At 73.0% G+C, this 57,671-nt stretch carries 44 protein-coding genes and 1 tRNA gene (1 of these 45 running past the window's edge); 17 read left to right on the top strand and 28 right to left on the bottom strand.

Annotation, left to right across the window (positions count from 1 at the left end; all coding sequences use genetic code 11):
- The 9 genes from E0504_RS23175 to uvrC form a co-directional block, all read right to left on the bottom strand.
- On the bottom strand, positions 1 to 1,669 hold the 5' portion of the coding sequence (locus E0504_RS23175) for an ABC transporter substrate-binding protein (RefSeq protein WP_112107431.1). Its footprint begins 134 nt before the window's first position; only the first 1,669 of its 1,803 coding nucleotides appear in the window; the start codon lies at positions 1,667 to 1,669; its stop codon lies beyond the left edge, outside the window.
- A complete protein-coding gene (gene secG / locus E0504_RS23170) occupies positions 1,666 to 1,896 on the bottom strand; it encodes a preprotein translocase subunit SecG (RefSeq protein ID WP_018503306.1) in 231 nt (76 codons plus the stop codon). Before secG ends, E0504_RS23175 begins: the two co-directional genes overlap by 4 nt.
- A gap of 259 nt (positions 1,897 to 2,155) precedes the next feature.
- A complete protein-coding gene (gene tpiA / locus E0504_RS23165; protein WP_112107428.1) occupies positions 2,156 to 2,968 on the bottom strand; it encodes a triose-phosphate isomerase in 813 nt (270 codons plus the stop codon).
- A 51-nt stretch (positions 2,969 to 3,019) separates the two neighbouring features.
- The gene (gene pgk, locus E0504_RS23160) at positions 3,020 to 4,222 is read right to left on the bottom strand and encodes a phosphoglycerate kinase (protein WP_071065516.1); all 1,203 of its coding nucleotides are present in this window, start codon (positions 4,220 to 4,222) and stop codon (positions 3,020 to 3,022) included.
- Positions 4,223 to 4,276: 54 nt separating this feature from the next.
- Entirely contained in the window at positions 4,277 to 5,284 is a 1,008-nt protein-coding gene (gene gap / locus E0504_RS23155; protein ID WP_020459667.1) for a type I glyceraldehyde-3-phosphate dehydrogenase, read from the bottom strand.
- A 237-nt stretch (positions 5,285 to 5,521) separates the two neighbouring features.
- Positions 5,522 to 6,526, bottom strand: a complete 1,005-nt coding sequence (gene whiA / locus E0504_RS23150) for a DNA-binding protein WhiA (RefSeq protein WP_198145480.1) — start codon at positions 6,524 to 6,526, stop codon at positions 5,522 to 5,524.
- Complete coding sequence (gene yvcK, locus E0504_RS23145) at positions 6,514 to 7,620, bottom strand: uridine diphosphate-N-acetylglucosamine-binding protein YvcK (protein ID WP_112107426.1); 1,107 nt, start codon at positions 7,618 to 7,620, stop codon at positions 6,514 to 6,516. The genes whiA and yvcK overlap by 13 nt, the downstream gene beginning before the upstream one ends.
- Positions 7,617 to 8,486 carry an RNase adapter RapZ gene (rapZ, locus tag E0504_RS23140; protein WP_112107424.1) on the bottom strand — a complete coding sequence of 290 codons (870 nt, stop codon included), beginning with the start codon at positions 8,484 to 8,486 and terminating at the stop codon, positions 7,617 to 7,619. Before rapZ ends, yvcK begins: the two co-directional genes overlap by 4 nt.
- Positions 8,483 to 10,561 carry an excinuclease ABC subunit UvrC gene (gene uvrC / locus E0504_RS23135; protein ID WP_112107421.1) on the bottom strand — a complete coding sequence of 693 codons (2,079 nt, stop codon included), beginning with the start codon at positions 10,559 to 10,561 and terminating at the stop codon, positions 8,483 to 8,485. The genes rapZ and uvrC overlap by 4 nt, the downstream gene beginning before the upstream one ends.
- Before the next feature lie 404 nt (positions 10,562 to 10,965).
- On the opposite strand from uvrC, the gene E0504_RS23130 reads away from it, so the two are divergent.
- The gene (locus E0504_RS23130; protein ID WP_020459662.1) at positions 10,966 to 11,385 is read left to right on the top strand and encodes an SsgA family sporulation/cell division regulator; all 420 of its coding nucleotides are present in this window, start codon (positions 10,966 to 10,968) and stop codon (positions 11,383 to 11,385) included.
- A 35-nt stretch (positions 11,386 to 11,420) separates the two neighbouring features.
- On the opposite strand, the gene uvrA is transcribed toward E0504_RS23130, so the two are convergent.
- Positions 11,421 to 14,318 carry an excinuclease ABC subunit UvrA gene (gene uvrA / locus E0504_RS23125; RefSeq protein WP_112107419.1) on the bottom strand — a complete coding sequence of 966 codons (2,898 nt, stop codon included), beginning with the start codon at positions 14,316 to 14,318 and terminating at the stop codon, positions 11,421 to 11,423.
- A gap of 467 nt (positions 14,319 to 14,785) precedes the next feature.
- Between uvrA and E0504_RS23120 the strand changes: the two genes are divergently transcribed.
- The gene (locus tag E0504_RS23120; protein WP_071065520.1) at positions 14,786 to 15,454 is read left to right on the top strand and encodes an MBL fold metallo-hydrolase; all 669 of its coding nucleotides are present in this window, start codon (positions 14,786 to 14,788) and stop codon (positions 15,452 to 15,454) included.
- A 64-nt stretch (positions 15,455 to 15,518) separates the two neighbouring features.
- Here the strand turns inward: E0504_RS23120 and E0504_RS23115 are convergent, their stop codons facing one another.
- Complete coding sequence (locus E0504_RS23115) at positions 15,519 to 16,568, bottom strand: glycosyltransferase family 2 protein (RefSeq protein WP_112107415.1); 1,050 nt, start codon at positions 16,566 to 16,568, stop codon at positions 15,519 to 15,521.
- Positions 16,569 to 16,909: 341 nt separating this feature from the next.
- On the opposite strand from E0504_RS23115, the gene E0504_RS23110 reads away from it, so the two are divergent.
- Complete coding sequence (locus E0504_RS23110; protein ID WP_112107413.1) at positions 16,910 to 17,434, top strand: YafY family protein; 525 nt, start codon at positions 16,910 to 16,912, stop codon at positions 17,432 to 17,434.
- Positions 17,435 to 17,468: 34 nt separating this feature from the next.
- Here the strand turns inward: E0504_RS23110 and E0504_RS23105 are convergent, their stop codons facing one another.
- Complete coding sequence (locus E0504_RS23105) at positions 17,469 to 18,554, bottom strand: TerC family protein (protein WP_112107410.1); 1,086 nt, start codon at positions 18,552 to 18,554, stop codon at positions 17,469 to 17,471.
- A 243-nt stretch (positions 18,555 to 18,797) separates the two neighbouring features.
- On the bottom strand, positions 18,798 to 20,075 hold the full coding sequence (locus tag E0504_RS23100; RefSeq protein WP_112107400.1) for a peptidase M50: 1,278 nt from the start codon (positions 20,073 to 20,075) through the stop codon (positions 18,798 to 18,800).
- A gap of 304 nt (positions 20,076 to 20,379) precedes the next feature.
- On the opposite strand from E0504_RS23100, the gene E0504_RS23095 reads away from it, so the two are divergent.
- Together E0504_RS23095 and uvrB are read left to right on the top strand one after the other, a co-directional pair.
- Positions 20,380 to 22,059 carry a helix-turn-helix domain-containing protein gene (locus E0504_RS23095; RefSeq protein ID WP_235014236.1) on the top strand — a complete coding sequence of 560 codons (1,680 nt, stop codon included), beginning with the start codon at positions 20,380 to 20,382 and terminating at the stop codon, positions 22,057 to 22,059.
- Between the two features lie 95 nt (positions 22,060 to 22,154).
- Positions 22,155 to 24,281: an excinuclease ABC subunit UvrB gene (gene uvrB, locus E0504_RS23090; protein WP_112107398.1), complete on the top strand. Its 2,127-nt coding sequence runs from the start codon at positions 22,155 to 22,157 to the stop codon at positions 24,279 to 24,281.
- Positions 24,282 to 24,358: 77 nt separating this feature from the next.
- Here uvrB and E0504_RS23080 read toward each other — a convergent pair whose 3' ends face one another.
- Both E0504_RS23080 and coaE read right to left on the bottom strand, forming a co-directional pair.
- A complete protein-coding gene (locus E0504_RS23080) occupies positions 24,359 to 25,099 on the bottom strand; it encodes a trans-aconitate 2-methyltransferase (protein WP_112107395.1) in 741 nt (246 codons plus the stop codon).
- Positions 25,100 to 25,104: 5 nt separating this feature from the next.
- On the bottom strand, positions 25,105 to 25,725 hold the full coding sequence (gene coaE / locus E0504_RS23075) for a dephospho-CoA kinase (RefSeq protein ID WP_112107392.1): 621 nt from the start codon (positions 25,723 to 25,725) through the stop codon (positions 25,105 to 25,107).
- A 93-nt stretch (positions 25,726 to 25,818) separates the two neighbouring features.
- Here coaE and E0504_RS23070 point away from each other — a divergent pair, with 93 nt between their 5' ends.
- From E0504_RS23070 to E0504_RS23055, 4 genes are all read left to right on the top strand, one after another.
- The gene (locus tag E0504_RS23070) at positions 25,819 to 26,571 is read left to right on the top strand and encodes a hypothetical protein (protein WP_131625887.1); all 753 of its coding nucleotides are present in this window, start codon (positions 25,819 to 25,821) and stop codon (positions 26,569 to 26,571) included.
- Positions 26,572 to 26,816: 245 nt separating this feature from the next.
- Positions 26,817 to 28,103, top strand: a complete 1,287-nt coding sequence (locus E0504_RS23065; protein ID WP_112107462.1) for an ABC transporter substrate-binding protein — start codon at positions 26,817 to 26,819, stop codon at positions 28,101 to 28,103.
- A 64-nt stretch (positions 28,104 to 28,167) separates the two neighbouring features.
- Complete coding sequence (locus E0504_RS23060) at positions 28,168 to 29,229, top strand: M4 family metallopeptidase (RefSeq protein ID WP_112107388.1); 1,062 nt, start codon at positions 28,168 to 28,170, stop codon at positions 29,227 to 29,229.
- Between the two features lie 29 nt (positions 29,230 to 29,258).
- Entirely contained in the window at positions 29,259 to 29,687 is a 429-nt protein-coding gene (locus tag E0504_RS23055) for a protealysin inhibitor emfourin (RefSeq protein ID WP_235014235.1), read from the top strand.
- Here the strand turns inward: E0504_RS23055 and E0504_RS23050 are convergent.
- Together E0504_RS23050 and polA are read right to left on the bottom strand one after the other, a co-directional pair.
- Positions 29,587 to 33,141: an EAL domain-containing protein gene (locus E0504_RS23050; RefSeq protein ID WP_112107386.1), complete on the bottom strand. Its 3,555-nt coding sequence runs from the start codon at positions 33,139 to 33,141 to the stop codon at positions 29,587 to 29,589. The genes E0504_RS23055 and E0504_RS23050 overlap by 101 nt on opposite strands.
- A 324-nt stretch (positions 33,142 to 33,465) precedes the next feature.
- Positions 33,466 to 36,201 carry a DNA polymerase I gene (polA, locus tag E0504_RS23045; RefSeq protein ID WP_112107384.1) on the bottom strand — a complete coding sequence of 912 codons (2,736 nt, stop codon included), beginning with the start codon at positions 36,199 to 36,201 and terminating at the stop codon, positions 33,466 to 33,468.
- Positions 36,202 to 36,489: 288 nt separating this feature from the next.
- On the opposite strand from polA, the gene E0504_RS23040 reads away from it, so the two are divergent.
- Positions 36,490 to 36,984, top strand: coding sequence for a PaaI family thioesterase (locus E0504_RS23040; protein ID WP_112107381.1), 495 nt, complete (start codon positions 36,490 to 36,492; stop codon positions 36,982 to 36,984).
- A 206-nt stretch (positions 36,985 to 37,190) separates the two neighbouring features.
- Here E0504_RS23040 and E0504_RS23035 read toward each other — a convergent pair whose 3' ends face one another.
- The 7 genes from E0504_RS23035 to E0504_RS23005 form a co-directional block, all read right to left on the bottom strand.
- Positions 37,191 to 38,285 carry an ABC transporter ATP-binding protein gene (locus tag E0504_RS23035; protein WP_131625886.1) on the bottom strand — a complete coding sequence of 365 codons (1,095 nt, stop codon included), beginning with the start codon at positions 38,283 to 38,285 and terminating at the stop codon, positions 37,191 to 37,193.
- The gene (locus tag E0504_RS23030) at positions 38,282 to 39,118 is read right to left on the bottom strand and encodes an ABC transporter ATP-binding protein (RefSeq protein WP_112107377.1); all 837 of its coding nucleotides are present in this window, start codon (positions 39,116 to 39,118) and stop codon (positions 38,282 to 38,284) included. The genes E0504_RS23035 and E0504_RS23030 overlap by 4 nt, the downstream gene beginning before the upstream one ends.
- Complete coding sequence (locus E0504_RS23025; RefSeq protein ID WP_112107458.1) at positions 39,115 to 40,575, bottom strand: branched-chain amino acid ABC transporter permease; 1,461 nt, start codon at positions 40,573 to 40,575, stop codon at positions 39,115 to 39,117. The genes E0504_RS23030 and E0504_RS23025 overlap by 4 nt, the downstream gene beginning before the upstream one ends.
- A gap of 107 nt (positions 40,576 to 40,682) precedes the next feature.
- A complete protein-coding gene (locus tag E0504_RS23020) occupies positions 40,683 to 41,612 on the bottom strand; it encodes a branched-chain amino acid ABC transporter permease (RefSeq protein ID WP_112107375.1) in 930 nt (309 codons plus the stop codon).
- 33 nt (positions 41,613 to 41,645) lie between these two features.
- On the bottom strand, positions 41,646 to 42,857 hold the full coding sequence (locus tag E0504_RS23015; protein ID WP_020459641.1) for a branched-chain amino acid ABC transporter substrate-binding protein: 1,212 nt from the start codon (positions 42,855 to 42,857) through the stop codon (positions 41,646 to 41,648).
- A gap of 155 nt (positions 42,858 to 43,012) precedes the next feature.
- A complete protein-coding gene (locus tag E0504_RS23010) occupies positions 43,013 to 44,824 on the bottom strand; it encodes a branched-chain amino acid ABC transporter substrate-binding protein (RefSeq protein WP_243657594.1) in 1,812 nt (603 codons plus the stop codon).
- The gene (locus E0504_RS23005; protein WP_020459639.1) at positions 44,821 to 45,420 is read right to left on the bottom strand and encodes an ANTAR domain-containing response regulator; all 600 of its coding nucleotides are present in this window, start codon (positions 45,418 to 45,420) and stop codon (positions 44,821 to 44,823) included. The genes E0504_RS23010 and E0504_RS23005 overlap by 4 nt, the downstream gene beginning before the upstream one ends.
- A 165-nt stretch (positions 45,421 to 45,585) precedes the next feature.
- Between E0504_RS23005 and E0504_RS23000 the strand changes: the two genes are divergently transcribed.
- A tRNA-Leu gene (locus E0504_RS23000) sits at positions 45,586 to 45,661 on the top strand.
- A 305-nt stretch (positions 45,662 to 45,966) separates the two neighbouring features.
- Positions 45,967 to 46,116 carry a hypothetical protein gene (locus E0504_RS50490; protein WP_157904326.1) on the top strand — a complete coding sequence of 50 codons (150 nt, stop codon included), beginning with the start codon at positions 45,967 to 45,969 and terminating at the stop codon, positions 46,114 to 46,116.
- 6 nt (positions 46,117 to 46,122) lie between these two features.
- On the opposite strand, the gene E0504_RS22995 is transcribed toward E0504_RS50490, so the two are convergent.
- Complete coding sequence (locus tag E0504_RS22995) at positions 46,123 to 47,334, bottom strand: SDR family NAD(P)-dependent oxidoreductase (protein WP_112107371.1); 1,212 nt, start codon at positions 47,332 to 47,334, stop codon at positions 46,123 to 46,125.
- Positions 47,334 to 47,711: a nitroreductase/quinone reductase family protein gene (locus E0504_RS22990; RefSeq protein WP_083391226.1), complete on the bottom strand. Its 378-nt coding sequence runs from the start codon at positions 47,709 to 47,711 to the stop codon at positions 47,334 to 47,336. Before E0504_RS22990 ends, E0504_RS22995 begins: the two co-directional genes overlap by 1 nt.
- A 600-nt stretch (positions 47,712 to 48,311) precedes the next feature.
- Between E0504_RS22990 and E0504_RS22985 the strand changes: the two genes are divergently transcribed.
- From E0504_RS22985 to E0504_RS22970, 4 genes are all read left to right on the top strand, one after another.
- Positions 48,312 to 49,823 (top strand): kelch repeat-containing protein, encoded by a 1,512-nt coding sequence (locus E0504_RS22985; RefSeq protein WP_131625885.1) that lies wholly within the window; start codon positions 48,312 to 48,314, stop codon positions 49,821 to 49,823.
- A gap of 208 nt (positions 49,824 to 50,031) precedes the next feature.
- Positions 50,032 to 50,754 (top strand): DUF6629 family protein, encoded by a 723-nt coding sequence (locus E0504_RS22980; protein ID WP_112105372.1) that lies wholly within the window; start codon positions 50,032 to 50,034, stop codon positions 50,752 to 50,754.
- 91 nt (positions 50,755 to 50,845) lie between these two features.
- On the top strand, positions 50,846 to 53,422 hold the full coding sequence (locus E0504_RS22975) for an alpha-amylase family glycosyl hydrolase (protein ID WP_112105371.1): 2,577 nt from the start codon (positions 50,846 to 50,848) through the stop codon (positions 53,420 to 53,422).
- Between the two features lie 17 nt (positions 53,423 to 53,439).
- Positions 53,440 to 53,895 carry an NUDIX domain-containing protein gene (locus tag E0504_RS22970; RefSeq protein ID WP_071065544.1) on the top strand — a complete coding sequence of 152 codons (456 nt, stop codon included), beginning with the start codon at positions 53,440 to 53,442 and terminating at the stop codon, positions 53,893 to 53,895.
- A 43-nt stretch (positions 53,896 to 53,938) separates the two neighbouring features.
- On the opposite strand, the gene E0504_RS22965 is transcribed toward E0504_RS22970, so the two are convergent.
- Positions 53,939 to 55,207 carry an ABC transporter substrate-binding protein gene (locus E0504_RS22965; RefSeq protein WP_131625884.1) on the bottom strand — a complete coding sequence of 423 codons (1,269 nt, stop codon included), beginning with the start codon at positions 55,205 to 55,207 and terminating at the stop codon, positions 53,939 to 53,941.
- An 839-nt stretch (positions 55,208 to 56,046) separates the two neighbouring features.
- A complete protein-coding gene (locus E0504_RS22960) occupies positions 56,047 to 56,964 on the bottom strand; it encodes an alpha/beta fold hydrolase (protein ID WP_235013770.1) in 918 nt (305 codons plus the stop codon).
- A gap of 252 nt (positions 56,965 to 57,216) precedes the next feature.
- Between E0504_RS22960 and E0504_RS22955 the strand changes: the two genes are divergently transcribed.
- A complete protein-coding gene (locus E0504_RS22955) occupies positions 57,217 to 57,654 on the top strand; it encodes a nitroreductase family deazaflavin-dependent oxidoreductase (protein ID WP_071065547.1) in 438 nt (145 codons plus the stop codon).
- Positions 57,655 to 57,671: the final 17 nt, after the last annotated feature.

Genomic DNA, 57,671 nt, shown 5'->3' with positions numbered 1-57,671 from the left:
CCGTTCGCTCCAGCCCGGCCCAGTCCGTGGCGGCGTCGTCCTCGGAGGAGGCCGTCACGGCGGACTCGTAGCGGGCGAGGAGGTCCGGACGGCGGTAGCCGCCGTCGGCCGGCCGGGCGCCCACCCAGGCCTCGTCCAGCAGCGGCTCGTAGACGGTACGACCGGCGTCGCCGAACCAGTCCGGGGTGATCGTGGTCAGGGCGAGGTCCCAGAACTGCCCGCCCGGGCTCGACGCGGCCGCAGTGTACTGCGCGCCGGTGCGGATGCGCAGGTCGAGGCGGATTCCGGCGCGGGCGAACACGGCGCGCAGCGCCTCGGCCACCGCCGTGTCGGTGGCGCTGTCCGTGGTCAGCAGGGACAGCGCCGTCACCTTCCCGCCCGGGTTGTTCGCGAGGCCGTCGGCGCAGCGCCGTGAGTCCCCGGAGCCGTCCCCGGCCGGGAAGGGGTTGTACGTCTCGTAGCCGGTCATCGGCGACTGCAGGAGCTGGGCCGTCGCCGTGGCGAGCGTGGGGCCGCCCAGCGCGGCGGCCACCGCCGTTCGGTCGATGCAGTAGGCCAGCGCCTCCCGGGCCTGCTGGTCGCGCAGGGCCGCCGCGGACGGCCCGTTGAGCCCGACGACGAGGGCGACGACCGGGCCGGTCGGAGCGACCACGAGCTTCCTGTCGGCACTCTCGACCAGTCGGGCCAGGTCGTCGGCGGGGATGTCGCCGCTCAGGGCCATGTCCGCGTCACCGGCCTCGATGCGCGCCGTGATGGTCGCCGGGTCGAGCCCGTCGGTGACGGTGATGTGGTCGGGCAGCGCCCGCCGGATGCCGTCCGAGGAGCCGCTCCAGGCCGGGTTGCGGGACAGCCGGTAGCCACCGCCGGGCTCCGACACGAACCGGTACGGCCCGTCGGAGATCAGGTTGTCGAGGTACTGCTGGGAGTCCGGCGGGTAGGCCAGGGCCTCCAGCGGCACCGGCGAGCTGGCCGGCAGGGCCAGGATGTCCACGAAGTCGTTGACCGGCTTGATCAGGTGGAACGCGAGGGTGTCGTCGCCGATGACCTCGATCCCGGGGACGGTGCCGCTCTCGATCAGCGCGGGGGCGTCGGCCACCGGCGCCGCGGCGAGCTCGGCGCAGTACTCGGCGAAGCCGACGACCGTCGCCGCGTAGTACCCGCGCAGTGGGGAGGGCGACGGCGGCGCGCACATCCGCTTGAGGCCGCGGGCGACGTCCGTCGCGGTGATCCGGCGCTGGTTCGGGGTGTTCCACCGGGCCGCCGAGCGCAGCCGCACGGTGTAGACGGTGCCGCCCATGGTCACCACGGGGGCACCGGCCGCGAGGTCGGGGCGCGGGATCGTCGACCTGGCGGTGTCGGCGTCGGCGGGGTAGCTGTAGAGCTGGCGGGTCACCAGCCGGGCGAACGCCCGCTCCCCCGGCTCGTCGGCCCACCCGGGGTCGCCGGTCGGCATCCGCCCGGTCAGCAGGCGCAGCGTGCCGCCGGGCTTCTCGAGCGGGGAGGCAGTCGTCGGCGGCGTGGTCGGGCTCGCCGCCATCGGGCCCGGCGTCGGGTCCGACTCGCCGCTGCATCCCGCGACAGTGAGCAGGGCGACCGTGGTCAGGAGGGCGGTGAGCAGGGCGGCGATCCCTCGGGCATGACCGAGCCGCCGCCCCGGAGAGGCGTTCAATTCTTCAGGAGCAGACCGAGACCGATAATGCAGGTGATCCACAAGAGGGCCACCGCGACGGTGAGGCGGTCGAGATTCTTCTCGACCACGGACGATCCCCCCAGTGACGAGGAGACACCGCCCCCGAACAGTGTCGACAGACCGCCGCCCTTGGCCCGGTGCAACAGCACCAACAGCACCAACAGCACACTCGCGACAATCAGGGCGATCGACAGACCGACCGTCATCTAGACCAGCTCCCGCTCCTCGGGGACGTGGCAGGCGACCCGGTGGCCGGGTCGAGCCTCCCAGCGGAGCCTCGCCACCGTCCTACGCACCTCCTCCGCCTTTCCAGCAACGTGTGGTGGGCCCGTACCGTCGCACCCGATCGGGCTACTCGACGATCGTGCAAACGTACATGACACCGCCCGGTCACCGATGTGGCACACCCCGGGACGGCTCGTGCGCGGCCGGCCGCGGGCGCGTACCGGTGGCGGACAGCCCCCGCTACGCCGCCGGACCGCTGCGGATGATGCCGACGAACTCCTCGGCGACCAGGCTCGCACCGCCGACCAGACCGCCGTCCACGTCGGGCATGGTGAACAGCTCGGCCGCGTTGGCGGCCTTCACCGAGCCGCCGTAGAGGACCCGGATGCCGGCCGCGATCGGCTCGCCGTACAGCTTTGTGAGCTGGCCGCGCACGGCGGCGCACATGTCCTGCGCGTCCTGGGCGGAGGCGGTGCGCCCGGTACCGATCGCCCAGACCGGCTCGTAGGCGACGACGAGTGTGGCCGCCTGCTCCGCGCTCACACCGGCCAGCGAGCCCTCGAGCTGTGCCAGGACGTGCTCGACATGCGTTCCGGCGGCGCGGATGTCCTCGTGCTCGCCGACGCACAGGATCGGCGTGATGTTGTGCTTGTAGGCCGCCAGGACCTTCGAGGCGACCAGCGCGTCGTCCTCGTGGTGGTACGTGCGCCGCTCGGAGTGCCCGACGACGACGTACGAGCAGCCAAGCCTGGACAGCATCGGCCCGCTGATGTCGCCGGTGTAGGCGCCCGAGCCGTGCGGGGAGAGATCCTGGCCGCCGTAGCCGACGGCGAGCTTGTCGCCGTCGATCAGCGTCTGGACGCTGCGCAGGTCGGTGAACGGCGGCAGAAAGACCACCTCGACCCGCTCGAGCTCGGCGGGCTTGAGGTCGAAGGCGACCTTCTGCACCAGCGCGATGGCCTCGAGGTGGTTGAGGTTCATCTTCCAGTTGCCGGCGACCAGCGTCCGCCGGCCGGTTCCGGCCGACCCGCGGGCGGGTGCCCCCTTCGCCACGTCCCTGCTTCCCTTCCTCGGTGAAAGTGTGGAGATCAGACTCGGTGGTGCTCAGACGTCGAGCGCGGCGAGGCCCGGGAGCGTCTTGCCCTCCAGGTACTCCAGGCTCGCGCCGCCGCCGGTGGAGATGTGGCTGAAGTCGTCCTCCGGGATGCCGAGGGTGCGCACCGCGGCGGCCGAGTCGCCGCCACCGACGACCGAGAAGCCGCCGCCGGCCGCGACCGCCTCGGCGACCCCGCGGGTACCCTCCGCGAACGGCGCGAACTCGAACACGCCCATCGGGCCGTTCCAGAAGATCGTCGCCGCACCGGCGACCACGCGCGCGAACGCGGCGGTGGATGCCGGCCCGATGTCGAGGCCGAGCCAGCCGTCCGGGATCGCGTCGGCGGCGACGACGGCGGTCTCCGCGTCGGCGGCGAACCGGTCGGCGACCACCACGTCGGTGGGCAGCACGAGCCGGTCACCGGCCTCGGCCAGCAGGTCCTTGCAGGTGTCGATCATCTCGCTCTCCAGGAGCGAGGCGCCGACCGGGTGCCCGAGGGCCGCCAGGAAGGTGAAGCACATGCCGCCGCCGACGAGGAGCGTGTCCACCTTCGGCAGCAGGGCCCGGATGACGCCGAGCTTGTCCGACACCTTCGACCCGCCGAGCACGACGGCGTACGGCCGGGCCGGCGCCGCGGTCAGCGCCCGCAGCACCTCGAGCTCGGTCAGCACCAGCCGGCCGGCGGCGTGCGGGAGGCGCTTGGGCACCTCCGACACGCTCGCGTGGGCCCGGTGCACCGCGCCGAACGCGTCGCCGACGTAGAACTCGGCGAGCGCCGAGAGCTCGTCGGCGAAGGTCGCGCGGGCGACGGTGTCCTTGCTGGTCTCGCCCGGGTGGAAGCGCAGGTTCTCCAGCAGGGCCACCTGGCCCTCGGCGAGCTGCCCGACCACCTCCCGGGCCCGGTCACCGGCGATGTCGCCGCCGCCGTCCCCGGCGAACGCCACCGGGACGCCGAGCAGCTCGGCGAGCCGCTCGGCGACCGGGGCGAGGGAGTACTTCTCCTCCGGGGCCCCCTTGGGACGTCCCAGATGCGAGCAGACGATCACCTTCGCGTTCCGGTCCAGAAGAGCCTGGATGGTCGGCACGCTCGCGCGCACCCGGCCGTCGTCGGTGATGCGCGGCGCGCCCTTGGAATGGTCCAGGGGCACGTTGAGATCACTGCGGACAAGTACGCGGTGACCGGTGACCTGCAGGTCGTCGATCGTCCTCACGCTGGGCTGCTCCGGGGTGGGCGAAGGTGCGATGGACGGGCCGGTTCGCCGATGTCAGATCCGGGCGGCGACGAGCCCGGTCAGGTCGACGAGCCGGTTGGAGTAACCCCACTCGTTGTCGTACCAGCCGACGACCTTCACCTGGCTGCCGCTGGACATCGTGAGCAGCGAGTCGAAGGTGCACGACGCCGGGGTACCCACGATGTCGGAGGACACGATCGGGTCCTCCGTGTAGACGAGATAGCCCTTCAGCGGGCCTTCCGCCGCCGCCTTGTACGCGGCGTTGATCTCGTCCTTCGACGCGGGACGGGCCAGGTTCACGACAAGGTCGGTGACCGAGCCGTCAAGGACCGGAACACGCATCGCGATGCCGTCGAGCTTGCCCTTGAGGTGCGGGAGCACGAGAGCGGTCGCCTTCGCGGCACCGGTGGTGGTGGGAATGATGTTCTGCGCCGCCGCCCGCGCCCGACGCAGGTCGGAATGTGGGAAGTCAAGGATGACCTGGTCATTGGTGTAAGCGTGGATCGTGGTCATCAGACCACGCTCGATACCGAACGCCTCGTCGAGAACCTTCGCCAATGGCGCGACACAGTTCGTCGTGCAGGAAGCGTTCGAGAGGATATGGTGCTTCGCCGGGTCGTAGACGTCGTCGTTCACGCCCATGACGACCGTGAGGTCCTCACCCTTGGCCGGCGCCGAGATGATGACCTTCTTCGCCCCGGCGGTCAGGTGCTTGCCGGCCGTCTCGGCCGTGGTGAAGCGGCCGGTCGACTCGATCACCACGTCGACGCCCAGGTCAGCCCAGGGCAGGGCGGCCGGGTCACGCTCCGCGAGCACCTTGATCGTGCTGTCGCCGACGCGGATGCCGTCCTCGCCGACGGAGACCGACTCGGGCAGCGTGCCCAGAGTCGTGTCGTACTTCAGCAGGTGCGCGAGCGTCTTGTTGTCCGTCAGGTCGTTGACGGCGACGATCTCCAGATCACTACGCCGGCTGGCTGCAAGCGCCCGCCAGAAGTTACGACCGATTCGCCCGAAGCCGTTGACACCCACCCGCGTAGCCACGTCCAGGACTCCCCTATGCTCGTGTGCCGTCGTGTGCCAGGAGCCTAGCGAGTCGGGACATCATCGGCGGGAATCCGAACCGATCCATGTCGGTCTCCTCACACCGAGCGACCCGGCACACTCGGCATTTGGTTGAATGCCGCGCCGTTTCGACAATCACCCTATCCCATGGGCTTCCACGGCCACGCCGCGTACCGGGTCTCTCGCTGTGCCCCGTCCGTGGTAGCGATTGCGTGCTCAGGCGTTCTCGAACAGCTCCGGCGACACACTCGCCTCGGTGTTGGGGATGCCCAGCGCGTTGGCCCGTTTGTCCGCCAGCGCGAGGAGCCGGCGGATCCGCCCGGCGACGGCGTCCTTGGTGAGCGGCGGGTCCGCGAGCGCGCCGAGCTCCTCCAGCGACGCCTGCGCGTGCTCCAGGCGCAGGCGCCCGGCCGCGAGCAGGTGGTCGGGGGCGTCGTCCCCGAGGATGCGCATCGCCGCCTGCACCCGCGCGCCGGCGGCCACCGCGGCGCGCGCCGAGCGGCGCAGGTTCGCGTCGTCGAAGTTCGCCAGCCGGTTCGCCGTGGCCCGGACCTCGCGGCGCATCCGCCGCTCCTCCCAGGCCATCAGGCTGTCATGCGCACCGATCTTGGTCAGCAGCGCGCCGATGGCGTCCCCGTCCCGGACGACCACGCGGTCGACGCCGCGGACGTCCCGGCTCTTGGCCTGCACGCCCATCCGCCGGGCGGCGCCGACAAGCGCCAGCGCCGCCTCCGGGCCGGGCGAGGTGACCTCCATCGAGCAGGACCGGCCGGGCTCGGTCAGCGAGCCGTGCGCGAGGAACGCACCCCGCCAGGCCGCCGCCGCGTCGCACGCCGAACCGGTCACCACCTGCGGCGGCAGGCCGCGTACCGGCCGGCCGCGCTGGTCGAGCAGGCCCGTCGACCGGGCGAGCTGTTCCCCGTCCCGCTCGACGCGGACGATGTAGCGCACCGACCGCCGCAGGCCGCCGGCCGCGAGCACGGCCACCGACGACGGGAAGCCGAAGACCTCGGCGATCTCACGCCGCAGCCGGCGCGCGGTGGCGCCGGTGTCGAGCTCGGCCTCCACCACGATGCGGCCGCCGACGATGTGCAGGCCGCCGGCGAACCGCAGCATCGCCGCCATCTCGGCCCGCCGGCAACAGGGCTTGGCCACTCGCAGCCTGCTCAGTTCGTCCTTGACGGTGGCCGTCATCGCCGCCACACCGATCACTCCTTGCATTCGCCGGAGGGGATCCGGTGGCCGGAGCCACCGGTGGATGAGCACCCGACACCCGAGGGGTCGGCACAGGCCGCTCCCGGCTGCCGGCCAGGCCAGGCCCGCTGGCCGTCCATCGGACGGGCCGCCGACGGCACCGCCACGGCGCCGTCCTGCGCGAAGACGGCGCGGAACGCGGCCGCGAGACGTTCGGGGTCGTGCAGCGCGGGTTCACCGGGAACCCGCACGGGTGCGAGGTGGAGCCGGGCGCCCAGGTCCGCGGCCGCGCGGGCCAGCGGGTCCGGGTCGCAGACCGCAGCCGGGTCCGCGATCACCACGTCGAGGCGCAGCCCCGGGACGTGCGTGGCCAGGGCGTGCAGGTGGGCCTCGGGGGTGTAGCCGGCCGTCTCGCCCGGCTGCGCCACGAGGTTGAGCACCATCACCCGGTGGGCGTCGGCGCCCGTGATCGCCGCGCGCATGTCGGGCACGAGCAGGTGCGGCAGCACGCTCGTGTAGAGCGAGCCCGGACCGAGGACGATCCAGTCCGCGGCGGCGGCGGCCGCGAGGGCGGCACCGCAGGCCGCCGGCTCCGCCGGGGCCAGGCGTACCCCGGCCACCCGGCCGGGGGTCGTCGCGACGGCCGCCTGGCCGCGGACCTCCGCGGACTCCCCGGCCCGGTTCGGGTCGAGGCCGGTCACGTCCGCGACGATGTCGATGCCGGCGCATGACAGTGGCAGCACCCGGCCGTCGACGCCGAGCAGCGACGCCGCCAGGTCGAGCGCGGCCACCGGGGAGCCCGCGCGCTCCGCCAGCGCCGTCAGCACGAGGTTGCCGACCGCGTGGCCGGCGAGCGCCCCGCCGCCGCCGAACCGGTGCTGGAAGAGGTCAGCCCACGTCTGGGACCACTCGTCGGCGCCGGCCAGCGCGGCGAGGGCCATCCGCAGGTCGCCCATGGGCAGGGCGCCGAGCTCGGCGCGCAGCCGGCCCGACGAACCACCATCGTCACCCACGGTAACCACCGCGGTCAGGTGGCGGGTGATCCGGCGCAGCGCGGCCAGCGACGCGGCCAGGCCGTGTCCGCCGCCGAACGCGACGATCGCGGGAGCGTCGGCGGTCACTCGCGGCCCAGATCCCGGTGCACGACCCGGACGCCGACGCCGTCGGCGGCGAGCCGGGCCCCGAGCTGCTCGGCGACGGCGACGCTGCGGTGCTTGCCCCCGGTACAGCCCACCGCCAGGGTCAGGTACCGCTTGCCCTCCCGCACGTACCCCTCGCCGACCAGCCTGAGCAACGCCGTGTACTGGTCGACGAACTCCGTCGCGCCGGGCTGCGCCAGCACGTAGTCGCGGACCTGCGAGTCCCGCCCGGTGTGGGGGCGCAACGCCTCGACCCAGTGCGGGTTGGGCAGGAACCTGCAGTCGGCGACGAGGTCGGCATCCAGCGGCAGGCCGTACTTGTAGCCGAACGAGATCACGGTGGCGTTGAGCCGGTTGGCGCGCGGCTGGCCGAAGGCGGCGTCGATCTTGGCCCTCAACTCGTGCACGTTGAGATCGGTCGTGTCGAGGACGAGGTCGGCCTCGCCGCGCAACTCCGCGAGCAGCGTCCGCTCCCGGTTGATGCCGTCCACGACCCGCTCGTCGCCCTGCAGCGGGTGCGGACGGCGGACATGGTCGAAGCGGCGCACCAGCGCGTCGTCGGACGCTTCCAGGAAGAGCATCCGCGGGTGCATGCCGCGCGAGTCCAGTGCCTCCACCGCCGCACGCAGGTCGGAGAAGAACGCCCGCCCGCGCACGTCGACGACGACGGCGATCCGGCTCACCGCCCCGCCGGAACGGTGCCCCAGCTCGGCCATCGTCGACAGCAGCGCCGGGGGCAGGTTGTCGACGACAAACCAGCCGAGGTCCTCGAGGCACTTGGCCGCCGTGCTGCGGCCGGCACCGGACAGCCCCGTGATGATCGCAAGGTCGAGCGTCGCCGCTGTCACCGGGTCACCCCCGCCGAGCCGATGATCTCACCGGTCAGCGGGTCGACGGCGGGCGCCGGCGCCGCGTCCGTGCCCGGGGCCGACCGCGCCAGAGCGGCGACGATCGCCTCCGCCGTGCGCGGGCCGATGCCCGGCACCTGCGCGATCTCCTCGGCGCCCGCGGCCCGCACCTTCGCCACCGAGCCGAAGTGCCGCAGCAGCGCCTTGCGTCGAGTCTCCCCGAGCCCCGGGACGTCGTCGAGCGCCGAGGCGACCATCGACGTCGACCGCTTCTGCCGGTGGTAGGTGATCGCGAACCGGTGCGCCTCGTCCCGCACGCGCTGGAGCAGGTAGAGGGCCTCGCTCGTCCGCGGGAGGATCACCGGCTCGTCCTGGTCGGGCAGCCAGACCTCCTCCAGGCGCTTGGCCAGCCCGCACAGTGCCACCCCGCCGGGCCCGGACTCGATGCCGAGCTCGTCGAGCGCGCGCGCGGCGGCGGCGACCTGCGGCGGCCCGCCGTCGACGACGACGAGGTTGGGCGGGTAGGCGAACCGCCGGGGCCGGCCGGTCTCGGGAGCCTCGTCGTCGCCGGTGGGGGCGCCCGGGTACTCCTCGAGCTCGCCGGTGCGGGCCCGCTCCGCCAGATAGCGGGAGAAGCGCCGGTGGACGGTCTCGTGCATGCTCGCCACGTCGTCCTGGCCGTCGACCCCGCGGATGGAGAACCGGCGGTACTCCGACTTGCGGGGCAGACCGTCCTCGAAGACCACCATGCTGGCCACGACGTCGGTGCCCTGGGTGTTCGACACGTCGAAGCACTCGATCCGCAGCGGGGCGTCCGGGAGCTCCAGCGCCTCCTGGAGGTCGGCCAGCGCGCGGCTGCGCGCGGTGAGGTCGCCGGCGCGCTTCGTCCGGTGCAGGGTGAACGCCTGCTTGGCGTTGCGTTCGACGGTCTCCATCAGGGTGCGTTTGTCCCCCCGGCGGGGGACGCGCAGGTCGACGCGGGCCCCACGAGCCCGTTCGAGGAGCTCGGCGACGGCCTCGGCGTCCGGCGGCAGCTCGGGCACGAGGATCTCGCGGGGGATCTGCGCGGCCGGCGCCGGGTCGGTGGTATTGGCGGTGCCGGCGGTATCAGCGGTATCAGCGGTGCCGGCCGGGCGCACGCCGTCGAGGTACTCCTGGGTCAGGAACTGCTCGACGAGGTCGGCGGTGGTGACGTCCTCGAGCTTGTCGACGACCCAGCCCCGCTGGCCGCGGACCCGACCGCCGCGCACGTAGAAGATCTGGACCGCGGCCTCCAGCTCGTCCTGGGCGAAGGCGATCACGTCGGCGTCGGTGCCGTCGGGCAGGACGACGGCCTGCTTCTCGACCGCGCGGCGCAGCGCCCCGATGTCGTCACGCAGCCGCGCGGCGCGCTCGTACTCCTGCGCCTCGGCCGCGGCCCGCATCTCGCGCTCGAGCCGGCGCAGGTAGCGGCCGGTCTGCCCGGACATGAAGTCGCAGAAGTCGTCGACGATCTGGCGGTGGGCATCGGCGTCGACCCGCCCGACGCAGGGGGCCGAGCAGCGGTCGATGTACCCGAGCAGGCAGGGACGGCCCACCTGGCCAGCCCGCTTGAAGACCCCGGAGCTGCAGGTGCGCGCGGGGAAGACCCGCAGTAGCAGGTCCAGGGTCTCCCTGATGGCCCACGCGTGCGCGTAGGGGCCGAAGTAGCGCACGCCGCGCCGCTTGGGCCCACGCATCACCTGGAGCCGCGGGAACTCCTCGTACAGCGTCACCGCGAGACTCGGATAGCTCTTGTCATCGCGGTAGCGGACGTTGAAGCGCGGATCGAACTCCTTGATCCAGGTGTACTCGAGCTGGAGCGCCTCGACCTCGGTGGACACCACGGTCCACTCCACGGAACCGGCCGTGGTGACCATGTGCTGGGTCCGGGGGTGCAGCGTGTGGATGTCGGCGAAGTAGTTGGCCAGCCGGGCGCGCAGACTCTTGGCCTTGCCCACGTAAATGACCCGGCCATGTTCGTCGCGGAAGCGATACACGCCCGGGGTCTCGGGGATCGAGCCCGGCGGGGGCCGGTAGGACGCCGGATCAGCCATGAGCCGAGCCTACGGCGACCGCCATCCGGCCTGAGCAGTGCCTGCACGTAGCTATTTCATCACGCTGAGCTTCCATGCTGTCGAGGGCCCCCGTCGCTCACCGATTCCGGCCGTGCGCCGGCACCGCTCCCGAGGAGCGCCGGGCGGCCGGCGGCGCCCGCATGGAAGGCCCGCCGACCGGCCCGGACGGGCGAGCCGGCACCCACCGACGGGCCGCTACCAGGGCCCGGACGGCGCCGTGTGGCCAACCTGTCGCCGGGCCGATCTCCCGTCCGCCTTCGGTCAGCGCCCGGTCGCCGTATGCTGAAGCGCGTCCACTCGGGTGGCGTCACGAGCGAACTGCTGCGACGGTGTAAACCGGCGAGGCAGTTAAACCGGGTAGATCGGGCCGAGGGAGCCGACGCGTGCAGGTGGAGGACGTCACGACGGAGTTCGTCGTTGACGACGCCCCCAGCCGCGGCAGGATCACCGTTCTGCAGATCACCTGGCGCAGCTGTGACCCGCTGGCGGTCGCGCTGGTACTCGTCTCCCGGCCGGATCATCCCGCGCTCCCGCAGGGCCACTGGGTGGCTCCCCGGGACGCGCTGCGGGCCGGCCTGGACGGCCCGGCACCCGTCGGCGACGGGGACGTCCGCATCACGCCCGAGCCGACCCGGGACGGCATCCGCCTCGAGCTGGCCGACGGCGAGCGCCGGTCGGTGGTCGTCCTGGACGCCGCGCCCGTCCGCCGCTTCCTCGAACGCACCGAGCGGGTCGTGCCCGCCGGCGAGGAGCACCCCGAGGTCGCTCTGGACGCCGTCCTCGACGACCTCCTCCAGACCTGACTCCTCCAGACCTGAGCGGGCACGGCCGCGCGCCGTCACAGCGCGGCCGCGCCGGCGAGCTTCGGCCGTGACTTCGGACGGGCGTCGACCCGGTCGCCGAGGATCTCCCGCAGGAAGGCGCCGGTGTGGCTCTCGGGCACCGCGGCGACCGTCTCGGGAGCTCCCTCGGCGATCACCCGGCCGCCGCCCGTCCCGCCCTCCGGGCCCATGTCGATGATCCAGTCGGCGGTCTTGACGACGTCGAGGTTGTGCTCGATGACGATCACCGTGTTGCCGGCGTCAACGAGCCGGCCGAGCACGCCGAGCAGTTTCCGGATGTCCTCGAAGTGCAGGCCGGTGGTGGGCTCGTCCAGCACGTAGACGGTCCGCCCGGTGGAGCGTCGCTGCAGCTCCGAGGCGAGCTTCACCCGCTGCGCCTCACCGCCGGAGAGGGTGGGCGCCGACTGGCCCAGCCGGACGTAGCCGAGGCCGACGTCGTTGAGCGTGCGCAGGTGCCGGGCGATCGCCGGGACCGCCGCGAAGAACTCGGCGGCCTCCTCGATCGGCATGTCGAGCACCTCGGCGATGTTGCGGCCCTTGAAGTGCACCTCCAGCGTCTCCCGGTTGTACCGGGCGCCCGCGCAGACCTCGCACGGGACGTAGACGTCCGGCAGGAAGTTCATCTCGATCTTGATGGTGCCGTCGCCGGAGCAGGCCTCGCACCGGCCGCCCTTGACGTTGAACGAGAACCGGCCCGGCAGGTACCCGCGGACCTTCGCCTCGGTCGTCTCCGCGAACAGCCGGCGGATGTGGTCGAACACGCCCGTGTACGTCGCCGGGTTGGACCGCGGGGTCCGGCCAATCGGTGACTGGTCGACCCGTACCGCCTTGTCGAGGTGCTCGAGGCCGGACACCGTGCGGTGCCGGCCCGGCACCTCGCGCGCGCCGTTGAGATGGTTCGCGAGCACGCTGGCGAGGATGTCGTTGACCAGCGTCGACTTGCCCGAGCCGGAGACGCCGGTGACCGCTACCAGGCAGCCGAGCGGGAACGACACCGTCACGTCCCGGAGGTTGTGCTCCCGGGCGCCGTGCACGGTCAGCGAGCGCGACTTCGTCGGCGCGCGGCGGATGTCGGGCACCGGGATCTGCCGCCGACCGGAGAGGTAGGCGCCGGTCATCGACTCCTCGCTGCTCAGCAGCTCCTCGACCGGGCCGGAGACGACCACCCGGCCGCCGTGCTCACCGGCCCCGGGGCCGATGTCCACCACCCAGTCGGCGGCACGGATCGTGTCCTCGTCGTGTTCCACGACGATCAGCGTGTTGCCGAGATCGCGCAGCCGGACGAGGGTCTGGATGAGGCGGCGGTTGTCCCGCTGGTGGAGGCCGATCGACGGCTCGTCGAGCACGTAGAGCACGCCGACCAGCCCCGAGCCGATCTGGGTGGCGAGGCGGATCCGCTGGGCCTCCCCACCGGCGAGCGTGCCGGCGGAACGGTTCAGGGACAGGTAGTCGAGGCCGACGTCCAGCAGGAAGGCGAGCCGCGCGTCGATCTCCTTGAGGACCCGCCCGGCGATGGCCTGCTCCCGCTCGCTGAGCTCGACGCCGCGCAGGAATGCCGCGCATTCCCCGATCGACATCCCGGAGACCTCGGCGATGGAGCGGCCGCCGAGCGTGACGGCCAGCGACTCCGGTTTGAGCCGGGCGCCCCGGCATGCCGGGCAGGGCACGTCGCGCATGTAGCCCTCGTAGCGCTCGCGGCTGCTGTCGGACTCGGCGTCCGAGTGGCGGCGACGCAGGAAGGCCATCACGCCCTCGAAGGACGTGTAGTAGGAGCGCTTGCGACCGTAGCGGTTCGTGTAGCCGACGTGGATCTCGGTCTCGCCGCTGCCGTGCAGGATCGCCTTGCGGGCGCGCTCCGGCAGCCCCTCCCACGGGGTGTCCATCCGGAAGCTGAGGTCCTCGCTGAGCGCCGTCAGCAGCCGCTCGAAGTACTCCTTGTTGTGCCCGCCGGCCCACGGTTGGATCGCGCCCTCGGCGAGCGAGAGCGTCGGGTCGGGCACGACGAGGTCGGGGTCGACCTCCTTGCGGGTTCCCAGACCCGAACACTCCTGGCAGGCCCCGAACGGCGAGTTGAACGAGAACGACCTCGGCTCCATCTCCTCGAAGGAGAGGTCGTCGTACATGCAGGCCAGGTGCTCGGAGTACATCCGCTCGCGGTCGGGGTCGGCCGGATCCCGGTCGACGAAGTCGAGCAGCACCAGGCCGCTGCCGAGCTTGAGCGCCGTCTCGATCGAGTCGGTGAGGCGGCGCTTGGCCGACTCCTTCGCCGCGAGCCGGTCGACCACGACCTCGATCGTGTGCTTGCGCTGCTTCTCGAGCTTGGGGCGCTCGGTGAGCGCCACGACGGTGCCGTCCACCCGGACCCGGGCGAAGCCGGAGCTCTGCAGCTCGGCGAAGAGGTCGGCGTACTCGCCCTTGCGGCCACGGACGACCGGCGCCAGGACCTGGAAGCGGGTGCCCTCGGGGAGCTCCAGGAGCCGGTCGACGATCTGCTGCGGGGTCTGCCGGGCGATCGGGCGGCCGCACTTCGGGCAGTGCGGGTGGCCGACCCGCGCGTACAGCAGCCGCAGGTAGTCGTAGACCTCGGTGATCGTGCCCACCGTCGAGCGCGGGTTGCGCGAGGTCGACTTCTGGTCGATCGAGACCGCGGGTGACAGGCCCTCGATGAAGTCGACGTCCGGCTTGTCCATCTGGCCGAGGAACTGGCGGGCGTAGGCCGAAAGTGACTCGACGTACCGGCGCTGCCCCTCGGCGAAGATCGTGTCGAAGGCGAGGCTCGACTTGCCCGAGCCCGACAGCCCCGTGAAGACCACCAGGCCGTCCCTGGGCAGGTCGAGATCGACGTCACGAAGGTTGTGCTCACGTGCTCCGCGGACGACAAGACGGTCAGCCATCGTCAGGTCCCTCGTGGTCTTCGGTCGGGTGGGGGTGACAGTCGGATACAGGTGACAGTCAGGTTTGGGTGACATCAGGTGTGGGGGACAACTGTCGCGGCCTGCGGCAGGCATGCTACGGACGGGTTTGCGGCCCGTTACGCGGCCCCGCGGGCAGGCGCCGCGCCCTGGGCCCGGCTCCGCAGCGGCACCGGATCAAACGCGCGTTCGAACACGACCGACGCTACACGCCCGGGCCGACGTGCCCGCACACGCCCGGGCCGACGTGCCCGCACCGGCGGTGCCCGGCTCCGCGCAGGGGAACCCCGCGGGCCACATCCTTGTTCCGTCGAGGACACACGGCGGTCACGCCGATCAGAATGGATGCGCTCCGCGGATCATTCCACGCCGCCCGGCCGCCACCACGGCGGTCCGGCCACGGACGGATCCGCGCGGACCAGTCCACGGAGAGATCGAGGAGAACCGTGATGAACATCGGCGCCGGATACACGGGCGAGGTCACCGTCGGCGGGCCGGCGGACACCCGCGAGCTCCCGGACCTCACGATCACCAAGGTGGCGGTCGGCCCGTTCGACAACAACTGCTATCTCCTGCGCTGCGCCGCCACCGGCGAGCAGCTGCTCGTCGACGCGGCGAACGAGACCGACACGCTGCTACGCCTCGTCGGCGACAGCGGGTTGGCCACCGTGGTGACGACCCACCGGCACGCCGACCACGTCCAGGCGCTCGAGGAGGTCGTCGCCGCGACCGGGGCCCGCACCGTGGCGCACCCGCTCGACGCGCCCGCCATCCCGGTCCCGACGATGGACCCGGTCGTCGACGGCGACGAGGTGCACGTCGGCGAGGTCACGCTGCGGGTCGTGCACCTCGTCGGGCACACGCCCGGCTCCGTGGCCCTGCTCTACGACCAGGACGGCGACGCCCCGCACCTGTTCACCGGCGACTGTCTGTTCCCCGGCGGCCCAGGGAACACCTTCGGGGACGCCGCCGCCTTCGCCACCCTGATGGACGGCCTCGAGGCCAAGGTGTTCGGTCCGCTGCCCGACCGGACATGGATCTACCCGGGCCACGGAAAGGACACAACACTCGGCGCCGAGCGCCCGCACCTGGCCGAGTGGCGCTCCCGCGGCTGGTGAGACGGCGATCGGCCGCACCCGGCCCGGCGGTCAGCCGTATCTGACAGTCGGCTGTATCTGACAGTCAGCGGTACCCGGCGGTCACCTGTGGCGACCGGTCCGCGCGGGACGTGCGGGACGCCCGGGGCGCCGGCACCTGCCCGGGCGCGGCGGTGTCCATCCGGCCCAGGTCACGGCGGGTGGCGACCGGAACGGCCCGCCAGCGGGACTGGGTGGCGGGCTCCCAGCGAGGCTGGACCAGCCCCGTCGCGACGCCGGACAGGATCCTCGACGCGCGCAGCGCGTCGTGGGTCCGGCCGGTCGCGAGCTTGCGCAGCGCCAGCGCCGCCAGCTGCGCCACGTGGACGGCGAGCCAGCCCCGCCCGAGCGTGTCGCCGTGGCGCCGCGCGTAGATGGCGGCCGAACGGCCGAGTTCGGCGTACATCAGGCCGGCGCGGCCGACGGTCCCGCCGCCGACGTGGGTGACATGGCAGCAGTCGTCGATCCACGCGATGCGGCCACCGGACGCGTGCAGCCGGGCGAAAAGGTCCGTTTCCTCATAGTACATCCAGTAGGACGGGTCGAAACCGCCCATCCGGAGGAACTCCTGGGTACGGATCGCGAAGAACGCCCCGACGGGATAGCAGAGCTCGGGCCAGCGTTCCACCGCGGCGGCCTCACCGCGCACCGCCGTGTACGCATTCGTACGGATACTCGGAAGCACCGCCGTGCTCCGGCCGGAGAGGCCGGTCTCGGCCTGCACCGGGAAACCCACCACGTCCGCGTCGGCGGGTATCGAACCGAGGATATCGGGAAGCAGGTCCCTGGTCCGCTCAGGCATGGTCACGTCGCTGTTCACGACGAGCAGCCACTCGGGCGGGGACGCGGGCCGCGGCTCCTGCGCCGGGCCGGGCCGCAGCGCACGGAGCACGGCGATGTTCACAGCCGTGCCATATCCGACATTCCCGTGCCCCTCGTACAGCTCAACGCCCGCGGGCAGGTCTTCGTGCACTGTGCCGGGCCGGTTCTCGACCAGCGCGACCCGGCAGCCGGTAACCCCGGCCAGGGTCGCCAGAAGACAGTGGAGCTGGGGTGATCCACCATAGGAGACAACAACGGCCAGAAGGTTATGCATAGTCCGCCTTGAAGGAGAAACAGAGGGATTCGGGAAGCTCGGACGATCCCGGCAGCCTCAAAACACTAACGCGAGCGCCACACTGTCGCCCACATGACAATCGGCGCGTCGCCGAGTCATCAATTCGTATTAATAATAGGTAGCTCTCGTCGGCCGGTACGCCGCCGCCGGACCATGCCCGAGCGGGGGCGGCCGGCGCTCCACCTGAAGCGTGTTGCGCCAGCAGCGCAGGGGCTGGCTCGGCCAACTCGCTTCGACGGTCCGCGGACCCGGTCGGGCCGACCTCGCCCCGGCGGGTGATCGGCGGGCAACGGAGACATCGCCGTGGCACCGTGTTTGCCATGGTCCGCGCCCTGCTGCCGCCGGTGGCCCTCACCGAGACGCAGGCCGCGGCAGTGATGGCGGCGCTGGCCGCGCTCCAGGACGGGCCGTTCGCCGCTGACGCCGCCGACGCGCTGGGCGCCGTCCTCGACGCGCTGGGCGTGACCGGCACGGCCGCCCGCGAGGAGCTCACCGAAAAGGCACGGCGGATCGGCACGGACCCGGTCCGCGCCCCGCGGGGGCCGGTGGCCACCGTTGTCGAGGCGGCTCTGCTCGACGGAGTCGTCATCACGATCGACTACGTCGACGCCGCCGGCGCGGTCAGCGAGGGACGTCCGGTGGAGCCCCGGCTGATCGGTTTCACCGGGGGCCACTGGTACCTGTTCGCGTGGTGCCTGCGCCGGGGCGGCCCACGCTGCTTCCGGTGGGACCGGATCACGCGCGCGGAGGCGACGCGGACCCCGGTCCAGGAACGCGACACGATCGCGGCCTTCGGGATCCCGTCCACCGGGACCCACCCCGCTCCCGCCCGTCGACCCGCCTGAACCGGGTCCGCCTCGCCGGCGGCGGCTAGCGTCCCTAGTCCGCCGCGTTGGCCGCCGGTGCGTCGGCCCGGGTGTCCGTGCCGGTCACCAGACGACCGCCGTCGCCGGCCTCACTGACTCCGCCGGCCCCACTGAGCCCGCCGACCTCACTGGACCCGCTGAGGCCGCCGGCCCCACCGGCGTGGCCGTCCTGGCCGCCGTCGCCGTTCTCGGCGGGCGGCTCCGTCGTCAGCGACCAGACGATCGACCCGGCCAGCACGACCGCGATCACCGCGAGGGACAGCCAGATCGGCATGTGCCAGACGTCGGTGAGCAGCATCTTCACCCCGATGAAGGCAAGGATCACGGCGAGCCCGGTCGCCAGGTGGTGGAACTTCTCCATCAGCCCGGAGAGGAGGAAGAACAGCGACCGCAGGCCGAGGATGGCCAGCGCGTTGGCGGTGTAGACGAGGAAGGTCTCGTTCGTCACGCCGAGCGCCGCGGGCACCGAGTCGAAGGCGAACAGGACGTCCGCGGTCTCGACCGCCACCAGCACGGCGAGCAGCGGCGTGGCGATCAGCTTGCCCGCGCGCCGCAGGATGAAGTGCTGCCCCTGGTAGGTGTCCGTCACCGGGATCACCCGACGCAGCAGCCGGACGGCCCTGCTCTGCCCGGGGTCCATGTCGACGCCGTCGTCGCGGACCATCTTGAACGCCGTGTACAGCAGGAAGGCGCCGAAGATGTAGATCACGAAGCTGAAGTTCTCGAGCAGCGCGATGCCGGCCGCGATGAACAGGAAGCGCAGCACCAGAGCGCCCAGCACGCCGTAGAACAGCACGCGGTGCTGGTACTCCCGCGGGACCTTGAAGTACGAGAAGATCAGCGCGAAGACGAACAGGTTGTCGACCGAGAGGCTCTTCTCGAGCAGGTAGGCCGCCGCGTACTCGCCGGCCGCGCCGGGGCCCTGCCAGGCCCAGATGACGAAGGCGAAGGCGACACCGAGCGACACCCAGCCAACGCTCCACCACGCGGCCTCCCTGAAGCCGATGACGTGCGCCCTGCGGTGCGCGATCAGGTCGATGGCGAGCAACAGGAGCAGGCCGCCAATGAAGGCGGCCCAGGCCCAGGCGGGCACATCCACGGAATCTCCTTTGGGTGGTACGGGGGGGGTCGCGGCCGGTGGCCGCGGTCACCGGCGGGGCTCACGGGCCCCGCCGGGAATGCTGTGCTCTGGTCCGCCGGGCGCCGTTGCCAGCAGCGTGACCAGAGCGGGTTCAGGACGGGCCGCCAGGCCCGCGCGCCGAGGGGGCCACTCAGGCCCGGCGACGGCGGGGACGTCCGCCGGGAACCCGGCGGGACCGGGCTCCCGGCGCGACCGGTGAGCTCACCGGCGACGGCGGCCGAAGCCGGTCGGGGTGACCACCCGGCCGTGCAGCGGCGTGGTCTCCAGCGCCCGGGCCAGTTCGCCCGGGCCCACGGTGCCCACCATCCCGGGCAGGCCGTCCGGGCCGTCGGCGACGACGACGATCACGCCCGCGGCGGGCCGGTGCGCCAGCCGCGACGCGACCGCGGCGAGCGGCTCCTCCGGACGGGCGGTGGCGACCCGGTCCAGCGGGATGGTCACCCGGGCCACCCGGGCCAGGTCGCGGTCGTCCGCGGGCACCGCGGCCAGATCACGCAGCAGGGTGACGCCGATCAGCGGCCCGGCGAAGTCCCGGACCCCGAACACCGAGGCGCGGGACGGGAGCACGGTCTCGTCCAGCGCGGCGGCGACCGTCTTCCAGGACGGCAGCGCCTCCGGGGCGGGGATCATCACGTCACGGACGAAGACCCCGCGCAGCGCGGCAGAGGTGCGCTCCTGCGTCTGCGCGAGCCGGGACGTCCCGAGCGCGAGCCAGCCGAGGAGAATCGCCCACAGGCCGACCAGCCCGACCAGGAAGGTGGCCGCCGCACCGAAGACGATCAGGGTCCACCCGGTGATGACACCCGCGCGGGCCACGGCCGCTTCCGCGGCCGCCTCGTCACCGGTGCGGCGCAGGACCCGGGCGGCGAGGATCCGCCCGCCGGCGCTGCGCGGTGCGGGCAGCAGGTCGACGACGGTGATGAGCAGGGCGAACGTGCCGACCCAGAGCGCCAGCTCGCCGACCAGGGCGAGCGTTCCGCCGGGGGCGAGCGCGCCGGCGGCGACCAGCACCATCCCGGCGAGGGCCGTCACCGTCAGGCCCGCACGGGCGACGGCGGCGTCGGCGAGTGCGTCACCGGTGGCCGGGGCGAGCGGGTCACCGGAACCGGCCGGGCCGGTACCGCCCAACGGGCCGGTACCGCTCAGCGGGCTGCCGTCGCCCCGGTCCGTCGAGCGGTCGCGTGCGGGTGCGAGGCCCAGCCGGCTCCCGAAGGCGCCGAGGGTGATCCCGGTGACCGTGATCCCGGCCCTGCGCGCGGCGGCGGCCCGGGCCAGGTCGGCCCCGAGCAGGATCGCGACGAGCAGACCCGCGCCGAGCACGCCCCCACTGAAGTAGGCGAAGCCCGGACGGCCCGGCACGGTGGCGGGGAGGGTGAGCGCGCCGAGCAGCACCGTCACGACCGCCACGGACACGAACAGGCCTGGGCGCACTGCGATCGGCGGCAGCGCCGTGGGGCGGGAGCCGTCCTTCGTGGACATGTCTCGGGTAGATCCTTTGCCTTTCACCGTCAGTCACTTCCGTCGGGGGCTTTGTGTTGCCGTGGTGGCACCTGGGCGGGGCGATGATCGCGGCGCCGGGCGGCCGACGGGCGGTGCGGGGATCGTCCCCGCGAGGGGCCGGATCCGCTCCGCGTCGGCCTGCCGTGGGCGCCCCGCAGGGCCCCGTACCAGGCTCAACGCTCAGCCTGCCCTTCGGTGTCCCGGCAGACACCGTCCGGAGTCCGCGACTTTGTCTACGATTTCCTTGCCGATACTCGGCAGCCGAGCGGGGGGAGAGCATGAGGTGACGAAACGGGATCAAACATCCAGGCCGGTCTTCCCGGACGACGACCAGCCAGCCGGGCTGCCCGGTACCAGCCTCACCCGGCTCCCCCGGGCCGCCGTGCTCGCGGCGGCCGACGCCCGCCTGCACGCCGGCCTGCTGGGCAACTATCTGGAGGTGCTCGCCTCCGCGGCCGACAGCGGCCGGCGGCTGTCCCGCGCCGAGCTCGACGTCTTCCGGGCGCTCGGCCAGGCCGCCGCCGAGTCCGGCGCCTCGCTGCCGGCGCTCGTCGACCTCTACCTCTCCGCGACCTGGCGGATCTGGCCGTCGCTGCCCGTCGTCCGCCAGGCCGACCGGGACGCGCGCGACCTGGGACGGACGCTGCCGGCGGTCCTGGACGGGCGGGTGCCGGCCGTCGCCCACGCCGAGCACTCCCAGCACACCGAGGACGGCGGTGATCCCACCGATCTCAGCGGGCTGACCGTCGGGGCGGTCTCGCGAACCCGCGCGGCGGCGTCGGCCGTCCTGCGGGCCAGCGACGACGCGGTCGCGGCGGTGTGCGAGGGCTACGAACGGGCCCGTGCGGCGCGGGCGCGCTCGGAGGAGGCGATGCGCCGCGAGCTGGTGGACGACCTGCTCACCGGCACCTCCGAGCTCGGGCCGCTGCTCGAGCGGGCGGCCGCCTTCGGGCTCCGGCTGGAGGCGCCGCACGTCGTCCTCGTCGCGGCGGGCGGGCGGCGCTTCCTGGACGGGCGGGCGGTCGTGCGCGGGATCGAGGAGGCGCTGCGCGCGCAGTGCGCCACGGAGCCCCTCGTCGCGACCAAGGACGGGCTGCTCGTCTGCGTCGTCCCGCAGGAGACCGACCTGATCCTGCCCGGCCCGCCCACGGCGGCGATCACGCCGGACGACGGCGCCGCACCGGACCGTCGCCCCGCCGCCGGCCCGACGGCCGGGTCGGCCAGGGCCGGGGTGACCAGCGTGAGCGATCCCACGTCGGGACGACACCATCCTGTGCATCACCCCGTGCACGCCCGGCCGGACGGCGGCTCCGGGCACCCGAGGGCCGACCGGCCGACCCTCGACCGGGAGATCGCACGCCCACGGACCACGGCGCCGCGGGGCCGGCGCCGGATGGACCCGCCCGGCCCCGGCGACGCCGGGTTCGCGCCGCTGCCGGCGTTCTCCCCCGCGGACGCGGCGCCGTCCACCGCCATCAGGGCGGTCACCGGGCGGCTGGGGGTGGAACCGGAGCTCGTGTGGCGGCTTGGGGTCAGCCGGCCCCGCAGCGGCGTCGCCGGCGTGCGCATCGGCTATGAGGAGGCCCGCAACGCCGTCGAGCTGGCCGGGCGGATGCGGCTGGACGGGCAGGTCGTGCACGCCGACGACCTGCTCATCTACAAGGTGCTGCTCCGCGACCGGGAACCGCTGGAGGAGCTCGTCGAGGCGGTGCTCAGCCCGCTGCGGGCGGCGCGGGGCGGCGCGGGACCGCTGATCGAGACGCTCGACGCCTACTTCGCGACCGGCGGCGTGGCGCTCGCGGCGGCCCGCCGGTTGCACCTGTCGGTGCGCGCGCTCACCTACCGGCTCGACCGCATCCACGCCCTGACCAGGCATGACCCGACCTCTCCGACGGACCGGTACGTCCTGCAGACCGCGGTGCTCGGTGCCCGGCTGCTCGGCTGGGAGGGCACCTCGCGCTGAGGGACACCGCCGCGTGGGGCCGCCGGGTGCCACCGCCGAGGTGGCCGGGGACCGCCGCCGGGAAACTGTCGGAGGCGTGTGGTGTTCTGGAACTCGTGAGCACAACGTTCGAACGCCCCACCACGGACTTCCAGCGCTCGGCCGCGCCGTTCGAGGTCGTCTCGGATTTCGCCCCCTCAGGCGACCAGCCGGCGGCGATCGAGGAGCTGGCCCGCCGCGTGCGGGCCGGCGAGAAGGACGTCGTGCTCCTGGGCGCGACGGGCACCGGCAAGTCGGCCACCACCGCCTGGCTCGTGGAACGCCTGCAGCGCCCGACCCTGGTGATGGCGCCCAACAAGACACTGGCCGCCCAGCTCGCGAACGAGTTCCGTGAGCTGCTGCCGAACAACGCCGTCGAGTACTTCGTCTCCTACTACGACTACTACCAGCCCGAGGCGTACATCGCGCAGACCGACACCTACATCGAGAAGGACTCCTCCATCAACGAGGAGGTCGAGCGGCTGCGCCACTCGGCGACGATGAACCTCCTCACCCGGCGCGATGTGGTCGTCGTCGCCAGCGTGAGCTGCATCTACGGTCTGGGCACCCCCCAGGAGTACATCGACCGGATGGTCCGGCTGCGCGTCGGCGACGAGATCGAGCGCGACCGCCTGCTGCGCCGCTTCGTCGACGTCCAGTACGCCCGCAACGACCTCGCCTTCACCCGCGGAACGTTCCGCGTGCGTGGCGACACCATCGAGGTGTTCCCGGTCTACGAGGAGCTCGCGGTCCGGATCGAGATGTTCGGCGACGAGATCGAGCGCCTGACCTACCTGCACCCGCTCACCGGGGAGATCGTCCGGGAGTCCCAGGAGGTCTTCGTCTTCCCCGCCACCCACTACGTCGCCGGGCCGGAGCGGATGGAGCGGGCGATCGCCGGCATCGAGGCGGAGCTCACCGACCGGCTGGCCGAGCTGGAGGGCCAGGGCAAGCTGCTGGAGGCGCAGCGGCTGCGGATGCGCACCACGTACGACATCGAGATGATGCGCCAGGTCGGCTTCTGCTCCGGCATCGAGAACTACTCCCGGCACATCGACGGCCGGGCCGCCGGCACGGCCCCGCACACCCTGCTCGACTACTTCCCGGACGACTTCCTGCTGGTCATCGACGAGTCGCACGTCACCGTGCCGCAGATCGGCGGCATGTACGAGGGCGACATGTCCCGCAAGCGGAACCTGGTCGACCACGGCTTCCGGCTGCCGAGCGCCATCGACAACCGGCCGCTGCGCTGGGAGGAGTTCCTGGAGCGCATCGGCCAGACGGTGTACCTCTCTGCGACTCCGGGCCCCTACGAGCTGGGGCGCGGGGACGGCGTCGTCGAACAGATCATCCGGCCGACCGGCCTGCTCGACCCGGAGATCGTGCTGAAGCCGACCAAGGGCCAGATCGACGATCTCGTGCACGAGATCCGGATCCGCGCGGAACGCGACGAGCGGATCCTGGTCACCACGCTGACCAAGAAGATGTCCGAGGATCTCACCGACTACCTGCTCGAGCTCGGCATCCGGGTGCGCTACCTGCACAGCGAGGTCGACACACTGCGCCGGGTCGAGCTGCTGACCGAGCTGCGCCGCGGCGAGTTCGACGTGCTCGTCGGCATCAACCTGCTCCGCGAGGGCCTCGACCTGCCCGAGGTGTCGCTGGTGGCCATCCTCGACGCCGACAAGGAGGGCTTCCTGCGCTCGGACAAGTCCCTGATCCAGACCATCGGCCGGGCCGCCCGCAACGTCTCCGGCCAGGTCCACATGTACGCAGACAAGATCACTCCGTCGATGAGCAAGGCCATCGAGGAGACGAACCGGCGCCGGGAGAAGCAGATCGCCTACAACACCGAGCGCGGTCTCGACCCTCAGCCGCTGCGCAAGAAGGTCGTCGACATTCTCGAGGACATGGTCCGCGAGTCCGCGGGCGAGGAGATGATCGGCGGCGGTGGCCGGGCGCAGTCCCGTGGCAAGGCCCCGGTACCCGGGATGAAGTCGAAGGCGGGGGACGCGGTCGGCCGGTACGCGGCGGAGCTCGCCGGCATGCCGCGCCACGAGCTCGCCCAGCTCATCCGCCAGCTCGACGACCAGATGCACGAGGCCGCCAAGGAACTGCAGTTCGAGCTGGCGGCCCGCCTGCGCGACGAGGTCAACGAGCTGAAGAAGGAGCTGCGCGGGATGGACGCCGCGAACGTCCGGTAGCCGCGCGAACGCCCGGCGCCGGAACCGGGCCGGGGGCCGGGCCACCGGCGGAACCCGGGTGCCTGGCCGGGCCGGGGTCAGGCCGCGCGGCGGGCGTGTACCTCGAGGCGGACGTAGTCGATGGCGGGCCGGGGCAGCCGCTCGGCGACCGCCCGGACGAAGGCCGCGCGCTCGTCGGCGCCCAGCCTGACCAGGTGCGCGCCGAGCACGACCGTCTCCAGGTAGTCGTGCAACGCAGCCGGACCGTCGAACTGGGCGGTCTCGGCGCGCAGCCGGGCCTCGATGTCGACGAAGCCGGCCGCGGCGAGGCGCCGCTCCGTCTCGGCCGGCGCCGCGAAGTTCCACACCTGCGGAACCTCTCCGAGCACCGCCGCCAGGGCCGCCTGGACGGAGGCGATGTTGCCGTGGCCGCCGCAGTCGACCGAGAGCCTGCCCCCCGGCCGCAGGATCGCCGCGAGGTTGTCGAACACCCGCTGGTGATCGGCTATCCAGTGCAGGACGGCCACGCTCAGCACGGCGTCGACCGGCTCGGCGATCGGCAGCGGGTCGAGCAGGTCCGCCGCGAGAATGGTGAGCCGTTCGGTGTCAGGCAGCCGTGCGCGGAGCTGGTCGAGCATGCTCGCCGATGCGTCGACGGCGATGACCCGGCCGCGCGGGAGCGCCTCGAGCAGCGCCGCGGTGTCCCGCCCGGTGCCGCAGCCGGCGTCCAGCACGGTCTCACTGCCGGTCAGCGCGAGCCGGGCGAGCGTGCGCTGCCCCCACAGCTCGTGCGGCAGCCGCAGCCGGCCGTAGGCGGCCGCGTCCCACTCCCAGGCCACGGCGCTCAGGAGCCGGGGCCGACGGAGGGCTCGGCCAGCCCGGCGTCACGCCGGTGCAGCAGCTCCCCCCACACCTCGCCCACGCGTTTCCGCAGGTCGTCGAGCGACCCGCTGTTGTCGACCAGGATGTCGGCGACCGCCCGCCGCTGCTCGTCGGTGGCCTGGGCAGCCATCCGGGCCTCGGCCTGGTCGCGGGCGAGACCTCGCCGGGCGAGCCGCTCCAGACGCAGCTCGCGTGGTGTCTCGACGACCACGATCGCGTCGTAGCCGGGGCGCGGTCCGCCCTCGACCAGCAGCGGGATGTCGTGGATCACGACGGCGTCCGGCGACGCGGACGCGATCCGGGCCGCCATCTCCGCCCGGATCAGCGGATGGGTGATCGACTCGAGCCGCCGCCGGCTCGCCTCGTCGGCGAACACCACACGCCCCAGCGCCTCCCGGTCGAGGGCGCCGTCCGCCAGCAGCACGGACGGCCCGAACGCCTCGGCGACGGCGGCGAGGCCGGGCGTTCCGGGGGCGACTACCTCGCGGGCGATCCGGTCGGCGTCCACCAGATGGGCGCCGTGTTCCACCAGGAGTTCAGACACGGCGCTCTTGCCCGACCCGATTCCGCCCGTGAGGCCCACAATCAGCACCAGCCGAGTCTGCCAGGAGCCCCCCGTGCCCGCGACGGGTCCGCGCGGCGCCGGGCCGGCCGCGCGGGTTGGCACACTGGACGGGTGGCGCCCACCCGCAGCGAGCCCGGCCGTGCCGGGCCTGACCGCGCCAGGCCTGACCGCGCCAGGCCCGGCCGGGCAGAGTGGACGCGGGCGGCGATTGCCCGGGGCTGGCCGGCGCTGCTCACCGGCAGCCTGCTCGCCGCCGGCACGGTGGGCCTGGTGCTGCTGCCCACGCTCGCGAGCTCCGCTCCCCTGCTACTCATCGCGCTGCGGCCGACGGTCTCCGTCCTCATACTGGTCGGCGGCAACGTCGCGTTCCTGCCCGCACTGCTGATCGCCACGGTGCTCCGGACCCTGCTCGACCTCGGGTACTTCGGCCTGGCCCGCTACAACGTCCGGTCGCTCCTGCTGCGCCGGGTCGGCACCAGCCGGCTGGTCACCGTCCTGTCGCGGCACGGCGCGCAGCGGGGCCTGCTGTGGTTCTGCCTGATCAACACGAACGTGGCCGTCGACGCGGCGTTGGGCACCGGGTCGGTGTCGATGCGCCGGTTCCTGCGGTTCCTCGTCCCCGGTTCGATGACCTCCTCGGCGCTCTACCTGTCGGCGGGCAGCGCCCTCGGGCCGTGGACCAGCGACCTGGTCCGCTGGCTCGACAACCACGCGAGCCTGCTCATCATCGGCGGCATCGCGCTGGCCTGCGCCCACGCCGCGGTGGTCATGGTGACCCGCCGGGTGCGCGCCGGGCGACGTCCGGCCCCGGCCACCAGCCCGCCGGTCAGCAGCCCGCCGGTGAGCGTCGAGGACGTCCACTAGAAAAGGCCGGACAGGCACGAGGGACGGTTCGGCGACAGCGTATATCCGCGCCGATTTTCTCATTTTCTCCGGCGCCGGACGGATTTCCCACGAGCACCACCTGAGCGGCGTCCGGGCGCGAATTTCCTCGCTGTGATCTAACACGGTTTTTACAGGCCGGACGACCATCCCGGGCGTAAGACGTCGTGACTGCCCGAGAACCCCGCGGCCTGTCGCGTGCCGGATCGGAGAGGTGGATCGTCCTGGTGTTTCGTTCGAAGTTGATCGGCACGGCGCTCGTGACGGCGGCGCTGGTGAGCGCCTGTGGCGCAGGAGGATCCACCCAGAGCGGAACGGCGACCTGGACCTGCGCGCCGGGTGTCACTGACGACGAGATCACGGTCGGCGTCCTCTACCCGGACAGCGGCGCGATGTCGGCCCAGTACACCGGATACCGCTCCGGTGTCGAGGCCCGCATGGCGGAGCAGAATGCCGCCGGCGGGGTCGGCGGCCGCCGGATCACGACGATCTGGCGTGATGACGAGTCCAGCCCGGGCGTCAACCTGCGCGCGGCGAAGGATCTCGTGACCGCGGGCGCGTTCGCGATCCTCGAGCACACGGCGTACTCGGAACAGTCCGCGCCCTGGCTCGACCAGCAGCACATTCCAGTGGTGGGTGTGGCCGACCAGCCGCTGTGGGCGGACCACCCGAACATGTTCACGTACACATACGTCGCCGACGACACCGAGGCGACGACCACCCTGGGGCAGTTCGTCCAGTCCCGCGGCGGAACCCGGGCGGCGCTGATCATCACCTCGGCGACCCGGGCTTCCCTGCTCTACGCCGAGAGCGCGCGACGCAGCCTGGCGGCGGCGGGCATCCCGGTCGTGTTCGAGGAGCCGATCGACGGCATCACCATGCCCGACGTCGTCGGGCGGATCGTCCGGACCGGAGCGGACACCCTGGTCGCGGCCACCTCGCTCGACATCTACATCGGCGCCCTGATCACCGCCGCCGAGCGGGGCCACCCGTTCGGGACGGCGGTCTCCCCCGCCGGCTACGACATGCGCGTGCTGGTCTCCGGCCTGCGGCAGGCCCTGGCCGGCACCTACACGCCGCTGCCCTTCACCGCGCTGGAGCGGGGCCTGCCCGCCCACCGCGACTACCTGTCCGCGATGACCCGGCACGCCCCCGAGATCCAGCCGCCGAGCCAACAGAGCGCCGTCAACGGGTGGATCAGTGCCGACCTGTTCCTGCGCGGACTGCGGACCCAGGGGCACTGCCCGACCCGCGACTCCTACATCCGCGGGCTGCGCGGAGTGACCGACTACGACGCCGGCGGCCTGCTCACCCAGAAGATCAACTTCTCGGCCGGGCAGGGCCGGCTGGACCGCTGCGCCGACTTCGTCCGCGTCTCCGCGACCGGTGACGTGTTCGAGGTCGTCGAGCCGCAGCCGCGGTGCGGCGAGCTCGTCCCGGCGGCTCCGGCCGTCACCGCGGCGACGGCCGCGGCACAGGACGGCGCAGGCCGGTCTGGACATCTGCTCACGTAGCGGCCAAGGTCGGTGGCCCCCGGTCAGATCCGCCCGGGACGGCCCACACCTGGAGGAGTCGCCGATGACCGGTCACCGACGCTGCGCGCCCTGTGCCGTGCCGCCGCACATCCTCGAGCGCATTGCCCGGAACGGGAACGACGAGCAGCGCGCCCGCGCGCTGTCCACCATGGCCCAGGACTCCTCGCACCGCAGCGTGCGGGTGCACAACGCCCTGATGCGCTCCGTGCAGCGCCCGGCGACCCCGCCGCGGCTGGCCCCGACCAGCGGCCCGCGCCGCACGATCGGCGACGCGAAGGAGTCCGAGGACCTGCCGGGCACGACCGTGCGCGCCGAGGGCGACGCCCCGGTGGCCGACGTCGCCGTGAACGAGGCGTACGACGGCCTCGGCGCCACGTTCGCGTTCTTCCTCGACGCCTACGGCCGGGACTCCGTCGACGACGACGGGATGGGCCTGCTCGCGACCGTGCACTACGGCGATCATTACGAAAATGCCTTCTGGAACGGCCGGCAGATGGTCTTCGGCGACGGTGACGGCGAGCTGTTCAACCGGTTCACGGTCTCGCTGGACATCATCGGCCACGAGCTCGCGCACGGCGTCACCGAGGACGAGGCGCAGCTGATGTACCTGAACCAGTCGGGCGCGCTGAACGAGTCGCTGAGCGACGTCTTCGGCTCGCTGGTGAAGCAGCACCTGCGCGGCCAGACCGCCGAGGAGGCCGACTGGCTGATCGGCGAGGGCCTGCTCACCGACGCCGTGCAGGGCGTGGCGCTGCGGTCGATGAAGGAGCCTGGCACGGCCTACGACGACCCGGTGCTCGGCGACGACATTCAGCCCGCGCACATGGACGGCTACGTCCGCACGACGACCGACAACGGCGGGGTGCACATCAACTCGGGCATCCCGAACAAGGCTTTCCACACGCTCGCGGTGGCCCTCGGCGGCCACGCCTGGGAGCGCGCGGGCCGGATCTGGTACGAGGCGCTGCGCGCGCCCCAGCTCCGGCCGAACGCGACGTTCCGGTCGTTCGCCGCCGCCACCTCGCGCCAGGCCCAGGTGCTGTTCGGGCCCGAGGAGACCCAGGCCGTGCGGGACGCCTGGGCCTCGGTCGGCGTTCCGGTCTGACGCCCCGGCCGGGCGGGGAGAATCGGAGGGTGACCGACGACCGGAACACCGGGTCCCGCCCGGACGGCGGCGGGCCCGCCGACCTGGCCGGGCGCATCCGGGTGATCCTGGAACGCTCTGGCGGGATCATCGGCCGGCCGGTCCGGCGCGGGCTCGACACCGCCCAGCTCCCCGCCGACCAGGCGGCCACGCTGCGGTCGCTGGCGGCCTCGCTCACCGCCGGGCCGGACGGTACCGCCGGGCCAGGCGGCACCGGCGGCGGCCCGGCGGGGGCGGATCGCTTCGTCTACGTGATCGAGGTGGAGTTCCAGGGCGGCCGGGTGGAGCGGACGTTCCACGAGCCGGTGCCCGAAGGGGTCAGACCCCTGCTGACGTTGCTGTCACGCGCGCCGCGGCTGCCCGCTCGGCCCGGACCACCACCGCCATCGTCTCCAGCAGGTGGTTCTCCGCGTCGATGAGCGCGGCGCTCGACGGCTCGTGGCTCCTGGTCACCGAGATGCCGACGGCGATCGGCACCGCCGACTCCCGGGCCCAGGAGCGGCGGACCTCGTCGGCCATCGCCTCGGCCCGTTCCCGCCCGCCGGTCGGGACGGCCACCGCGAACCGGCTGTCCGACCAGCGGGCGAGATACGCGGACTCGTCGCAGACGGCCCGCAGGAGCTCGGCGAACCGACTGGTCAACCTGTCCCGGCCCGCCTGGACGTCGAACAGGCACACCGCGGCGCCCGGCGACAGCCCCTGCAGGGTGGAGAGGAAGGCCGCCCGGCCGGTCAGCCCGGCCGTGCCGTCCGGGTGGTGCTCCCGAACCGAGGCGGCCCGCAGCCGGCCGAGGCCGTGCCCCGCCTGCCCGGCCAGCAGCGCCATCGCGCGGTACAGCGACGGGTCGATCGCGGCCACCGGGGCCGGCCAGCGGGCGCACATGACGCCGAGCGCACCGCCCTCCCCCGGGATCGGGACGAGGAACGCGGAGGCCACACCACTGGCGCGGACGATGTCCAGGTTGAAGCCGGGAAAGGTCGGCGCGTCCGGGACGAACAGTGGGCTCTGTGTCCGCAGGACCTCGCCGATGACCGTCTCGTCGTTCGAGCTGAACCGCTGCCCCGGCTTGATGAGGGAGGTGGCCCCGGGCGCGAGGGAAGCCCCGACGGAGTTGTAGACCGTCGAGCCGGGCGTGTCGGACATCAGGACGGTGACGACGTCGCCGCCCAGCATGTGCCGCGCGGCGTCACTGACCAGGGACGCGGCCGCAGGGAGATCATCCGGGTAACAGAGCTGGTCCAGCGCCCGGGCGGTGTCGGTGACCACGGCGAGCAGCACGGCCTCCCGGCGGACGTCCATCATGACCGCGGCGTGCTGGGCGAGGCTCTCCAGCGCCTCGCGCTGGCCCGGGGTGAGCCGCCGCTGGATCCGGTCGTTGATCGTGACCGCACCGATGGCGTAGCCGTCGGAGGTCCGCACCGGGACGGCTGCGATGAAACGGGCCTTCCGGCCGGGGAACGCCCTGGTCCCGTGCGCGAACCGGGTGTCGAGCATCGCGTCCGGGATCTCCAGCAGCTCGCCCGCCGCGACGGCGTGCGAGGCCACGCCGACCCGGGCCGGCACGTCCTTCAGTTCGTGGCCGTGGCGGCCCAGGTAGGTCTCCGAGTCGGCGCCGACCAGGAGCACCGACCCCACGTTGCAGCCGGTCATCGCGGCCGCGAGGGCCGCCATGTCGTCCAGGGGGTAGGTCCGCGGCCGGAACGCGATCTCGTAGCGCCGGGTCGCGGCGACCCGCGCCGCCTCGTCCGCCACCGGCGGGGCCAGGACACCGAACCGCCGCGTCTGCGACACCGTGAAGGGGGCATCCGGGCCGACGATCGGCTCGGAACGCGCCGCGTCCACCGCCTCCACCGCGTCGGCCGCAGACCCGGCACCGCCCACCGGCACGCCGCTGCCGGCCGGCACAGCACCACCAGCCGGCAGGGCGGCAGGGGCCGCCGCACCGGCGGCGCCGGGGCGGTCGGCGGGTGCGGCCCGCTCCACCAGCAGGTCCTCGAGATGCGACGGCGGGCGCGGGCGCGAGACCGCGTCGCCCTGCAGGATGTCGCAGCCGAGCTCGGTCATCATCCGCAGCGTCCGGTCGTCCTCGACGCCCTCGCCGACGACCCGCAGGCCGAGCCGGTGGCCGAGGTCCAGCACCGAACGCACGATCGCCGCGTCCAGCAGGCTGCCGCGGACGTCCGCGACGAACCCGCGGTCGATCTTGACCTCGTCGAACGGCAGCGCCTTGAGGATCTCCATCGAGCTGTAACCGGTGCCGAAGTCGTCCAGGGCGAGCTTGACGCCCTTGCTGCGCAGCTCCCGGAGCATGGCGGCGGCCCGGCCGGGCTGGGTCACCAGGGCGCTCTCGGTGATCTCGAGGGTCAGTACGTCCGGGGGGAGCTGGTGGCGGGCCAGGCTCCCGGTCACCAGGCTGGGCAGGTCGTCCAGGACGAGCATGCGGGCGGAGAGATTCACCGAGACGGGCACGTGCAGCCCACGGGCGGCCCACGCGGCGCACTGCCGCAGTGCCTCGTCCAGCACCCACCTCGTGACGTCGACGATGAGCGCCGAGCGCTCCGCCATCGGCAGGAACGCGCCGGGCGGCAGCAGCCCGCGGGTCGGATGGCTCCAGCGCACGAGAGCCTCGACGCCGACGATCCGCCCGGTCGCCGCCGCCTGGAGCGGCTGGTAGAAGACGATGAGCTCGTCCCTGGCGATGGCCGCGCGCAGCTCCGCGTACAGCGCGATCTCCCAGGAGCGCACGCCCGCGATGCCCGCGTCCCACAGCCCGACCCGCTCGCCCTCGCGCTTGGCCCGGGACAGCGCCGCGTCCGCACAGGGCAGCAACGACCCGATCGTCTCCCCGTCGCGCGGGGCGACCGCCAGCCCGGCGCTCGCCTCGACCTCGACCTCGACGCCGTGCACGGTGAACGGCCCCTCGATCTGGCGCAGCACCGACTGACCGAGCTCACGCAGGTCGCTCTCCCGACTCGCCGACGTCGGCACGGACCCGCCCCGGTGCGGGCCGCCGTGTGCGGACCCGCCGCGGTCCGGATCTCCGCGGCTGGCATCACCACCGCCCAGCTCGTCGTCGTCACGGCGGTCCGCGCCGGGCGGGCCGGGGATGACGAGCGCGAACTCGTCGCTGCCGAGCCGGCCGACGAAGGACGGCCGCGGCGTCACCGTGGGAAGAGCGCGGGCCAGCTGGCGCAGCAGCTCGTCACCGGCCTCGTGCCCCAGCGCGTCGTTGACCTCCCGGAACCGGTTGATGTCGAGCAGGAGCAGGACCGCCTCGCGGTCCTTCTTGACCGCCCGCGCGATCGCCGGGTCCGCGGCACGGGTCAGCCCGCTGCGTGCCACCAGGGACGTCAGCGGATCGGAGTAGGCCTGCTCCCCGCGCCACTGGAACAGCCCGTACATCACCAGGCAGCCGCCGGCCGAGCTGACGGCCGCGGTGATCAGCAGCGCCGGCGAGCCGGCGAGGGCGGAGTTGACCGACGCCGCCAGCAGCAGCGTCAGGGCCACCCAGGCCGCCATGGCCAGGCTCCAGCCGAGCCTGAGCACACCGCAGTAGCTGGCGATCCAGGGGAACCACAGCAGGAACAGCTGGCTTTCCTCCCCGGGTATGGCGTCCGCGGCCGCGGCTCCCATCCCGGCCGCCATCGAGGCGGCGGCGAGCGCGGCCAGCCACGGCCACCGCTCGTGGGCGGCGACGAGCCGCTGGATGAGGGCCAGGTTGACCAGCGCGATGGCCAGTGCGATCCACGTCCCGGCACGCAGCCGCCCCGGGGATCCGGGGACGGTCAGGACCAACAGGAAGAACCCCACCATCCCGACGGTGAGGACCACTAGCAGGCGGCGGCGGTCGACGACTACGGGACCGCTGGTCACGACCCGTCCCCCTCTCCCTGGCCGCGGCAGGTCCCCGGCGCTGGGCGCTGACCGGCACCGTTGTGGCGGCCAGTGGCCGACGGGGCCCGGGCGCGCCGGACCACCCGCGCGGACGACAGAGACCTGACGTAGTCAGAACATAACCAAAAACCGAATGAATCTAACGTCCGCGACGACGCTTTACCAACCACATTTCGGACAGGCGGCGTGAATTCCGGATGATTCAACGCCGACGACGATGACCACGGCTGGGATTGTCGACTCCATCGCCGGAAAGGCGGAAAAGAGGCGGAAACCAGGGAAGCCAGGCTCCGGTCGCTGGTGTCAGTGACCGGCTTCGTCCCAGGTCCGGCCGGCGCCGACGCTCACCTCGAGCGGCACGGACATCTCGTACGCGCTACCCATCTCGGCTCGGACCAGCGCCTCGACCTCAGCCCGCTCGCCGGGGGCGATCTCCAGGACGAGTTCGTCGTGCACCTGAAGCAGCAGCCTGGAGCTCAGGTCACGCGAGCGCAGCGCCCGACCCACGCCCAACATCGCGATCTTGATGATGTCGGCCGCCGATCCCTGGATGGGGGCGTTCAGCGCCATCCGCTCGGCCATCTGCCGGCGCTGGGTGTTGTCGCTGGTCAGATCGGGCAGGTAACGGCGGCGGCCCATGATGGTCTCGGTGTAACCATCACGGCGGGCCTGGTCGACGACCCCGCGCAGAAAGTCCCGGACGCCACCGAAACGGGCGAAATAGGCGTCCATCTGCTCGCGTGCCTCATCGGGGGCGATTCCGAGTTGGCCGGCGAGCCCGAAGGCGGACAGGCCGTAGGCCAGCCCGTAGGACATCGCCTTGATACGCCGGCGCAGCTCGGGATCGACCTCGGAGACCGGCAGCCCGAACGCCTGCGCGGCCACGAAGGAATGGAGGTCCTCGCCCGATGCGAACGCCTCGATGAGGCCGGCATCACCGGACAGGTGCGCCATCAGCCGCATCTCGATCTGCGAGTAGTCGGCCGTCAGCAGTGTCTCGTACCCCTGGCCGACCACGAACGCCTGCCGGATCTGCCGGCCCTGCGGGGTGCGGATCGGGATGTTCTGCAGGTTCGGGTCGGTGGACGACAGCCGGCCGGTCGCCGCGATCATCTGGTTGAACGTGGTGTGGATCCGGCCGGCGTCGTCGATCATCGGGATGAGTGAGTCGACGACGGTCTTGAGCCGGGCGACGTCGCGGTGGTGCAGCAGCACGGGGATCAGCGGGTGGTCGGACTGGGTGGCCAGCCACGCCAGCGCGTCGGCGTCGGTCGTGTAGCCGGTCTTGATGCGCTTGGTCTTCGGGAGCGCGAGCTCGTCGAACAGGATCTGCTGGAGCTGCTTGGGCGAGCCGAGGTTGAAGGTGCGCCCGACGATGCCGTGCGCCTGTGCGGCGACGTCGGACACCTCACCGCCGTAGTGCTTCTGCAGCTCGAGGAGGTGATCCTCGTCGGCCGCGATGCCCGCGCGCTCCATCGTCGCCAGGACGGTCACCAGCGGGAGTTCCATCTCCCGCAGCAGGCGGGCCGCGGACCTGCGCTCCAGGTCGCCGTCGAGGGCGTCGGCCAGCTCGAGCGCGGCCCGGGCGCGGATCGCGTCGGCCTCCGCCTCGTCGGCCTCGCCGGAACCGTCGAGGGTGAGCTGGCCGTTGCTCGGGGCGTCCGACTTCAGTTCGCGGTGCAGGTAGCGCAGGGCCAGGTCGGCGAGGTCGAAGGAGCGCTGGCCGGGCAGCGCCAGGTAGGCCGCGAGCGCGGTGTCGCTGGTGACACCGGCCAGGGTGAAACCGGCCTCGGCCAGCGCCAGCATCGGGCCCTTGAGGTCGTGGCCGGCCTTCGCCCTGTCCGGGTCGGCCAGCCAGTTGCCGAGCGCCGCGGAGTCGCCAGCGGTGAGCTGGGTCGGGTCGATCCAGGCGGCGGCGCCGTCGGCGGCGGCGAGGGCCACCGAGACGATCACCCCGGTACCCCGGCCCCAGGTGCCGCGCAGGTGCAGGCCCGTGCGGCCGGCGCCGGAGGCGTGCTCGGCGAGCCACGAGGCGAGTTCGTCCGGCCCGAGCATGCTCAGCTCGATCTCGAAGCCCTCGTCGGCGGCCGGCGGCGCCACCGACAGCGCCGCGTACAGCCGCTCCCGCAGCACCCGGAACTGCAGCGTGTCGAAGAGCTGGTGGACGGCCTCGCGATCCCAGGGGTGCAGGCGCAGGTCTGCCGGCGTCAGTTCCAGCGGCACCTCACGGGCCAGCTCGGTCAGCGAACGGTTACGGATGACGTTGGACAGGTGCTCCCGCAGCGACGCGCCGGTCTTGCCACCGATCTCGTCGGCCCGGTCGACCAGCTCGGCCAGCGAGCCGAACTGCTGGATCCACTTGGTGGCCGTCTTCTCCCCCACCCCGGGCACCGAGGGCAGGTTGTCGGACGGGTCGCCGCGCAGCGCGGCGAAGTCGGGGTACTGCACCGGGGACAGGCCGTACTTGGCCTGCACCTCGTCGGGGGTGAAACGCGTCATGTCGCTGATGCCCTTGCGGGTCATCAGCACCGTCACCCGCTCGTTCACCAGCTGCAGCGCGTCGCGGTCGCCGGTCACGACCAGGACGTCCATCCCCTCCGCGGACGCCTGGGTGGCGAGGGTGGCGATCACGTCGTCGGCCTCGTACCCGGCGGCGCTCACCCCGGGCACCGCCAGCGCGTCGCAGACCTGGTGGATCAGCGCGACCTGGCCGACGAAGTCCGCCGGCGTCTCCGAGCGACCGGCCTTGTACTCGGCGTACTGCGTGTGCCGGAACGTCGGGGTCGGCAGATCCCACGCGACGGCGACATGCGTGGGCTTCTCGTCGCGCAGGACGTTGATCAGCATCGAGGTGAAGCCGTAGACGGCGTTCGTCGGCTGGCCGGTGCTGGTCGAGAAGTTCTCCACCGGGAGCGCGAAGAAGGCGCGGTAGGCCAGCGAGTGCCCGTCGAGCAGCAGCAGCCGGGGACGGTCCGCGGACGCCGACGCACGGCTGGCCGCCGACGAGCTGCTGGACGGGGACGAGGTAGTCGCAGGCACGCGGCGAGTCTAGGCCGTGGGTACGACAGGTCCGCGCATGTCCGGCGGAGGGCCAGGAGGAGATACAACCGGGACGCGCCGCGAGCCCTACGCCGAGCTGTTCGTGGTGGTCGCGGTCTGTGGGAGTTCCGAGGTTCCGCGGAACTCCATGATCGGCCGTGGCCCGCGGCGGCCGCGCGGTCGAGCCGGCGGCGTGCGCAGGCCCTGCACCGCCCTGGCCAGCCCCAGCCCCGTGCCTGTGCCGGACGCGCCGACCGCGCCCGATGACCAATGAGGAATTGAACTAATGTGCTCGACGTGTCCAGAACGGCGACGAGTACGGACGATCAGATCAACATGCTCAATGAGCTCAACGAGCACCGCGGCGAGCTCGGCGAACGCCTGGGGATCGTGCTGACGGAGGCGAGCGCGCAGCGCGTGGTCGCCACGATGCCGGTCGCCGGCAACCGCCAGCCCTACGGCCTGCTGCACGGCGGTGCCTCGGTGGCGCTCGCGGAGACCGTCGGCTCGGTCGCCTCGATGCTCTCGGCCGGGGCCGACCGGGTCGCCGTCGGGATCGAGATCAACGCCACCCACCACCGCGCGGTCACCGACGGCGTCGTGACGGCGGTCGCGACTCAGGTGCACGGGGGGTCGACGCTGGCCACCTACGACATCCGGGTCACTGACGAGGCCGGCCGGGCGGTGTGCACCTGCCGGCTGACCTGCATGCTGCGCGACCGCCCACCGGCCGGCGGGAAGATCCCGGCGCCGGGATCGGGCGACGCGGACCGCAAGCCGTGACCGGTACGCGGTGAACGGCGCGCGCAGCCGCCCTGCTACCGTCGACTGCAGGTGGACGCCCGGGGCGGACGAGTAGAAAACGCCGGGCACGGGGAAGGTTCGGACGGCACCAAAGTCCACCCCGGGCATTCGCCAAAGCGCCGGCCACAGGCCCCGCGAGCTACATCCCCGGCACCGGTGCCACTTCGGTGCCACGGCGTCGGGATCTAGGGTGCCACGGCGTCGGAATCGCTCGGGCTGCCCAGGTAGGCGTCGCGCACCCGGGGGTCGCGGGCCAGCTCGTCAGCACTGCCCGCGAGTGCCACCTGGCCGGTGTCCAGGACGTAGCCCCGGTGCGCGATCCGCAGCGCCGCCGCCGCGTTCTGCTCCACCAGCAGGACGGTCACCCCGTCCGCGTTGATCTCCTCGATCACTTCGAAGATCGTCGCGACCAGTTTCGGGGCCAGCCCGAGAGAGGGCTCGTCCAGCAGGACCAGCCGGGGCCGGGCCATCAGCGCCCGCCCGATCGCCAGCATCTGCTGCTCCCCGCCGGAGAGCGTGCCCGCGGGCTGGCGGTCCCGCTCGGCGAGGCGTGGGAACAGCGCGTGCACGCGGTCGAGGCCACGGCGGACGTCCCGGCGGGCTTCTCGGCGGGCGTCGCGGCCGGCACGGCTCCAGGCCCGGCGGCGGTCGGTGTAGGCGCCCATCGCGAGGTTCTCGGCCACCGTCATCGCCGGGAAGATCCGCCGTCCCTCGGGCACATGGCTGATGCCGAGCGCGGCTACCCGGTGCACCGGCAGCCCCGGCGAGTCCCGCGTGCCGTCGGACCAGGCACCGGCGCCGCAGTTCCCACTGGTACCGCCGCCGGTGCCAGTGCCGCCGAGCCCGGTGCCGCTGCCGGTGCCAGCCAGGCGGGCGCCGTCGAACCAGACCGAGCCGCGAGCGGGCGGGAGGAGTCCGGAGATCATCCGCAGGGTGGTGGTCTTCCCGGCTCCGTTCGCGCCGAGCAGGGCCACCACCTCGCCCGGGTCCACCCGCAGCGAGATCCCCCGCAGCGCGGTTACGGCTCCGTAGGCCACCTCGGCGTCGCGCACGTCCAACAGCGGTCGCTCGGGAACGGTCAGGTCGACCAACGTCCCGGCCGGAATCGTGCTCCTGAACGCCGAGACGCTCCCGGCCTGCGGTGCACTCCCGACCTGTGAGGCACTCCCGGTCGGCGGCATGCTCCCGGTCGGCGGCGTGCTGTCGACCGGCGAGATGTTCTCCAGCGGCGCGATGTTCTCGAGTGGCGATCCGTCGAGGGGGTTCCCCTCCGGTGTCACGGCCCGTCCCGCCTCTCGTCCGGTTCGCCGAGGTAGGCCTCGACGACGGCGGGGTCGGCCCGAACCTCGTCGGGACGTCCCGCGGCGATCACCCGGCCGAAGTTGAGCACGACGATCGCGCGGGCGACGGCGGCCACCAACCGGATGTCGTGCTCGATGAGGAGCACCGAGATCCCCCGCCCCGCGATGGCGTGGATGAGCGTGACGAGGTCCGTGCGCTCCGCGGCGGTGGCACCGGCGGCCGGCTCGTCGAGCAGAAGCAGCGAGGGGGACGTGCCGAGCGCGCGGGCGATCTCCAGCCGTCGCTGCTCCCCGTAGGCCAGGGCGGCCGCCGGCCGCTCGGCACGGTGGCCCAGCCCGACGAAGTCGAGCAGCTCATGGCAGCGGTCGAGGGTCTCCCGTTCCTCCCGCCGCACGGCCCTGGTCGGCAGCAGCCCGCGCAGCGCCCCCGTCCGGGCCCGCACCTCGACGCCGACCTGCACGTTCTCCACCGCCGACATCTCGGGAAACAGGCGGATGTTCTGGAACGTCCGGGCCACGCCGAGCCGCGCGACCCGGTGCGGGGACCGCCCGACCAGCTCGACGCCGTCATCCGCGGGCCAGAAGCGCGCGCTGCCCCGCTGCGGCCGGTAGGCACCGGTCAGGCAGTTGAACAGGGACGTCTTCCCGGCCCCGTTCGGGCCGATGACGGCCAGCACGCTTCCCCGGTCCTGGCGCAGCGAGACGCCGTCCAGGCTGGTCAGCCCGCCGAAGCGCAGGGTGACGTCGCGGACGTCCAGGACCGGCCCGAGGGTCGTCGACGGCCGCGGGCCGGGGATGGGCCGGCCGGTCACCGCGCCGCCTCGGTCGACGCTGCGGGCCCGGCTGGTCCCGGGGCTCCGGCGCGCTCGGTGGGAACCGCCGGGCGCTCCGGGGCGGCGGCCGGGCCGGGGCTGGCGGGTGCCCGCGGGCCCCGCGGCGGCAGCAGGCCCTGCGGACGGAAGATCATCATCAGGATCACCACTGCGCCGAAGTAGATGTAGCGGTCCGCGGGCGGGACCGTGTCACGCAGGAGGAAGGCCGTCCCCTGCAGGACCAGCGCCCCGAGCACCACGCCGAGCCGCGAGCCCATACCACCGAAGATCACGATGGTCAGCACGAGGAGGGAGGACTGCAGGCCGAACGTCTGCGGGTTGAAGAACTGCTTGGTCGCCAGGACCACGCCGGCGAAGCCCGACACGGACGCGCCGACGGCGAAGGCCAGCAGCTTCATCCGCATCGTCGCCACGCCCGTGGCCTCGGCGGCCACCTCGTCCTGGCGGATCGCCGTCCAGGCCCGGCCGGTCCGGGAGCGCTCCCACCGGCCGAAGACCACCATGACGAGCACGATCAGGACGACGAGGAGGTAGTAGTAGGGCAACGGCCTCAGGCCCCAGGAGTAGTGCACACCCGGCAGGTCGACCGACAGCGGCGGCAGGCCGAACACGCCGCGCGGGCCGCCGGTGACGCCGTCGGCGTTGTTCGCGAGCAACTGGACGATCTCGCCGAACCCGAGGGTGACGATGGCCAGGTAGTCCCCGCGCAGGCGCAGCGTGGGGCCGCCCAGGACGACACCCGCGACGGCCGCCACGACCAGTGCGACGGGTAGCGCGAAGAACGGGTTGACCTGCCAGGGCGCGTGCCAGGGCATCGCGTCCGCGGACGTCACGTAGGCCGTGGTGTAGGCGCCGATCGCGAAGAAGGCGATGTAGCCGAGATCGAGCAGTCCGGCGTAGCCGACGACGACGTTCAGGCCGAGGGCGAGCAGGGCGTAGATCCCGATCTCGCTCACCAGCGCCTGCTGGGCCGCCGTGGACAGCAGCGGCGGGACCGCCACGGCGACGGCGAGCAGCGCCAGGTTGCCCGCCGGCGCCGACCACCGGCCCCGGCGGAATGCCGCCCAACGGCCCCGGCGGAACGACGCCCACGCGGCACCGGCCGGCGCCACCCACGCCCCGCCGCCCAGCGCGGCCAGGCGACCGCCGCCCAGCGCGGCGCCGTGGCCGGCGGACCGGAGCCGGGTCGTCAGCCGGTCGGCACCGATCGACAGCGCCCACAGCGCGAGTCCCCCGGCAGCGAACCCGGCCGCCCGCGCGGGCGTGAACGAGCCTTCGATCCCCGCCAGTGGGCGGTCGGCGTCCCCGGACGGGCCCGTCACCACCGCGGCGATCACGGCCAGGAACAGGCAGGCACCCAGCCGCCGGGCCGCCGGCGACCTGGCCACGACCGGCCAGGGCACACCCCCCGGCCGGGCCGCCCCCGGCCGGGCCATCCGCGACCGCAGTTCTCGCAGCTGGGCCCGCCGCGACTGGGCCTTCCGTGCCCGGACGGAATGCGACCGGACCGCGGGCGACCGCCGCGGCGCGGGCCGGCGGAGCTTCACGCCGGCCGCCCCAGCCTGGTCCCGAGCAGACCGGACGGGCGCACCAGCAGCACCAGCACCAGCACCGTGAAGGCGATGACGTTCTTGTAGGAGGCGTCGAACAGGTAGCCGCCGAAGCTCTCGACCAGGCCGAGCAGCAGCCCGCCGAGGACCGCGCCGCGCACGTTGCCGATCCCGCCGAGCACCGCCGCGGTGAAGGCCTTGATCCCCGGGACGAACCCCATCGCGTACGAGGCGTTGAAGGTCATCGCGTAGAGGAACCCGCCCGCGCCAGCCAGCAGCCCGCCGAGCACGAACGTCACGACGATGACCTTCTGGACGTCCACGCCCATCAGGCCGGCGCACTCGGCGTCCTGGGCCACCGCGCGCACGGACTGCCCCAGCCGGGTTCCGGCCACGAGGTGGTCCACGGCGAGCAGCATCGCCAGCGCCGTGCAGGCGATGACCAGCGACTGCGTGGAGATCTCCGCGCCGAGCACCGTCACCACGGTCCCGTTGGTGAACAGGTCGGGCACCGGGATGCTCTGCCGGCCGAACTCCTTGCCGGCCAGGTTGAAGGCGAACAGCGAGGCCCCGATCGCGCTGATCAGGTAGGCGAGCCGGGGCGCGCCGCGACGGCGCAGCGGCCGGTAGGCGCAGCGTTCCAGCGCGTACGCGGCCGCGGCGCCGGCCAGCGCGCCTGCCACCAGCCCGAACAGCACCAGCCCGGCCGACGTGAGACCGGACGGGGTGGCGCCCGCCGGGACCAGCGCCCGGCTGGCGAAGAGCCCGCCGAACGCGCCGAGCATGAACACCTCGCTGTGCGCGAAGTTGATCAGCTGCAGAACCCCGTAGACGAGCGTGTACCCCAGGGCGATCACCGCGTAGAGCGCGCCCACCATGAGACCGTCGATCGTGAGCTGGCTGATCTGCTCAGCCGAGCCCATGCCCCACCCGCCGGGAAGGTGCTCGCCGGCCGGTCACGGCTTGACGAGCGAGCTGACCGGCCCGAGCACCACGCGCTGGCCGTCCTTAACCTGGTACACGTAGACGGTCGAGCCCTGGACGTCACCGTTGCGCTCGAAGCGGATCCGCTTGGTCACCCCGGGGAAGTCGACCGAGCCGAAGTCGGCGAGCACCGACTCGCGGCTGGCGCCGGTCCCGAGCTTGCGCAGCACCGAGATGATGGCGTTGGTGGCGTCGTAGGCCTCGCCGGAGTACGTGCCCGGCTTCAGGCCGCTGTTGACCTTCTTGTACTCGCTGACGAAGCCGGTGGCGGCCGGGTCGGTGTTGGCGTCCGAGCAGGGGCAGGTGATGAGCGTGCCCTCGGCGTTCGCCGCGCCGGCCTGGCGGATGTACTGGTCGTCGTTCGAGCCGTCGCCGCTGAGGATCGCCCCGTCGTACCCCTTGCTGCGCAGCGCCTTCGTGAGGAGCGCGAAGTCGGAGTAGTACCCGGAGTAGTAGACGGCGTCGGCGCCGTCCGCCATGATCTTCGTCGCCTGGGAGGTGTAGTCCTTCGTCGGGTTGATCCCGTCGTGGGTGTAGGCGACGCCCGCCTGCTTCAGGCCGCGCTCGACGGCGCCGGAGAGGCCGGTGCCGTACTCGCTGCGGTCGTCCAGCGAGTAGACGCGCTTGGCCTTCACGACCTTGGCGAGGTACTCGGCGGCGCCGGCGCCCTGCACGGTGTCCGGCGCGATCACCCGGTAGAAGCTGGTGAACCCGAGGTCGGTGAGCGCCGGGGCGGTCGCCGACGGGCTGACCGACAGCAGGCCTGTCTGGCTGTACAGCGGCTCGCTGGCCTTCGTCGGCGCGGAGAACACCGGGCCGACGACCGCGACGACGTCCGGGTTGTCGATGAGCTTCTGGGCGGCGGTCGGCCCCTGCTCGGGCACGCCCTGGTCGTCGGAGGCGACGATCCGCAGGGTGAACGGCAGGCCGCCGGTGCGGTTGGCCAGGTCGACGGCGGTCAGCACGCCGTTGTAGGCGTTGATGCCGAGCTGCTGGTTCTCCCCGGACAGCGGCCCCTGGAAGCCGATGAGGAACTCCTTGGTACCGGCCTCGTTCGAGTCACCACCGCCGCAGGCGGTCAACGCCGCGCCGACCATCGCCAGGCCCGCGACCACCCCGGCGACCGGCCGCAGGACCCCGGCCCGTCTGGTCCTGGGTCGAGGGGTGCGTGGGCTGCCCGTCATGCCACGTCCTTCCGCTGCTTTCCACCGGCGCGCGGGCGCGCTCCGCGCAGCGGAAACCTAGCGGCTCCACCCGAGCGATGAAAGCTGAAAGTAAGAGTGTCGTGACTTCACGTGGTACTAGACGTGCTTTGGCACCCAGACGTCGCGGGAAGCAATCAGGGCGAGTCGACCTGCAACGGGACGAAGTTTCCACCGAGCACCGAGTACAGCACCACGCGCGGATCGATGACGTCGCCCTTCGTGTCGAAGGCGACCTGGCCGGTGACTCCGGCGAAGTCCCCGGCACCGACCGCGCGGACCAGCGCCTGGCGGGTCGCCATGTCCACCTCCGTCCGGCCGGGCAGGACCGCCGCCGCCGCCCGGATCAGCGCCCGCGCGGCGTCGTAGGCGTAGGCCGCCACCGGCGGGATCGCCGCCTCCCGCAGATCCGCCAGGGCGGCGTCCCGGGCGCGGCGCACCTCCAGCTCACGCTCCGAGGGGCTCGCCGTACCGGCCTCGCTCGCGCCGGATCTGCTCGCGCCCGCCTCGTCGGCCGCGGACGCGGAACCGGACGTGTGGCTCGGGTCCACGGACGCGGACGTGGCCGTGGCGTGACCCGGAGCGCCGGAAGCCGTCGGCGCCGGCTCTGGTTCCGGCTCCGGCTCAATGGACGTCCCGTCGGGCAGGAGCCCGTCCGCGCCCACCGTTGGCCCGCCGAACCGCTCCGAGTAGGCCGCCACGAACGCCCCGGCCGCCGGGAGGCGTGACAGCGGCACCGACAGGTCCGCGACGACGTCACCGTCCGCCGCGGAGTCCGAGCGCTCCACGTAGTCGCGGTCGAGCAGGCCGTCCGCGCCCATCACCTGGACGGCCACCCCCTCGTCCGCGAGCGCTCCACGCAGCTCGCCGGCGAAGCCGGCACCCGTCGCCAGGTACACCAGATCGGGTGCCTCGTCCTGGATGGCCTTCGCCGTCTCGCGGACCTGCTCGCCGGCGGTCGACGCGCCGTCGACCCGGTGCACCGTCGGCACGGTCGCCCCCGCGGCCCGCGCGTGCCGGGCGAACCGCTCCGCGAGCGTGATCGTGCCGTAGTCCGGGCCGCCGTCGACGACACTGATCCGCGAGCGCCCCAGCGTGTTCACGGCATAGTCGGCCGTCACCTGGGCGAGCAGTTCGTCGGTGCCGCTGAGCCGGAAGTACGTGGGATACGGGCGGGTGTTCGACGCGCTCTCCGGCGCCGTCAGCGTCGGCTCCGCGTTGGACGGCGAGATCACCGGGATGCCCACGCTGCTCAGCCTGTCCAGGGACACCATCGCCACGCTGGAGCTGAGCGGGCCGACGACCCCGATCACCCGGCTGTCGTCGGCGAACAGATCCGCCCCGGCCGCGCCGCCGTCGGGGCGGGCGAGGTCGTCGTGGGCGGCCACCTCGAGCTTCCAGCCCGGGACGGCCCCCTGCCGGTTGGCCTCCTCGACCGCGAGGGTGACCGCGTCGCGCACACTCACGCCCGCGTCGGCCGAGCCCCCCGACAGGGGCGCCATCACGCCGATCGTGGCGACCTTCGTCGCCGACGCTCCAGAACCAGCACCGTCCAGCACCGCGGCGAGCCCCAGGCCGAGCCCGGTGGGGACAGCGAGCACCAGCACCAGCACCGCGGCGAGAACGACCCGCCCCCGGGTGTCACGCGCCGACCTGCGGGCCCAGTGGTCCAGCCGGCGCGCGGCGGACGGCACCGCCCGCGACACCGGACGCACCCACCCGGCGAGTGTCACCCCGGCAGCCGGCCGCGCCGGCTCCGAGCCCGCCGCGGGCGCTGAACCGCCTGCTGGATTCCGGCCCGCCGCGGGCTCCGGGCCCGAATCCGGATCGGTGACCTGGGCGGGACCCGTTGCCGGCTCCGGCCCGGTAGCCGCGTCCGAACCGGTGGCCCGCTCCGGCCTGGTGGCCGGGTCCGGGCCCGGGTCCGGGTCCGGGTCGCGCGGGCTCACGAGCTGGGCAGCGCCTCACCGGAGAGCACAGCCTCCGCGACGGCGCGCATCGTCCGGCGCTGGTTCATCGACGTCCGCTGGATCCAGCGGAACGCGTCCGGCTCGGTCATCCCGTGCTCGGTCTGCAGTACGCCCTTCGCCCGCTCAATGATCTTGCGAGCCTCCAGGCGCCCCTGCAGATCCTCGACCTCGGCCTCGAGGCTGACGATCTCGGTGAACCGGCTCATCGCCATCTCGATGGTCGGGAGCAGGTCCTTCTTCTGGAACGGCTTGACCACGTACGCCATGGCCCCCGCCTCGCGCGCCCGCTCCACGAGCTCGCGCTGACTGAACGCGGTGAGGATGACCACCGGGGCGATGCGCTCCTTGGCGATCCGCGCGCCCGCGTCGATGCCGTCCATCTTCGGCATCTTGACGTCCAGGATCACGAGGTCGGGGCGCAGCTTCCCCGCGAGGGCCACAGCGGTCTCGCCGTCCCCCGCCTCACCGACGACCTCGTAGCCCTCTTCCTGGAGCATCTCCCTGAGGTCCAGCCGGATCAACGCTTCGTCCTCAGCGATCAACACCCGACGCGGCGTCGAGGAAGGCTGGCTCATCGAGTTGAACTCCTGGATTGTGCGGTCGTCACGTTCGGGTGGCTGACGCGGGCTGCGACCGGCCGGCCCGTAATCTGACCGGGCCGGGAGGTCGAATCGCACCCTACCCGGCTAGAGTCGTCCACGAGAGGTTCCGCATCGGTTCTCCCCGCGCGGACCAGGCAGGCCCCGGTACTCCAACGGCAGAGAGACGGTGCTCAAACCACCGACAGTGTGGGTTCGAATCCCACCCGGGGTACCACAAGATCATTGCGTACACCATTCCCATCCTCGGGAATCCCTGGTGACCACGGACTTTCCACGCCGTCATCGCACATACGTTCGAACACCTCCGAAGGCCGCACGCCGGCCCGAGCCCCAGGGCCGACAGACCGCTCGCCCGAGGTATCCAGTACTTCCTCGGCCACCACATTGCCGGACGCCTCGCTCCGCAACGCGGCAATCACCTCCACCGCCGACCTCCGCCAGCAACGCCGCGAACAGCTCGGCCCGTGTCGCCCGCTCCACGCCGCCGTCACCACCGACGAACAACTTCACGAAGAACCCTTGGTTGATCAACCGCCGTACCGCCGGTGGCACCACCGGATCGGGACGTTCGACCTCGTCGGCGCGATCGGGGCCGCGGTCGGCGCTCTCGTGGTGTTCGTCGGGTCGATACTGATCCTCGGCGACCTCAGCCTCGGCCTCGGCCTTTGAGGCCCGTCAGGCCCGCGACGGCGACGGCCGTTCGAGACTGCGGTGGAAGTCGTAGCTGACCCCGGTGAGCCGCTCGGACTCCACCCACAGCCGGTGCTGCAGGTGGGTGTCGCGCGAGCGGGCACTGGAGCGCACGGCGACGGGCAGGCCCGTGCTGTGGAAGAGGCCCGCCGGCCCGTAGTAGTCACCGGCGCGCGCCGCAGGGTCGAGGGCGGCTCGGACGGTGGCGAGCGCGCCGATCTCCGGGTCCTGGACCAGCCACGACATCAGCGGCGCCAGGCGCAGGCCCATGAACACCCGCGCCGGGGGCATGAGGTTGCGGGTGAGCCCGGTCCGGGCGATTCCCGGGTGCGCGGCCACCGCGATCGTCGACGCGCCGGTGGCCGCGAGCCGGCGCTGTAACTCGAAGGTGAACATCAGGTTCGCCAGCTTGGATGTCGGATACGGCAGGCGCTGCCGGGGCAGCCGCCGACCCATGCCAGGCATGCCCGGCGAGCGCCGCAGCCGCTGGTGGGCCGGGCGCCCGCCGTCCCTGACGGCGCTGTCCAGGGCGGCGCTGTCACGCTCCCCGCGCGCGGGTGCACGCGGCCCGGACGGCGACGCTGAGAGCGGCTCGGACGGCGACCCGGCGCGCTGGTCGGGCACGACCACCGGTCGGATGTCCCCCGGTCGGTCAGCGCGCGGCGGGAGGCGGCGCAGCTGCTCGAGGTCGAGGCGGCCGACCAGGTGGGCGAGGCTGCTGACCGTGACGATCCGCGAGTGCGGAGTCGCCAGGATGCGGTCGAGCAGCAGGCCCGTCAGCGCGAAGTGCCCCAGGTGGTTGACCCCGAACGTCGGCTCGATGCCGTCGCCGCCGAGCCCGTCGCCGCTCGGGCCGGGTGGGGGCAGCATCACCCCGGCGTTGTTGACGAGCAGGTCAAGCCGCGGGTGGGCGGCCCGGATCCGTTCGGCGGCCGCGCGCACGGAGGTCATCGAGATCAGGTCGAGCGGCTCGACGTGGACGTCCGCCCGCGGCGCGGCGGTTCGGATGCGTGCCGCGGCCTGCTCGGCCCGGGCCGGCTCGCGGCAGGCCAGGATGACGGTCGCGCCGCGCTCGGCGAGCACCTTCGCCGCCTCGAAGCCGATGCCGCTGTTCGCACCGGTGACGACGGCGGTCCGTCCCCGCTGGTCCGGCACGTCGGCCAGGCTCCAGCCCGCGTCCCGGGCGCCGGGCCGCATCAGCGCGGCTCGAGCAGGACGAGCGGGATCACCCGCTTCGACTTGGCCTGATAGCTCTCGTACCAGCGGCTGTCCGCCACCACGCGGGGCCACAGCCGCTCCCGTTCCGGCGGTGTCGCCACCCGCGCGCGCATCGGCCGCCACGACCCGCCCCTGACCCGGACCTCGACGTCCGCGGTGGCGCAGATGTTCAGGTACCAGTCGGGATGTCGGTCGTCGCCGGCCCGCGACGCCACCAGGACGATGGCGTCGCCATCCCGCAGCGGGGAGGTGAGCATGACGGTGTGTGCCCGGCCGCTGCGCCGCCCGGTCGTGGTGAGCTCCAGGACGGGCATGCCGCCGGCCCGCCATCCGAGCCGGCCGCGGGTCAGTCTCATCAGGCGCCTGTGCGTGGCGTTCAAGGTCTTCAGACTGCGGTCGCTCACCATGGCTTCGCCCCGATCCCCTGCTGCTCCGCCGCGTGCCGACCCGTCCCGAGGCCGGCCCGCGGATCGCGACGCGGGCACCGGCGCCACCCGGCGCCGGTACGTGGGCGGGCCACCGCCATGCCGGTCCGGCGACGGCCGGACGGCGTCCCGCGGAGCAAGACTACGGGTGTGCGCCGGCCCTGCCCTGGTCAGGTCACCGACACCCGGTGACGGCCGCGGAGCGTCTGGACCCGGCGACGGCCCGGCGACGGCCCGGCCCGGCGAGGTGCGGCGAAGCAGGTGAGGGCCGGCAGCCGGGCGACCGACGGCACCGCTGCCATGGACACCTCGACCGGGTGACCCAGCGATGTCACCCACAGCGATGACTACTCTGTGAAGCAGCGGGAAGACAGTGCGTGCCCATCGCTACCACCGGCATGGCCTCGACCCAGACCTCGACCGAGACCCTCGAGCACCGACCGCCGCCGCGCGCCAGCACTCGCGGTGGTGGTCGCCCACGCCCGTCCACCCAGTGGTCCGGTCCCAGCCGGGGCCGCGGAGGGGGAACCCATGAGTTGGTCACGAACGTCCCGCAGATGCGCCTCACGCGCGTTGGTCCTGAGCACCGCGCTGGCGGCGGCTCTGGCGACACCGGCGCTGCTCGCGCCGGGCGCCGAGGCCCTGCCGACCGGTACGCCCACGACCGGTACGCCCAGTCCCACAAGCCCGGCCAGCACGTCCCCACAGCCGTCCGCGGGCGCGGCCGGCGCCTGCCCGCCGCTGCCCCACATCGCCGGCCCGCTGCGCACCTGGGAGACCGCCGCCGACCTTCCGGCGCCGCTCGCCCATGTCGCGGCCACCACGGGATGCGACGGCCGGATCTACCTCCTCGGCGGTGAGGCGACCACCGCGGGCGGTGGTGGGGTCGGCGGGGGCGTGCCCGCGACGCCGACCGCGACGCCCACCACCCGCTCACCGGCGACGTCGACGCCCAGCGGCTCGGCGACCCCCAGCCGGACAGCCACCCCGACACCGACCGCGACGCCGACCGCCACGCCGACCGCCACGCCGACCGCGACCGGGTCACCCGGCGACGAGGGCGGTTCGACGCCGAGCCCGGGGGTGCGGCTGACCCCGGCCGCCTTCAACAACGGGGGTGTGTCGCCCACGACGACGCCGACGACCCCGAGCACGCCAACGACACCCACGACGTCCCGCACGCCGACCGCCACGCCGACCTCGCCGGCCGGCGGCGGCACGCCGACCGCCACGCCGACCGGCGCGACGGGCGGCGGGACGACCGGCGGTGCGACTGTGGCCGGCGCCCCGGTTGACACCGTCCAGGTCTACGACCCGAAGCGGGACGCCTGGTCGAACGCCCCGGCCCTGCCGACCGCGCGCGACCACCTGGCCGCCGCGACCGACACCGACGGCCGGATCTACGCGATCGGCGGCCAGACCGGCGGCGGCACCCCGACCGACACCGTCGAGGTGTACACGCCGTCGAGCGGTGACTGGACGGAGGGCCCGTCGCTGCCCCGCCCGATGGGCACGCCGAGCGCCACCCGCGGCACCGACGGGAAGATCTACGTCCTCGACGCGACGACCCTGGCGGTCTACGACCCCGACTCCGGTGACTGGACGACGGGCGGTGCGCCGCCGTCCGGTGCCGGTGCACCGGTGCTGGTCGGCCTGCCGGACGGGCGGATTCTCGCCGCGGGCGGCAGCGACGGCAGCTCCGCGTCGTCCGACGCCTACGCCTACACGCCGGGCTCGGGTTCGGCGGACGGCTCCTGGGCGAAGGTGGCCGACCTGCCGACGGGTGTCTCCGAGGCCGCGGGCGCGACCGGGCCGGACGGCCGGGTCTACGTCGTCGGCGGGCGGGACAGCGACGGCGACACCGTCGGCTCCACCCAGGTGTTCACCCCGGACGGCGACCGCTGGTCCGCGGGTGCGAGCAGCGCCCTCACCGCGCGCTCCGGCCACGGCGCGGCCACCGGTGGCGACGGCCGCGTCTACGTGGCGGGCGGGACGTCCGGTTCCGGCGCCCCGCTCGACTCGGCCGCGGCCCTGGGCGAGTAGCGACCGCGCCAACCAGGCGTCACGTGACGTGACGTCGATCTGATCCGCACCAGCCGTCGGCGCTGTTCCCCGTGGAGATCCACGGGGAACAGCGCCGACGCGTGCGCGCGAAGCCGTTCCCGGGACAGCGGCGGGCCGGACCTGGTAATAGCCGTTCAAGAGCGGACAAACACCGGCCTGCCGGCCGGACCGGATGAGCGGAGGCCCGATGTGCTTCTCACCCGAGGCGGACGTGGCGGCGGCGGCGATCATCGGAGCGGTGGGGGTGGACGCCCTGCGCCACGTCCCCAAGCGCGCCGCCTGGCCGATGGCGGCACTCCCCGTGCTGTTCGCGGCGCACACGCTGACGGAGGCGTTCGTCTGGTGGGGCGTGCGCGGTGAGCTCGGTGGCACCGAGACGAACGCGGCGGCGCTGACGGCGGCGACCGCGGTGTACCTCGCGTTCGCGTTCGTGATCCTTCCCTTGTACGTCCCGGTGGCGGTGCTGGCGCTGGAGCGGGTGCCCGCCCGCCGCCGCGCCGGGGCGGCGGCGCTCGCGGCGGGCGCGGTGTGCGCCGGCTGGCTGGCGTTCGCGCTGGTCACCGGCCCGGTCCGGGCCCACGCCGACGAACGCCACATCACCTACACGGTGCACCTGTGGATGGGCTCGGTGCCGATCGCGCTCTACCTGGTGAGCACCTGCGGGGTGCTGCTGCTCTCCGGGCGGCCGTTCCTGCGCTGGTTCGGCGCGGCGAACCTGCTCGCGGTCGCCGTCCTCGCCTGGGTCTCGACCGAGGCGGTGACCTCGCTGTGGTGCGCGTGGGCGGCGGTGACCAGCGTCGCGATCGCCGCCTACCTGCGCGGGCGGACCCCGGCGGGCGCTCCGGCGGGCGCTCCGGCCAGCGTCCCCCGGCCCGGTCACCAGATGGCGCCGCGTCATCCGGACGGGTGAACCCGCCACGCCGTTGACGGCACGAAACGTGACATTCTTGGGCAGACATGGCAGGCCGCGAGCGCCGGCCGAGGTCTACCGATGGGACGACGTGACGACAGAGCATGGCGCCGACCGGCATGTGGGCCCGTCACCCGCCACCGGCGCCGTCCGCGTGGACGTCGTCTACCACACCGGCGTCGGCCGGCGGATCGCGAACGGGGCCCGGCTGGTCGGGAGCTGGGACGAGCACGGGCTGCAGGCGGGGAGCTGGTCGTCCACGCCGATGGAGGAGTTCACCGCCGAGGACGGCTGCGCCGCCTACCGGGCCACCGTCACGGTGGACGCGAGCGTCTCCCGGACCTTCGACTGGGGCGTCTGGCTGACCCGTCCCGACGGCTCGCAGGTGTGGGGGATCCCCGCCGAGGTCCCGGATCCCGGGGCGACGGAGCAGGTCCGGCGGTTCGAGGTCGGCCCGGGGTGCGGGCCGGTGGTGCGCGCGGAGTTCCGCCTGGCCGCCCACCGGCACAACGGCGCCCGGCGCGTCCTGCCCGTCGGCTCGAGAGACCTGGGCAGCCCGGTCAGCACGGTCAGCACGGGCGGCGGCTCAGGCGGCCCCAGCGGCCACAGCGGCTCAGGCGCCGCCGTCAGCTCGGACGCCCGGGAACGGATCCGGTTCCGGGTCTGGGCGCCGCACGCGCTCGCCGTCGAGGTGGCCTTCGCCGGGCCCGGCGGCTACATCGCCGACGACGGCCACGGTGAGGACGAGCTGATCACCAGGCTGCCGATGCGCCAGGTCGGCGGCGGCTGGTGGGAGGCGGCCGCACCCGGCTTCGCCGACTGGGTCGGACGGCGCTACCTCTACCGCGTCACCCGCGACGACGGGTCCGTCGCCTGGCGCTCGGACATGTACTCGGCGCAGCAGTGCGGCACCGGGGACGTCGACCCCTGCGGCGCCCACCACGACGGCCCGGCCGAGGACCTTGACGGCTCGGTGAGCTGCTCGGTCGTCGTCGACACCCGGGACGACGAGCGGTTCTGGGCCGACGAGTTCGACCCGGCCCGACCCGTCCCCCGGCGGGTCGAGGACCTGGTCATCTACGAGCTGCACGTGGGCGCGCTGGGCTTCGGGCACACCGGGGCCGGCACGTTCGCCGACGCGCTCGCGTTCGTCGACCACCTCATCGACCTCGGGGTGAACGCCGTCGAGCTGCTGCCCATGTTCGAGTTCGCCGGGACGAGGTCCTGGGGTTACGGCAGCTCGCACTTCCTGGCGGTGAAGCAGAGCGCGGGCGGGCGGGTGGCGCTGCGCCGGTTCGTGCGGGCCTGCCACCAGCGGGGCGTGGCCGTCCTGATGGACGTCGTCTACAACCACTACACGCCGAACGCGCAGCGTTCCGCCTGGCAGTACGACAGCACCGCGCCGAGCCGCAACATCTACTACTGGTACGAGGGCGCCGAGGACGACCACCCGCACCCGGACGGCGGATACCTCGACAACGTCTCCTCGGGCTGGGCGCCGCGCTACTCCGACGAGAACGTACGTGCGCTGTTCGTCGCGAGCGCGGTGGCGCTGCTCGACGAGTTCCACATCGACGGGCTGCGGGTGGACCAGACGACGTCCATCCACGCCTACAACAGCCTGCATGCCGACGGGCGGCCCGTTGCGGCGGCGAACATCGCCGGCCGCAAGTTCCTGCGGGAGCTGTGCCAGACGCTGCGCCTGGTGGACCCGGACGTGATCCTCATAGCCGAGGACCACTCTGGCTGGGCGGAGGTCACCCGCCCCGCCGAGTCCGGCGGGCTCGGCTTCGACGCCCACTGGTACGTCGACTTCTACCACCACCTCGTCGGCGACAAGGGCGAGGGACCGGAGTACGCCAAGCTGCTGCACACCGCGGGGCGCGACCCCGCCGGCCCGCTGGCCATGAGCCTGTTCGCCAAGGCGTTCACCGCCGCCGCGGACCACACGGTCGTCTACACCGAAAGCCACGACGAGGCCGGCAACTCCGAGCACTCGGCCCGCAACATCCTCGTCGCCGTCGACCACGCGCCGCTGCACGGCGACACGGCCTGGTTCGCGTTCGCGCGGCTGCGCTGCGCCGCGGCGCTGACCCTGCTTTCGCCCGGCACGCCGATGTTCCTCATGGGCGACGAGGTGGGAGCCCGGCGGGCCTACACCCACGACGGGTTCGCCGAGGCCAAGGAGGACCTCGCCGGGCTGCGCGCGGGCGAGGGCGCCGAGCTGTTCGCCTGCTATCGGGCGCTCGTCACGCTGCGGCTGGGCAGCCCGGCGCTGCGCTCGCGCACGGTCGAACTGGTCGGCGCCGACGACACCGCGCGGGTGCTGGCGTTCCGCCGCTGGGACCGCGGCGAGGAGATCCTGGTCGTGGTCAGCCTGAACAACGATCCGCTGCCCAGGTTCGGGCTGTCGCATCCGTCGCTGGCCGGCCGGCGGTGGAAGCCGGTGCTGGACACCGACGCGCCACGGTTCGGCGGACGGACGGGCGGCTCGCGCCGGTCGCTGTCCCCACGGGGCGACAGCGTGCGGGTCGATCTGCCGGCCGCCGGTGCCGTGGTGTTCCGCCGCCGCCGGCGCGGCGCCGGCCTGACCGACGGGCCGTCGGACGTCCCGGCCCGCCCCCGCCGCCTGCGCCTGCCCGGCGTGCGCCGACGAGGCGGGCGCTGACGAGGCAAGCTTGGCCGATGGAACGCTTTGTCTTCTGCTCGCGCGGCTGCGAGCACTGGGGCGCGCTCGGCGCCGCGGGAGTACTGCTGCGTGCCGCCGCCGACGGCGATCCGCGGTACCTGCTCGTCCTGCGCCATCCCCGGTCGCACCAGGGCGGTACCTGGGCACTGCCCGGCGGGGCGCTGCATCCCGGGGAGTCCGCCCTGGCCGGGGCGCTGCGGGAGGCCGAGGAGGAGCTCGGGCCGCTGCCCGCCGGCGTCTCCCGTGAGGCCACCCCGGCCCACGAGTACGTCGACGACCACGGCGAGTGGTCCTACACGACGCTGGTCCTGAACGTGGTGGACACGTTCGAGCCGGCGGCCGCCAACTGGGAGACCGCCGGCTGGCGCTGGGTGTCGGCGAGCCAGGCGCTCACGCTGCCGCTACTCCCGGCGCTACGCGCCGCCTGGGCCGCACTGACCGGAACGGGCTGACCGGAACGAGCTCACCGGCAGGGGCTCACCGTCGCCGCGGGAGTCACCGCCCCCGGGCTGGCACGGACGCCCCGGCGCCTCCCTGGGCCGCGCCGCTGATCACCTGGCCGCACAGCGGCTTCGCGCCAACGGGCTCGAAGGCGTTCCCGGCGGCGGAGACCCGGACGAAGTCCGTGCACAGGTCGACCGTGCGCTTGCCGGCGGACAGGTCGACCGCCTGGTTGAGCAGCCCGCCCGCGTCGTAGTCGGTCACCCCGCGCAGCCCGCGGATGTACGACTCGCGGGTGGGGCAGCCCTGCTGCGCCTGCAGGCCCCGCAGGAACAGGTCCGCGGTGATGTAGCCGTAGATGGAGCTCAGCTGCGTCGGCGGCTGGATCTCCGGCGCGTAGGTGGTCATCGCGGCCAGGTAGGCGCGGTGCGCGGGCAGGTTCCGCTCGATCGCGCTGAAGCCCACGGTCGAGTAGGTGCCGGCCAGAGCGCGCGCGATCGGCGTGTTGAGCAGGTGTGCGTCGTAGGTGATGGGCGAGAGCGCCACCTTGAACGGCCTGTTCGCCGCGGCCGCCGCCGTCACCGCGCCGGAGTAGAGGTCGAGCGAGGCGAGCGAGATCAGCGTGTCGGCGCCGCTGCCGACGATCCGCTGCACGGCCTCCGGTGAGCTCACCGTGGCGTTCGTGTCCGCGAAGACGACCGGGATGCCGGCAGCCTCCAGGCTCCGGCGGGCGTTCTGGGCGTACATGACCGACGACTCGGTGATCGTCGTCGTGATGAGGGCCGCGCGGGTGCCGCCCTGGGCCCGGACGAAATCTCCGAGAGTGCTGGTCGCGTCGGTGTCGTCGACCTGATACGCGAGCGGGAACATGTTGTCGTTGTCGGCCCACGCGGCCTGGTCCGCGACGCCCACCACCGGAATTCCCTTGTCGTGCAACAGCGGCGCGGACTGTTCGGAATGCGCGGTGTACTCGAGAACCGCGAACACATTCTCGCGGAGAAGCTCGCGGGCCGCCTGCAGGTTGCCGGCGGAGTCGAACTCGTCGTCCCGCCAGATCGTCGAGATCTGCCGGCCGCCGACGCCACCGGCGGCGTTCGCCTCGGCGAACCGGGCCTCGACGCCGAACCGGTAGCCGGTGAACTGTGCCGAGAGCACACCGGTGTCCGGGTAGATAATACCGACGTTGACCTCGTCGTCCGTGACTCCGGGAGCGCAGGGCGACGCCGCCGCGTCCACGCCGGAGGACTCGCTGGAGCCGCAGGCCGCCGCCAGGGCGGCCGTCACGAGCGCCGCGGCGAGCAACCTCGTACGAAATACCAGCACAAAGCCACCTTCCAGATTCCACGACATTCGGCGACATGGCGACAATCGGTGGCCGCATGCCCAGGCACGCCCGCGCCGCCCACAGGCGACTGAACCGGGTCACTCGTGTTCCGGCGACAACCATGCCGCCGCCGATCAACACCCGAAACAGGTATCGATCAGGACGAAGCACCGATCCGGAACACAAAGGCCGAACGGATGACATGGCGAACATACCGACCACTGGACTGCCCCCGGACGGGCCTGGCTGCCTAGCCGACCGGCCGGCTAGGTGACCTACCGAAGCACACCGGAGCAAGGTGGCCGGCACACAGCGGGAAGCGATGAACCAACTTCGTCAGAACAATTTATGGCCAACCATAGCCCTTAATGAATCTCTCCATGTGAAGCAGAAGACTTTCTGTAGTCAAAGACTACATACGAACAATGATCGCATCTTCTCGACCCCCCCGACAGTCACGTTCTGCGGCAGAGACGGGGAGGCCGCCGGCCGCACACGGGCGTGCGACTCAGGGCCTGGCACCGCTATGTCTGCGCACCAGCACATCCCGCCGAATTTCCCGCCACGCTTCCGCGCGGGCCGATGTGACCCGCCGTGTCATCCGGAAGATCCGATGATTGTCTCTCCGTTGCTTCAAAGCGGTCGAGACAGTGATCGCGACAGGTCACCGGGCCCGGCTCGAGGCGCTGATTACCAGTCGCCACAGGGGAAGATGCGACCGGCATCACGTCACCGGGCCCGGCGGCGTCGGGCGGAACAGCCGGGGCGATGCGAGAAAACCCACACGACAGCCCCTCGGCCGGCCAGACCCGATCCTCGGCCCGTCAGTTCCGCGGCCTCACACCACTGCTTTCCGCGCGCCGCCGTTGGCGTCCCCCGTCTGCTCCCACCATCCCGTCAGGAGCTCGGCCGTCCCGGCCGCGTCCTCGAGCTGGGGCAGGTGCCCGCAGCCGGCGACGACCGCCAGCCGCCAGTCGGGACGCAGGCCGGCGGCGTCCCGGGCCAGCGCCACCGGGATGAGCCGGTCGTCCGACCCGTGCACGAGCAGCGTCGGGACGTCCACCTGGCGGATCAGCCGCCGCAGCGGGCCGCCGCGGACGACCCGGCGCACCACGGACCGGGCGGCGGCGACATAGGCGCGCTCGACCCCGTCCATGCCCGCCCGCTCGTGGCCGAGGTCGACCAGTGCCTCGACCGCGACGGACGGGATCCGGGCGGGATCCGTCGCGCAGAGGCGCAGGGTCTGGGCCACGATGCCGGCGGGGCCGACCCGGGCGCGGCGCCGGGCGAGCGCCCACGCCCCGAGTCCCGGGAGGACCACGGCGGCGAACGACGCGACGACCAGCGGCTCCGGCCAGCCGCCGCGGCGCAGCGGCAGCGCGGGATCCAGCAGGACCAGCCCGCACACCGACTCCGGGCGACGGACCGCCTGCAGCATACTGATCAGAGCGCCCATCGAGTTCCCGACGAGGATCACCGGCTCCCCCACGACCTCGGCCAGGAAGCGGTCCAGCAGGAGGTGGTTCGCCGACACGTCGGCACCGCGGTTGCCGAGCGGGGTGCGGCCGTGGCCGGCGAGGTCGGGCGCGAGCACGCGGGACGTCGAGGCGAGCAGGGGTGCCAGCGCGAGCCAGTTGGTGTACGACCCGCCGAGGCCGTGGACGCACACCACCGGCGGGCTCCCGCCGATGGTTCCGGGCGCGCCGAACTCCGCGTAGTGCACGGGGCCGTCCAGGTCGACCCACTTCGAGACCATGCCAGCCTCGCCGCTCGCGCCCGCGTTTTCACCTGTGCCCGCGCTGTCGCTTGTGCCCGCGTTTTCACCTGTGCCCGCGCTGTCGCTTGTGCCCGTGCTGTCGCTCATGCCTCGGCAAGCCCCCATGCTCGATCGCCGGTCGGAACGACGTTAGGCGCCTCGTGCGCCGTCCGGACCCGGAACCGGCATCGCCGGTGGACGACACCCGCCCCCTCGGGCATGGCGCCGGGCCCACCGGTGTTGACTCGCGGCATGCCTCTCACTGGTGAATACGAACCGAGTCCGGCCGAATGGGTACGCAAGCAGGTCGAGGAGTACGAGAGCTCCGGCGGGACCAAGGGCACCGAGCTGCGCGGTGTGCCCGTGGTCATCGTCACCACCCTGGGCGCGAAGTCGGGCAAGATCCGAAAGAGCCCGGTGATGCGGGTCGAGCACGACGGCCGCTATGCCATCATCGCCTCGCTCGGCGGTGCGCCCAAGCATCCCGTCTGGTACCACAACGTCCTCGCCCACCCCCGGGTCGAGCTACGGGACGGCACGGTCAACCAGGACATGATCGCCCGCGAGGTGACCGGTGACGAGAAGGCGCTGTGGTGGGAACGCGCCATAGCGGTCTGGCCCGATTATGCGGACTACCAGAAAAAGACCGACCGGGTGATCCCCGTCTTCGTCCTGGAACCGGTTTCCTAGAGCGCCGGTCAGGTAGT

The organism is Parafrankia sp. BMG5.11, from assembly GCF_004337455.1.
This window is presented reverse-complemented; position numbering and strand designations above follow the sequence as displayed.

Coding starts and splice junctions, on each gene's coding strand:
- secG (WP_018503306.1), bottom strand. CDS start 1,896: ATGACGGTCGGTCTGTCGATCGCCCTGATTGTCGCGAGTGTGCTGTTG.
- E0504_RS23025 (WP_112107458.1), bottom strand. CDS start 40,575: ATGGCCCGGCCGGGGGCGGCCCGGCCGGGGGGTGTGCCCTGGCCGGTC.
- uvrC (WP_112107421.1), bottom strand. CDS start 10,561: ATGGCTGATCCGGCGTCCTACCGGCCCCCGCCGGGCTCGATCCCCGAG.
- E0504_RS22955 (WP_071065547.1), top strand. CDS start 57,217: ATGCCTCTCACTGGTGAATACGAACCGAGTCCGGCCGAATGGGTACGC.
- whiA (WP_198145480.1), bottom strand. CDS start 6,526: ATGCAAGGAGTGATCGGTGTGGCGGCGATGACGGCCACCGTCAAGGAC.
- E0504_RS22960 (WP_235013770.1), bottom strand. CDS start 56,964: ATGGTCTCGAAGTGGGTCGACCTGGACGGCCCCGTGCACTACGCGGAG.
- E0504_RS23005 (WP_020459639.1), bottom strand. CDS start 45,420: ATGAGCCAGCCTTCCTCGACGCCGCGTCGGGTGTTGATCGCTGAGGAC.
- E0504_RS23120 (WP_071065520.1), top strand. CDS start 14,786: ATGAACATCGGCGCCGGATACACGGGCGAGGTCACCGTCGGCGGGCCG.
- E0504_RS22990 (WP_083391226.1), bottom strand. CDS start 47,711: ATGAGACTGACCCGCGGCCGGCTCGGATGGCGGGCCGGCGGCATGCCC.
- uvrA (WP_112107419.1), bottom strand. CDS start 14,318: ATGGCTGACCGTCTTGTCGTCCGCGGAGCACGTGAGCACAACCTTCGT.
- E0504_RS23110 (WP_112107413.1), top strand. CDS start 16,910: ATGGTCCGCGCCCTGCTGCCGCCGGTGGCCCTCACCGAGACGCAGGCC.
- E0504_RS23015 (WP_020459641.1), bottom strand. CDS start 42,857: ATGACGGGCAGCCCACGCACCCCTCGACCCAGGACCAGACGGGCCGGG.
- E0504_RS22980 (WP_112105372.1), top strand. CDS start 50,032: ATGTGCTTCTCACCCGAGGCGGACGTGGCGGCGGCGGCGATCATCGGA.
- E0504_RS23100 (WP_112107400.1), bottom strand. CDS start 20,075: ATGTCCACGAAGGACGGCTCCCGCCCCACGGCGCTGCCGCCGATCGCA.
- E0504_RS22970 (WP_071065544.1), top strand. CDS start 53,440: ATGGAACGCTTTGTCTTCTGCTCGCGCGGCTGCGAGCACTGGGGCGCG.
- E0504_RS23020 (WP_112107375.1), bottom strand. CDS start 41,612: ATGGGCTCGGCTGAGCAGATCAGCCAGCTCACGATCGACGGTCTCATG.
- E0504_RS22995 (WP_112107371.1), bottom strand. CDS start 47,334: ATGCGGCCCGGCGCCCGGGACGCGGGCTGGAGCCTGGCCGACGTGCCG.
- E0504_RS23060 (WP_112107388.1), top strand. CDS start 28,168: ATGACCGGTCACCGACGCTGCGCGCCCTGTGCCGTGCCGCCGCACATC.
- E0504_RS22985 (WP_131625885.1), top strand. CDS start 48,312: ATGAGTTGGTCACGAACGTCCCGCAGATGCGCCTCACGCGCGTTGGTC.
- E0504_RS23115 (WP_112107415.1), bottom strand. CDS start 16,568: ATGCATAACCTTCTGGCCGTTGTTGTCTCCTATGGTGGATCACCCCAG.